The sequence below is a fragment of the Prevotella communis genome, assembly GCF_022024115.1.
GTDB lineage: Bacteria > Bacteroidota > Bacteroidia > Bacteroidales > Bacteroidaceae > Prevotella > Prevotella communis.
Window position 1 is genome coordinate 519,043 of record NZ_CP091792.1, and the last position, 57,671, is coordinate 576,713.

Below are 57,671 nucleotides of genomic sequence, written 5' to 3' on the forward strand. Positions count from 1 at the left end.
CAAGGGGGAAGGGTGCGCCCGTACTGATAGCCATAGCCGCATGACTGGCAGTGAGGAAAGCATAATAGAGCCCCTCGAAGGTCAGTCGGTTGGGAAATCCGCCAGCATCACCAATCAGGATGATGTTCTTGCGCAGAGGATATTCTGTGCTTTGGGGAATATAAGCTCCAAGTGGCTTCTCGTCAGGACAGCCCATATCTCTCAGCACCTTGCGAAACATTTGGGGCGTGGTCATATAGTCGCCGAAGCCCTGCACGTCGTAGCTTTCGTTGGGGAAACTGTAGTAGTAGCCCTGACGGTAGAAACGCGAGAGATTGCCCACGATGGCATTCTCGCGTCCCGTTGGTAGCGAGCGTCCTTCGGCCGAGCGATCTGCTGATTTCGGACCATACTGTTCCATGCAGAGGATGCCATGACTGGCGTGCGGATTCAGGTATTTGCGCACACGACTATTGGCACCATCGGCACCTACAAGATATTCACAGGCTATCTGCCGTCCGCTCTTCAGCGTGACGATAACCTGCGGTCCACTTTCCTCAATACCTATCAGCGCGTCATTGACAAAGGTGCCGCCAGCCTGCTGGTAGCGCTCCAGGAGCTGTGCGTCAAATGTCCTGCGCTTCACGATACGTATCTCTTCGTCCATCATGAAGTCGAGCACCTGTTCGCCCTCAATGCATAGCTTCAGGCGGTGCACGCTGTTATAGTCGTACCTGAAGTCGGGCATCAGTCTCGACAGCAGTTTATACGAGCGTGGTGTCAGTCCGCCACCGCAGATTTTATCCCTTGGAAAGGTGGCTCTGTCAATGAGTATACAGTCTATGTTTCTTTGTTTGAGCAACAGGCCGCAGGTAGTTCCTGCCGGTCCTGCTCCTACAATCAGTACTTTTGTCTGTTCCATATTTCTGGTTCTGGTTAATTATTCTCCTTCGATGAACATGCTCTGGTCCATCTCTGTGAGCGATTTCTTTTTCTTGCTTTCCTTTGCGCCCGCTTTCAGCAGGTTGCGTGCAGCGGTGATAATGCTGGGACCGCTGTCGGCTGTGGTAATCTTCAGTTTCGACATCTTCTTGATGGTGTCGTTCATGCTCGACTCCACATCTATGAAGCGCTGACCGAAGTCCTGCACACGTTCTATCACCGTATTGGCGGCATCCATCATGGCCTGCTGGTTGCTCAACTGGCGCACCTGTGTCCACATCATCTCCAGCACACGCAGGTTCATGTACATGGTCTGCGGACCCAGTATCATCACACCTTCATCGTAGGCCTCGCGCCATAGTGTGGCATCGTTGAGCAATGCCAGGTTCAAGGCCCCCTCGATGGGCACGTACATGATGGCGAAGTTCAGGCGGTTATAGCCCTCGGGCAGGTACTTGGTGTATTCTTTCTTGGCCAGGCGCTTCACCTGAGCCCTGACGCTGTCGATATGGGCTTTCAGGAAGAGACTCTTCTCGGGCGTGCCGTCTTCCGCGTTCATGTAGCGCTCGTAGTCGGTGAGCGACATCTTGGAGTCTACCACCACATGGCGGTTGTTGGGGAAATGCAGGATGAAGTCGGGGATGAGTCCCTTGCCGTCGTCACCTTTCAGACCCTTGCCGCCCTTGTCGCGTAGCGTCTCCTGTGTGTCGTATTGTTCGCCTTCGTGGAGTTCCAGGTCTTCCAACAGTTGCTTGAGCTTCAACTCACCGAAGTTACCCTGCACCTTCACCTCGCCCGTCAGCGCACGTGTCAGTCGGTCGGCCGTCTCGCCGATAGCCTGACTCTTCTGCATATTAATCTTGATGGTCTCGTCCAGTCGGGTCAACGCCTCCGTCTGTTGCTCCTTGGTCTTGTCGAGTGCCTCCTGCATATCCTTCAGACTCTTCTGCAGTGGGTCAATAATCTTTGATACCTGCTCTTTGTTCTGTACACCCAACTCCTCCTGACGTTGCTTCAGGATTTTCTCGGAGGTGGTCTGCATCTGTTCGCGAATCAGGTCCAGCTGACTCTTCACCTGTTCCTCGTTCATCTGCTTCAGGGCAGCTATCTGTCCCTCGTGTGCCTCTTTGGTCTGGCGCAGCTGTTTCTCGAACGATGTCTTCAGGTCTTCTATGCGTTGTTCGTAGGCATTCTTCACCTCTGTCAGGGTTTCTGCGTGACGTTTCTCCTCTACATCCAGTTGTTTTTCGTAGGTTTTCTTCTGTACAACGCAGTAGGCACCGGCAGCAATGACGACGGCAACGATGACGATAATGGCAAGAATAATCTCCATATGATGGTGTCTTTATCTGATAAAATTGGTCCTCAGGGGGGCTTCCAGTGAGGGATGTCCTTCTTGGATGACGTTTAGCTTCTGTATCATCCATGCCATGTTACGTCCCAGGGTACGCATGGTCTGCATGCCTTCTTCATCTTGAGCTGCCTGTCCTGGTGTCTGGCCATACACCATGTTCCAGTATTGCGAACTGACAATGGGCATGTTACATATGGTGAAGTATTTGTTAAGACGGTCAAAAGCGGCTGAGGCTCCACCACGGCGGCATACCACCACGCTGGCGGCAGGCTTGAAACACAGTTCATTGCTCATAGAGTAGAATACACGATCGAGCAGAGCACACAGCGAACCGTTGGGGCCACCATAATAGACGGGAGAACCAATAACGAGTCCGTCAATACCATCCTTTATGGCACGCCATACTTTAAAATACAAATCATCGTGGAACGTGCATTTATTGCCATTTCTGCCACACATGCCGCAGGCTATGCAACCCTGCACAGCATGTTTTCCAATACTGATAATCTCTGTGTCAACGCCTTCTTCATTTAGCGTTTTGGCTACCTCGCTCAATGCTGTAAACGTATTGCCGTTTTCTTTTGGGCTTCCATTAATCAATAGTACTTTCATCGTTCTCTCCTTTGTTTGTTTTTGTGACCGCAAAGTTAAGAAATAATTCTCAATTTAATGTAAAAATGATGAATAATTGAAAGAAAATGCTTATCTTTGCCGTCGAATTGCATGTCATCAATACAACATGAATATGAATAACGCAGACTTCTGGGCATCCGTTCGCGGCATCATCGCCGAGGGCTTCACACCCGACGGTCTGCATAAACTCGATACTTATGCAGAACAGTTTATCAGCGGAAGGCTTGTATATCAACGATTTTCACCGCGAGAACAGTATGGCTGCGCAGCGGGCGGTGAGGCAAATGTCATTGCATCCCTACTCGCGGGAGCAGAAGATTGTGCAGATTCAGATGCTGCACAGGCTCTCAGCGACTTCCAAAGAGAGTGCCAACGCGGAGCGAAGCAGGAGGCAGTTATAGAAAAATGGGCCAAGGCCGTTAGCTGCTGGATGGAGCGTGTTGACGACTCGCTTCAACGTTCCTTCGGCGAAGAGATTGCCGAGGGTGGCGAGGCCAGGGTTTACGACCATGGTGCCACGCTTATCAAGAGCATCGGCCTCGACTACTTCATCTAGCCCATCTTCGCCCTCGACCGTATCGCCCTGCACAATGCCTACTTCCCTGAGACTCGCCTTGTCGTACTCGGCTTCGGGCGCGACAGCCAAGGTGAGTTCAAGATTATCTGTGAGCAACCCTTCATCGGCGGTAGCCATGTGTCCGACGAGGAAATTGCCGACTACATGCAGCGTATGGGCTTCGAGCTGAAGAACCATCGCAACTGGACGTATGCTACGCCCGATATTTACCTCAGCGACATGCACGATGAGAATGTCATCCGCTCCGAGACGGGAGCCATCTGTGTAGTCGATTGCGACATTCGAATTAATACGCCTGAATTGCGACAGGGAGGAACGCGGAGGATTAATAACAAGGTGGTGTTTATTCCATAGCGTGCCGCATTGTTGACATAATAATATAAAGGTATAACGATATGAGCGGATAGACCGGCTTCGGCACTATCCGTTTTTTATCAAAGAGAGGACGACAGGGTCTCTCTTCCGCTTGTCCCCTGCTTGCTATCTAAGAACTTGCCTAAAGTCTTGTTTATTTCCTTTCGGACAAAAGTTCTTTACCCACATCCTCTGTTTCTGAAAGCTTAAAATTAAACAGATTCATCATATTTTATACGATTTTTACAACTTGATGTGCTAAAATCAAAGAAAAATGTGTATTTTGGCATCGCATTCTTTGGAATGTGACATCTTGATTGCTCAATCTCTCTACCGAATTGGAACCTCGAACGAGAAAAAGCGAGCGAAACTAACGTGCATTGGAGCTGCGCCCATAGAGCGTAGGCTTCACCATAGTACGTTAGAGGCAGTTCCAAGCCTGGTAGGGAGTATGGCGGGTCTGCGCTCTTTTTGTGAAAAGAAGTTAGTGCTGGCTGTAGTTGAAAACAATAGTATTAACCCTAATATTGAACGAGATGAAAAAGAATCTGTTATCTTTGGTTGTGCTTTTCGCATCACAGATGGTGTGTGCACAGAACATGTCGGAAGGCTGCTATCGTGGATTTGTTGATGGTGGCTATACGATTGGTATTGGCGACTATGATTTTGGTCGTTTTGAAATCAATACGTCTCATGGTTATCAAATCAATCCTTTCTTCTTCATCGGTGGCGGTCTCGGTTTGCACTTTATGCCCGAATACAAGACGAAGGGCATGAATATTGCACTAGACCAGCGTGAAAGCAAGGTTGATATCCCTGTTTTTGCTAATATGAGAGCCAATATCTCTAAAGGAAAGATTTCTCCCTTCATTGACGGTAAGGCTGGTACATATGTCACGAATAATGGCAGTCTGTACCTTAATCTATCTGCGGGTTGCCGTTTCGCTTTGAATGAGAAACAGGCAATCGACGTTTCTGTGGGCTATACGACGGAGAAATTGGAGTTCGAGACATTTAAGAGCTTCACAAGTTCCAAGAGCATGGACTATACACGCTCACAAAGAAAGTTGAACACTGAGGGTGTCGCCATTAAAGTGGGATTTGAATTCTGAAAAAAAAGATTTCTGAAGGCCACCGCAGAATTTCAGTATCGTCCTCTAATAAATTAATGGTACAGGTTTTTGATTCCCTTAATAAATCAAAAACCTGTACCCTTGATTTTCCCAAAATATTAATTGACAAGATCGACGCGTTGTTCCTAGGTCAGTACATCTTCCTTCATAATACGATTTCTTCTCTTTTTACATTCTGATAGAAAGGAGTAATCAAAGTAGGATTTTCCCATTGTTTACGGGGCATAACGATAGAACTAATTACCACTCCAGATTGAAGCTCGATTTCGTAGAGTTTACTTACAATTGCATGTTCTCTTTCTGGAAGTACCTTATCGTCTGGAAGCAAAATAAGTAAATCAATATCGCTGTCAGCACGGGCATCTCCGCGAGCCTCCGAACCATATAGGATGGTTTGAGCCTCGGGAAGGAATTTCTGAGTCTGTTCCTTGATACGATTTACTATCTCTTGCCTTTTCATGCCGCAAAAATAAGAATTATTTTTCAACATTCAAAATTATGGAAAGAAAAAGTTTGAAGGGTATGAAATTATAAAAAAGATTTTCATGCTCATTTCAAGAAAGTAAATCATCTTTGCTGTATGCTTGTTAGATAGAGAACACGGGGGCGTGAGAAAGTGCAAAAGTCAATACTTTTTACTTAACAGATGCCGCAGAATTATTTAGCTGGAACAATATTTTTTGTCAGCTGATTGATGTCGTGAATTGACTCGAGTGAATTCATGAAATGACTCGAGTGAATTCGTGAAATCACTCGAGTGAGATTTTAGAGGCTGTTTTTGGGCAAAAAAGTCCCATTCACGCCAAAAAGCGATAAAAATGATTTGTTAAGAAAAATTGCTACTACAGCGACTTAGGCACCCCAACTCATTGAGTTAGGGGTAGCATCTCGATGAGTTAGTGGTCGTAACTCGTCGTTTGTGCCTTCCATTAACCCTCTATCCCATCACGACATCGAGTACCATCATCAGAACGAAACCGATGGCGAAGCCGATGGTGCTAAGATTTGAGTGCTGCCCCTCAGAAGCTTCAGGGATGAGTTCTTCTACCACGACGTAGAACATGGCGCCGGCGGCAAAGGCGAGCATATAGGGCATCATGGGCATGAGCATGGAGGCCAATAGCAATACTGCGACAGCTCCGACGGGCTCTACGGCGCCACTCAAGGAGCCTATCAGGAATGATTTCCATCGGCTATTTCCTGCTGCTCGCATCGGCATGGAGATAATAGCTCCCTCGGGCACGTTCTGGATAGCAATACCTAGCGATACGGCGACGGCGCTGGCAAGGGAAATATTCGTTGTACCACTGTCGGCTCCTGCAAACACTATGCCCACGGCCATGCCTTCAGGCAAGTTATGGATAGTGACGGCAAGGGCCAGCATGGCTGTCTTCGACAGGTGCGAGCGCATACCCTCGGGCTTGTCTGTGCCGATATGCAGGTGGGGCGTCAGTTCATCGATGAGCAACAGGAAGCCCATGCCCAACAGAAATCCAATGGCGGCAGGCATCACACTCCATTTCCCGCTGTCAGCTTCCATTTCCATCGCAGGAATGAGCAGCGACCATACGGATGCTGCTACCATGACGCCCGATGCGAAGCCCAGCAATGACTTCTGCAGTTGCACGGACATCTCGTTCTTCATAAAGAACACAAAGGCGGAGCCGAGCATGGTGCCCAGCAGCGGAATCAGCAGTCCTATGATTAGTGTTGTTGTCATCGGGTGCAAAGATAGTTCTTTTATTTGAATTACACAATACTAAAATCATATGAATTGCAAAAGGAGGACCGAAGCCCTCCTTTCATCTATAGTTTCATCACACGCTTCATCTCCAGGTTCTCGTAGCCCTCGGGGCAGTGGGTGGAGAGATAGACGGTGGGATTCTGCTGGATGAACTCACGCACACGGTCGAGCGTCTGGCGTGCAGCTTCGATATCCTCGAATACGATACTGAGCTTGTTGGCCTTCAGGGCGGCATCGCAATAGGTCACGTCGCCGTGGAACATATAATAGAGTCCGTCGTCCTCGGCAATGATGATACTGTTGCCCTTGGTGTGACCCTTAGCCTCGATAAACCAGATGCCATCAGCCACCTTTTCTGCACGTGGGAAGTTCTTATACGACTCCTTGTACTCGGCACGGATGATGTTGCCACCCTCTGGGAGCTTCATGGCATCGGCATCCTCTGGCGAGATATACACCTTGGCATTGGGGAAATACTGAATGGCTGCTGAGTGGTCAGGATGCTTATGCGTGATGAGAATCTTCGTCACCTGCTCAGGCTTGTAGCCCAGTTCAGCAAAGGACTCCGTATAATCCTTCACCTTTTCGCCCATGTAGAGTGGGGCGCCCAGTTTCTTCTCTGGCGCTTTGAACTCGTTCTGAAAACCCGTGTCAACCAGAATCACCTCGTTGCCCGTATCAATCAAAAAGTTCTGTAAACTGCTGCGGTAGATAATCTGTTCGTCAGTACCTTCCTTGCCTTCACCACCGAAGGCAAACTGCTGGTTCATGAAACCGCCGTCGAACATGCGGATAGCTTTAATTTCCATAATCGTTTTCGTTTTGGTTAGTAATTGTTATAGATTACGCCGCAAAGATACAACATCTTTTTCATATAACCAAGGGTCATACGAAACAAAAATAGACGGAAAAGGAAAAAGTTTCTTCTGCGGCCGCTCGTTCAGCAGTTCGGTCAGATGCCTCGCTCTGCCCAGTCGCCTCTATCCAGATTACGATAGCCGATGGCTTCAGCGATATGGATGGATTGTATCTGCTCAGAGCCGGCGAGGTCGGCAATGGTGCGGGCCACCTTGAGGATGCGGCTGTAGGCACGGGCCGAGAGCTTCAGGCGCTCCATGGCCATGCGCAGCATATCGAGACTCTGGGCGTCTGGCTCAGCAAACTCGTGGAGCATCTTTTCGGTCATCTGCGCATTACAATGGATGCCTGCAAAGGACTTATAGCGCTCCTCTTGAATCTTACGGGCCGAGATAACACGTTCGCGGATAGTGGCGCTGGGTTCGCCCGGCTGCATCTTGGAGAGTTCGGCAAAGGGCACGGCCTGAATTTCACAATGGATATCGATGCGGTCGAGCAGGGGACCGCTGATCTTGTTCATGTAACGCTGAATCTGACCAGGGGTGCAGACGCAATGGTGCGTGGGGTCGCCATAATAGCCGCAAGGGCAGGGGTTCATGGAGGCCACAAACATAAACGAACAGGGGTACTGGATGTTGTACTTGGCACGCGAGATGGTGATGGTGCGGTCTTCCAATGGCTGGCGCAGCACCTCCAGTACGGAGCGATTGAACTCTGGTAACTCGTCGAGGAAAAGCACACCATTATGTGCCAGACTTATTTCGCCTGGCTGGGGATTATTACCGCCACCAACGAGAGCTATCTGGGAGACGGTGTGATGGGGTGAACGGAAAGGACGCTGGCTGATGAGGCTGGTGTCGCGGCTCAACTTGCCTGCGATGCTGTGTATCTGTGTGGTCTCCAGACTCTCGCTCAGGGATAGCGGGGGCAGGATACTGGGCAGACGTTTGGCCAACATAGACTTTCCTGAGCCTGGAGGACCAATCATGATGAGGTTGTGACCGCCAGCAGCAGCCACCTCAAGGGCACGCTTCACGCTCTCCTGACCGCGCACGTCGGCAAAGTCGAACTCATAATGCTCCTGTTGGGCAAAAAACTCCTTGCGTGTGTCGATAATAGTGGGGGAATACAGGTCTCCGCCGTTGAAGAACTGGATAACGTCGAGCAGGGAGTCCATGCCATAGACCTCCAACTGGTTGACAACGGCTGCCTCGCGCACGTTCTGGCGTGGCACGATGAGACCTTTGAACTTCTCTGCGCGCGCCTTGATGGCGATGGGCAGGGCGCCACGGATGGGGAGCAGACGGCCATCGAGGCCCAACTCGCCCACGAGCATGTATTCACCGAGTGTGTCGCTGGTAATCTTACTGTTGGCGGCCAGGATGCCAATGGCTAAAGGCAGGTCGTAACCGCTACCCTCCTTGCGGATATCGGCAGGCGCCATGTTGACGGTGATATCGGCAACGGGAAACTTATAGCCAATATTACCCATGGCAGCACGGATGCGGTCGATACTCTCGCGTACAGAAGTATCGGCCAGGCCGGACATGTGGAGCATGGTGCCGCGGGTGATGTTGACTTCAATGGTTACGGTAGTGGCCTCAAGGCCGTTGACTGCTGCACAAAATGTTTTTACCAGCATGATTATTTTAGTTTTACTTCTGGCGGAGCAACTTGTCCACCTTGTCTTTCAGGTCGGCTGCACTCAGGTGACGACCTACGATGTTTCCTGATTTGTCAATAACGATATTTTCTGGGATAAACGAGATGCCAAGGGTTGAGACGAGGGGAGAGTCCCACATCTTACCGTCGCATACATCCGGCCATTTGATGCTGTCGTTTTCCAGGGCCTTGCGTCCTTCGCAGGCATCGGCATCCATGCAGATACTGATGACGCCGATGCTGTCGTGGTGCTCGCTCTTCCATCTGTTGAGCTGATGAAGCATCTGCTGGGAGTCAAAACTCCATGATGCCCATACCATGATGACATTGGCTTTCTTGCGGAGCAGACTGTCAGAGACGGTCTTTCCGTTGGTGTCGGTAGCCCTGAACTTGGGCAGCTTGCCTGAACTCTTCAGATTGCTTGTGGCCTTCAGGCGCTTGTGCAACTGTATCAGGGGAATGCTGTTGGGCTTGGCTTTCAGCATGGTCTCGCTGAGTTTGGCAATGCGGGCATAGTCGGCATCGACAGCCATGATGAAATAGCGACGCAACAGATAGAGGCTGACGGGCGACGCTGGATGTTTCAGAATAAACTCTTCTGCCTTCTGCTTAACGGCTGGGGGCATCATCTCCTTGGTCTGCAGGCGGAAACCTGTGAGCAACTCATTTTCCTCTGTACCTGTTATCTCGGTTTCTTTCAGGTGAGAAACGTCACCTTCCATCTTGATATTGCCGCCTGGGGTGGCAATAATCGGCAGTTCAGAGAAGTTGGGGAAGATAAGGGTCAGAACAACCGTATCGGGCATGTCCTTGTCATAGGTGAAACGTCCATCACGCAGGGAGATGGTATCCTTCGTGCCATTATCGAAATCGCACAGATAGAACTCGCCCTGATTGATATTCTTGAACTTGCCCTCCAGATGGAAACGGGTGCCCGTCTCGCCGCAGGCACATAAAAGAAGAGGAAAGAGGAAAGCGTAAAGAACGGCTTTCCACTGTCCTCTTTCAGCTCTCCTCTTTCCTCTTGTTATCATCTTCATCTTTACTTGCTAACCTTGGTCAGTTCCAGATCCTTGGCGGCATAGTCGGCCAGTGAGGGATCTTTTGCAATGGCCTGCTTCAGGGCTGCAGCAGCATCGGCTGTCTTACCTGTGCGGGCATTCAGGATGGCGCGCAGATAGTCGGTTGTAGCGTCTGCATTCTTCACGTTCTTCAATGTAGAAGCAGCAGCCTGGTAGTTGTTGTTCAGAATCTGAGCCAATGCGGCAGAGTTAGACTGTACACGACCGAAGTCCTGCTCGGCCTGTGCATACTTGCCCTGAGCCAGGTGGAGGTTACCCAGTACCTCGTTCAGTCCGTTGGCATTAGAAGCCTTGGCAATATAGCTCTCTGCGCTCAGCATGTCGCCCTGCTGCAATGCCAGCAGTCCGAGGTTGGCATTGGTCTCAGCCTGGTTGCGGTCGATGGCGGCAGCCTTGTCGAGCCACTGCTTAGCCTCGCTGTAGTTGCCCTTGGTATAAGCCAGACGAGCCAGGTTGTTGTAAGCACGCGGGTCGTTCTTGTAGAGCTCAACAGCCTTCTTGTAGGCTGCCTCTGTGCTGGCCAGGTCGTCATCGTAGAGGGTTGCACCATAGAGAATCTCCTCGATGCTCAGCTGGGTGGCGTCGCTCTTCATCTGAGCCAGGATCTGCTCGTCGTCACGACCAATCAACAGGTAGTTGATGGTGAGGCGAGAACGGCGCAACTGAGGCAGGATGCCATCGGTGAGCTCGCGGAAAGCGGCAGAGATATTCTTGATCTGCTGCTCGCGCTCCTCAGGATCCTTATACATAGACAGCACACGCAGGATAACGTCCTTGTCTTGGATATCGCTGGCAGCAACGAGCTCCTGGAAACCTTCCCAGTCCTCTGCTGTATACTTGGTGTCAACGGGAGCGTCCATCTTGGCCTTCTTCATCTCCTTCTTCAGGTAGTCGTTGGTCACGTCCTGACGCTTGTTGGCCAACTTCTCATTCAATGCGTAGCCACCATCGGGTGAAGCATAGGCTGATACCTCGATGTTGTCGAGAGCCATACCTTCCTGATCGGCCACAATCTTGTTGATCAGACGAACGAACTCCTGAACAGAATTGTTCTGCAGCTCGCTCTTGCGCAACTGTGCCTGTCCGATGAGGAACTTGATGTTGGCCTGCTGCTTCTGCTCAGAGATGCGCTGGAAGGCATCCTCTGCCAAAGCGGGATTGGCTGAGGTCAGTGTGCGCTTGTAGAGCTCAGATGTGGCGATGATACCTGTAGCAACCTTTACCTCGGGCACCTTCACGGTCTTCTTGCCTACCTTGGCATCGAAGATGAGATACATATCGCTCTGCTGCATCTCTGGGGTGTAGGCAAAGTTGGTCTTCATGGTGTAGTTACCACCTACGAGGTAAGAGATAGTCTGGTCGTTGCCCAGCACTTTCTCGCCCTGGAAGGTAGCACCTTCGCCATTAACTGATTTGAGACCTTGAGGGGTCTGGAAGCGCAACTGTGGGGTTACGGTAACCACAGCCTTCTTCTTCATGTATTTCTCAGGGAACATACCATTGATGGTGGCAGAGACCTCGCCGGCCTGTGTCTCCAGGGGATTTGGTGTTACCTTGAAATTATCTGCTGAGAGAGCACCCAGTTTTCCTGAGCATGATGTCAGCAGTACAGCAGCTGCCGACAGCAAAAGCATTTGAGTAGTTTTCATTATACAATAAGTTTTCTTTTAGTTTTCTTTTTATCCATTGCAAAATTACATATTATAATTGGAATAAACTCAAAAACACGTCTTTTTTTCGATTTATTAAGCATTGTGCCTAACAAGAAAAAGTGGACTCAGATGACTCTGAATCCACTTTTCTACCTTGCCGCTGGCAAGTGCCGCGAGCGGGACTCGAACCCGCACAACCATTTCTGGTCAAGGGATTTTAAGTCCCTCGTGTCTACCATTCCACCATCGCGGCAGCTGTTTTGCGGGTGCAAAGGTACGGCTATTTATTGGAATAACCAAATTTTTCAGAATATTTTCACGGATTCTGTACCGATAGGATACCTCTTTCGGGATTATAGCTGACGCGCTTGTATTGTTCCAGGGTGTGTCCTTCTTCGCCGGTCTTCACGATGCTGTACTCGCTATAGATGCTGTAGACGCGTTTGCATTTGTTGCATCGGAGCTCCTGAGGGGCATCGGCCCATTTCAGTTCGGAGTTGAAATCGCAGTTGGGACACAGCAGGTCGTAGGCACAGAGCACGCCGCTATAGGTGCGTCCGATGATGAGTCCGCGCTTCCTGCCCATGGCGTTATAGTTGATGCGCTCGTTGCCGATGGCAGTGGTCATCGTCAGGTCTAAGTCGCTGGCTGCGAAGGAACCTTGGTTGGGCGTCAGTTTCAGGTGCCATACGCGCTTTTCCTGTACGGCCTTGACAATACAGAAGTTGCCACCGGAACTGGCGATGGCATTGGTCAGCGCACTGGTGGGGTAGAGTGAAGCCTGAAACATGAAGTTGCAGTATGTCGAACTGAACTGGTTGTCCACTTCACAGGCACTCAATAATAGTAAAAGTAGTGGCAGTAATTTCTTCATTCTTCACTCTTCAGTTTTACTTTCCCAATAGTTTGGCTTCTGCCTTTTCCACACGCTCGAATCCGAAACCGTCAAGCGTCTGCTGCATCAGCGCAGCAATCTGGTCGTTCATCAGGTTGCCGATAGAGCCCTCGTGGGTGTGGTGGATGTCCTTGCAAGGTGTGAACTTACCTGCCTCAATATCGAGGCCTACCTTCTTATAGGCATCGCGGAAAGGCATACCTTCTGCTGCGAGGCGGTTGACCTCTTCTACAGAGAACATGGGGTCGTAGCGTGGGTCATCCAGGATGTGGTCGTTCACCTCAATGCGGTTGATGATATAGGCCGTCATGCGCAGACAGTCGAGCAGTTCGTCGAAAGCAGGCAGGAATACCTCCTTGATAATCTGAAGGTCGCGGAAATAGCCCACGGGCAGATTGTTCATCATCAGCGTGATCTGTTGGGGCAGACTCTGCAACTTGTTCGACTTAGAACGGATAAGTTCAAAGACATCGGGGTTCTTCTTATGCGGCATGATGCTGGACCCCGTGGTGCACTCCTTGGGAAGTTTTACGAAACCAAAGTTCTGACAGTTGAACATGCAGGCATCGAAGGCCAACTTAGCCATTGTGCCGGCAATGGTGGCAATCGCAAAACCCACGTTGCGTTCCATCTTGCCGCGGCCCATCTGGGCATAGACCACGTTGTAGTCCATTGAGTCGAAACCCAGGAGGTCGGTGGTCATCTGACGGTTCAGGGGGAATGATGATCCATAGCCGGCAGCCGACCCCAAGGGGTTGCGGTTGGTCATCTTATAGGCCGCCTGCAGGAAGAGCATGTCGTCAGCCAGAGATTCGGCATAGGCACCGAACCACAAACCGAAACTGGAGGGCATAGCCACCTGCAGATGTGTGTAGCCTGGCATCAGCACGTTCTTGTACTGATTACTTTTAGCGATAAGCTGGTCGAAGAGGTCCTTGACGGCCTCGGCAACCAACTGCAGTTGATGGCGGGTGAAAAGCTTCAGGTCAACCAATACCTGGTCATTGCGTGAACGGCCAGAGTGGATTTTCTTACCCATGTCGCCCAGTTTGCGGGTGAGCATCAGTTCTACCTGTGAGTGAACATCCTCGATGCCGTCTTCAATGACGAACTCGCCGCGCAGCGTCTGTTCGTAGATGTTCTGCAACTCCTTCAGCAATACGGGCAACTCATCCTTGCCCAGCAGTCCGATACTCTCGAGCATGGTGATGTGGGCCATTGAGCCCAGTACATCATACGGTGCCAGATAGAGGTCCATCTCGCGGTCACGACCTACGGTGAAACGCTCTATCTCACTGTTTATCTCAAAGTCTTTTTCCCAAAGTTTCTGTGCCATCTTTTTAATTCGTTATATCGTGATAACGTAATATCGTTATAACGCCTGATTATACATAAGGAATCTGTGCCAGTGCGTCTGCAATCTTTTCTACGCCATCCTGGATAGGACCGCTCACCATAGCTGCCAGCATAAAGGGAATGTCGGCTTTGATGGTGATTCTCATCTTTGAGGTTGTCTCATTGACAGGAAGCACCTGAATCCAGAGATTGAAAGGCATGGGTGACTGTGTTGTCTCGAACTTGACGCATTTGGGTTCTTCGCGCTCCACGATACGCAGGGTTATCTGACCAACAGGATCAACATTGATTGTTACAGAGTCCTTGTCGAAAGAGAACTCCTTCAATTTATCTTCAGGGATGCGGTCGCGCACACGCTCCAGATTGCTCAGGTCGCTGATGTTGCGATAGACGGCTTCCTGTGAATAGGGCACCTGCTTGATGCTACTTTCGAATTTCTTCATAGCCCCTCCTTATACGCCCCAGACGCTGGGATCCTTTCTCCATTCAGCCAGTACGGCCTTTTCTTCTTCCTTGATATAGCCTGTCTCGGCAGCCTGCTCCACAACGGCGTTGTAGTCGCTCAGGGTAATGAGCTTGACACCAGCCTCGCGGAAAGCCTCCTCTGCTACAGGGAAACCGTATGTGAACGAGGCTACCATGCCGATAACCTCTACACCATATTCGCGCAGAGCAGCTACAGCCTTCAGAGAACTGCCACCTGTAGAAATCAGGTCCTCTACTACGATAACCTTAGCACCCTTCTTGATTTCGCCTTCTACCTGGTTGCCCATGCCGTGATCTTTTGGCTTTGGACGAACATAGCAGTAGGGAAGACCCAGTTCTTCGGCTACCAGCGCACCCTGTGCAATAGCACCTGTGGCAACACCAGCCACAGCATCAGCCTCAGGGAAGTTCTCCTGAATGACGTGACAGAGTTCCAGTTTTACAAACGAACGCAGGCTGGGGTGTCCCAGTGTCTTGCGGTTGTCGGTATAAATAGGTGATTTCCAACCGCTGGCCCATGTGAAAGGTTCGTTGGGTTGCAGTTTGATGGCCTTGATATCCATCAGCTTCTGTGCGAATTGTTTCTTGATATCCATAACGTTATGTTGATTTTTGCGTGCAAAGGTACGAATTTTAAGTGAAAAGTGAAAAGTGAAGAGTGAAAAATTTGCTGCCGCATAACGATTATTTACTCTTTTGTGTAGCCGATAGAGAGGACGCTTAGCTTGACGCCTTCGGCCTTGGCCAGTTCCTGACCACAGGCGATCACGGTGGCGCCAGTGGTCACTACATCGTCAATAATCAGTAGGTGCTTGCCTTTTATCTTGTCGGCATCAACCAACTGAAAGGCTGCCCTTACGTTCTCGCGGCGCTCCCAGATGCTGGTCTGGTGCGTCTGACTCTGACTGAAATGTTGTCGCTTGACTACCTTATTATATATAGGGAGGTGTGTGACATGGCTAATACCTTTTGCCACTTGCATACTCTGGTTATAACCTCTTTTCCATTGGCGTCGGCGTGTGATGGGCACTGGTACGATGGCATCGATGTCATCGAAGAAGCCAAATGGCTGATGTCTCAGGGCGATTTGTTCGCCGATATCCTCGCCCAGCAACATCTGACCATGGTATTTCAGGTCGTATATCATCTTGCTGGGGTCGGAATGGGAACGGTAGTAAAACCAGGCAGATGCCTTCTCTATGGGAAACTGCCCCCAGAAGAGTCGGGCCATGAGGTTATCGTAAGGCGACTCGGGAAAGGGTGTCTTCTCCAGTTCGTTGTCACAGTCAGCGCAGAGCAGGGCTTCTTGTGGTTCTAATCTGCCTCCGCAGATAGCGCACCTGCGAGGTGCGATTAAGTCCAGCAGACTAGTCCAGAAACTCGTCCTCATCTTCTACCTCGATACACTGTTTGATGATGTCCATCGTAAAACCACGACTCATGGCATACTTGATGAGCTTCATGGTCAGTTCGTATTCACTATCGGCCTTGGTGCTTTTGCGCTTCTGCTTGAGCATTGGTCGGAGAATCTTTAGGTATTCTTCATCGTCTACTTCATCGAGCAGAGGCTTACTGATGCTGTCGTCAATACGTTTCATCCATAAGGCCTGTTCCACCTTGCGGCGCCCCCATTTGTTATAGCGTATCTTATCATAGATGAATGCACGGGCAAAGCGCTCGTCATCAACGTAGCGTTCTGCTATCAGACGGTCCATCACTTCTGCCTGCTCTTCCTTGCTGACGCCCCACTGCCGCATCTTTTCTATCATCTCCTGCTGACAGTGTTCACTACGGGCACAGAGGTCCGTGAGCTTCTGGTAGGCTTGTTGGCCCGTCATTTCCTTTTTTATAAGCATGATTTCGTGAATCGTTGTTTGCCGAATTGATCGTTTCTAATTTCTGTATGTGAGAACCCTTCTTCGCTGAGCATCTGTTGCATCTCGCTGACATGCAAAGGATTGATTTCGAAATAGAGGGCTCCACCTGGATTTAATGTCTTTGCAGCAAAGCGAGCAATGGTGCGATAGAACAGCAGTGGGTCGTCATCAGGTACGAAAAGTGCCAGTTCTGGCTCGTGTTCCAATACATTGCGCTCCATCGTTGCGCGTTCCTTGTTGCATATATAGGGAGGATTGCTCACGATAATATCAAGACCCGTCGCTGGCCTCTCCCTATTAAGGAGGGAAGTATTTAGCACATCCACCTTCTTGAACGACACGTGGACATTGGTGCGTTTGGCATTTTCTGTGGCTATGCGCAGGGCATCGTCAGAAATATCCCATGCTGTCACCTCTGCGTCTGCCAATTCTGCTGCCAGCGTGCAGGCGATGCATCCGCTACCTGTACCGATGTCGAGAATCGAGGTGTTTCTTCCCTCTTCCTTCTTCCCTCTTCTCTCTTCCATTATCCACTGGCATAGCTCATAGGTCTCTGGCCTGGGAATCAGTACGCCTGGCTCTACATGGAAGGTCCTGCCACCAAACTCCGCCTCACCTAAAACATACTGTACGGGTTCGCCTGTCAGCAGACGTTGTGTAATTTCCGCTAAGAGTTTTTGGTCATCTGTGGATAATTGTGTATCTTTGCCGATGAATAAGTCGGATGGCATGAGTCCGAAGCGGATCTCGTATACCATACGGGCAATAGCCTTCGCCTCGTAGTCATCATAGACCTGCGTCAACTGGCGCCATAATTCATTATAAGTCATACTGCAAAATTACACAAAATATGGAAACCGACCAAATTTCTTTGGATAAAAAATATATGCGCCGCTGTCTGCAACTGGCGCAGAACGGACAGCAGAATGCGAAGCCGAATCCAATGGTGGGAGCTGTGATAGTGGCTGATGGTAGAATCATTGGCGAAGGTTATCATGTGCGCTGTGGACAAGGGCATGCAGAGGTCAATGCTTTTGCAAGTGTCAGCGCAGAGGACGAAAGACTGTTGCCTGAGGCAGCGATCTATGTGTCGCTGGAACCCTGTTCGCATTATGGGAAGACACCCCCTTGTGCCGACTTGATTGTCAAGAAAGGTGTGAAGCGTGCGGTAGTAGGCTGTATTGATGAGTTTGCCGAGGTGCAGGGTAGGGGCATCAGGAAACTGAGGGATGCCGGTATTGAGGTGACTGTGGGCGTACTGGAAGAAGAGTGTAAGGCCCTGAACAGAAGGTTCTTTACCTTTCATCGTCTCTCGCGCCCGTACATTATATTAAAGTGGGCCCAGACGGCTAACGGATTTATTGATGACAACGGTAAGGCTTTGGCTATCTCGACACCCTTTACGCAGATGCTCTCGCACAAACTGCGTGCTGAAGAGGATGCCATCCTTGTAGGACGTGTTACCAATGAACGCGAACATCCTCAGCTGACCGTGCGTCAGTGGGATGGTCCAAATCCTAAACGACTCGTTATTGATCGTCAGCATCCGTTGAATCTGGAGGTGCTACATGCCCACCATATACAATCGCTGATTGTCGAAGGCGGTAGGAAAACGCTCGATTCTTTCCTGGAACAAGGCTTGTGGGATGAAATCCGGGTGGAGACGAATATGCGTTTGACGGTAAGTGGTGGAACAAGCGCGCCACAACTTCCGGCAGATGCAGAAGTCGTGGCGCAACATGATTATGATGGTAATATGATTATTTCCTACCGAAGTCGGCTGGCACCTCGCCCCATTTCTGGGTCTCCCATTTGATGATGGGATTGCGGTAATTATGTGTGCGTAGCCAATTCTCGGCGCGTTGGATAATCTGGTAGAGCGGCTCCGTCTCAGGGGTACGCTCTAATTTTGTCTTACATTGTCGTTTTGAGACCCAGAGGATGGCATTGTAGGAATCAGAGTAGATGGTTTTGTTATGCAAGCCCTTCTGCCAACAGAGGGCAAGGGCGTGAACGATAGCCAGGAACTCACCGATATTGTTTGTACCTTTCACTGGGCCAAAATGAAATACCTGCGCACCTGTCTGCAGGTCGATAGCCTGATACTCCATGGGACCAGGGTTGCCGCTACAGGCCGCGTCCACAGCCCACGCGTCTGCCCTTACCTCCATGGGCAAGGGCAGTACGGTGTCGTGTCTATAGTCGGGAGGGTTCTGCATATTACATGCGCTCGGGCACCTCGATGCCCAGCAGACCCATACCGTTCTTGATAATCTTTGCAACGTTCTTTGCCAGCATCAGGCGCACGGCCTTCTTCTGCTCATCGGGTTCGTTGAGGATGCTGAAGTCGTGGTAGAACTGGTTGAATACCTTTGTCAGCTCGTAGCAGTAGTTGGCGATACCAGAGGGAGAGTAGTCCTTACCGGCCTGCTCCACGGCTGCGCCAAACTCAGACATCTTCTGGATAAGCTCAATTTCCTTATCAGCGAGACTAGTTGAACTAGCGGGGCTAGTCGTACTAGGTGCCTTACGCAGAATACTGCGGATACGGGCGTAGGTGTACTGGATGAAAGGACCGGTGTTGCCATTGAAGTCGATACTCTCCTCGGGGTTGAACAGCATGTTCTTTCTTGCATCCACCTTCAGGATGAAGTACTTCAGGGCACCCATACCCACGATGCGGGCAATCTCGCGGCGCTCCTCTTCGGTCATGTCGTCAAACTTACCCAGTTCCATAGAGGTCTTATAGGCATCCTCTACCATCAGTGCCATCAGGTCGTCAGCGTCAACAACGGTTCCTTCGCGGCTCTTCATCTTACCATTAGGCAGCTCTACCATACCATAAGAGAAGTGAACCAGTTCCTTGCCCCACTTGAATCCTAAGCGGTCCAGCAGGATAGAGAGTACCTGGAAGTGGTAGTTCTGCTCATTGCCCACTACATAAATCATCTTGTCGATGGGGTAGTCCTGGAAACGCATTTCGGCAGTACCGATATCCTGTGTCATATATACAGAGGTGCCGTCAGAACGCAACAGCAGTTTCTGGTCCAGTCCCTCGTTGGTCAGGTCGGCCCAAACCGAGTTGTCCTCATGGCGCTCAAAGAGACCCTTGGCGAGACCTTCTTCTACCTTGGCCTTACCCTTCAGATAGGTCTGACTCTCGTAGTAAATCTTATCGAAGCCAACGCCCATCTTCTTGTATGTCTCGTCGAAACCGGCATACACCCAGTTGTTCATCTTTTCCCACAAGGCGCGTACCTCGGGATCGTTGTTCTCCCATTTTACCAGCATCTCGTGGGCCTCCTTGATGAGCGGAGCCTCCTGCTTAGCCTTTTCTTCGTCCATGCCCTGAGCCATGAGTTCCTTCACTTCCTCGCGGTAGTGCTTGTCGAAGGCTACATAGTAGTCACCAATCAGGTGGTCGCCCTTCTTGCCGGATGACTCAGGAGTCTCGCCATTGCCGTACTTCAGCCAAGCCAGCATTGACTTACAGATATGAATACCGCGGTCGTTTACGATGTTGGTCTTTACCACCTTGTTGCCGTTGGCCTCCATAATCTGAGCCAGCGACCAACCCAGCAGGTTGTTGCGTACATGACCAAGGTGCAGGGGCTTGTTGGTGTTGGGTGAAGAGTATTCAATCATCACGAGGGGAGAGTCCTCGTTAGCAGCTTTCATGCCGAAGCGGTCGTCCTGATCCATAGCCTGCAGCAACTGCAGCCACGCACCCTCACCGATGCTCAGGTTCAGGAATCCCTTTACTACGTTGAACTTCTCAACAGCCGAACAGTTGTCGACCAAATACTGACCAATCTCCTGAGCTGTCTGCTCGGGTGATTTCTTGGCTGCCTTCACAAAGGGGAAGACTACCAGTGTCAGGTTACCCTCAAACTCGCTGCGTGTCTTCTGCAGCTGTAGCATCTTTTCGTTTGCCTCCATGCCGTAGAGTGCCTTGACGGCCTCGCCTGCGGCTTGACTTATCAGTGTCTCGATATTCATATACCTCTTATATATATTATTTGGGGTGCAAAGGTACTACTTTTTCGGTAATTTAGCAAAAAATGCGGTTGCTTTTTGTTCGTGACAGGAAAAAGTAGTAACTTTGCACCCCGATTTCAGAAAACACAACAAATATTTACTATGAAGAATTTTACGCTGATGATGTTTGCTTTGCTGTGTTCGTTGATGTCGTTTGCTCAAGGTGGGCAGACTACGTTTACATGGGCGGCAGAGAATGGCGGCTTTGATGATCAGGCCGTGGTTGCTGAGTTTAATGTTACGGACGACATGACTGCTACTGCAGCAAAGGGCAATGGCTCAAGTGATCCAAAGTATTATGACAATGGTAAATCCGTTCGCCTGTATAAGGGTAATACGTTGACCTTGGCTGGTCCTGGTATCACAAAAATCTCGTTTACTTTTTCTGGTGGAAAGAAAAACCTTCAGTCTAATGTGGGTACACTGGCTAATGATGTGTGGACGGGTAGCGCAGATGAGATTGTCTTCAGTGTGCCTGACGGACAGGCGCGCATTGAAGCTATGGAGGTGACCTATGCGGGAACGGGTAACTTGGTGAATAATAGTGAACGTGTGGTGGAAGACGTGGTAGTGACTGTGCCTGAAGGCTTGCAGACTAAGACCTGGGCACTTGAGGGCTATTTCTCTGAGTATCAGGGCTACGACGAGATCCAAACACCCGTGAACCGCGCACTGAAGGTGGGCTTTGACGGTAAGGATGTTTATGTACAGGGCTTGAGCTATTATTTGCCTGAAGCATGGATTAAGGGACTGCTAAGTGAAGATGGTAAGCAGATTACGTTCAATTCGCCTCAGTACTATGGTTCTGAGACTTACGCTAACTATTCACGTAGCATGTACTTCCTGATAGACATCTATAATGAAGAGATGGATGAATGTCCGGAAAGTTATACCTTCGATTATGATGCAGAGGCTGGTACTATTACGGTTCCTCAGGATGTGTATATCATGGAGAATGCTCAGCCCGAGCGTAATTATAATGATGCCTATGGCTACTATATCCAGCCTGTACTCCATAAAGGTGAACCTACAGTGGAAGAGGTTGTTGAACTACCAGAGGGCCTGACTGCCGACGAATATCACATGCAGGCTGTTGATGGTTATTTTAATACAGAACATGTTGGTACGGTCTATGTGGCTATTGATGGTGCTGATGTCTATCTGCAGGGACTGGAGCCTTATCTGCCAAAGGCATGGGCAAAGGGTGTGCTGCAGGATGGTACAATTACCGTAGAGGGTGGTCAGTTTCTGGGGCATCTTAGTCTGATGACTCTGGAGTATGACCTCTATACTGCACCTATGGCCTTTACGTATGATGCTCAGACCGGTACGCTGAAGGCTGATAACTATCAGATAGCAAATGATCAGGATGAGGCCTTTGAGTATTTCCTCGACGTGACACTGACAAAAATCAATGATGTGCCTGGCGTTCCTGTTACTCCGTCTGTGGCTTCAATGGAATTGGATGAGGATTATGGCTATTATTTGGTCCTGGATGTTCCCCTGGTAAGTACCGCTGGCAAATTCCTGTCGGCAGGTAAGTTGAGCTATCAGATTTACTATGACGTGGATGGCACGCCACAACCTTTTGTCCTGAAGAAGGAAAACTATGAAGATCTGAAGGAAGATATGAGCGTGATTCCCTATGAGTTTACTGATGATAACGATATCACGGAGCATGGCTATGCCGTTTATCTGAACGGCGTGGATGTAACTACTTGGAAACGTGTTGGCGTAAAGAGCATCTATACCGGTGGCGGCGAGACTCATGAGTCGGAAATCGGTTGGCTTTCTCTCGAGTCTGCTGATGGTATTGTCAATGCTGGTGTTTGCCCAGACAATGTGCGCTATGTTGATGTAATGGGACGTCGTGCTAATGGTACTCAAAAAGGCCTGCTGATTCGTCAGGAACGTATGGCTGATGGAAGCGTCAAGAACGTGAAAGTAATTCGTAAATAATCATATAAAAGTTAAATAATTATAAAAGTTGGGCTACAAAGGCTGTGTCATACCTCGTATAATGAGAAAAAGCAGTACCTTTGCAGTCCGATTATTGGGGGGAGGGTCTTAGACTCCCCACGAGTGTCGTGTAAATAGTGCCTGTCTTTGGCCGGATAGCACGGTTTGTGAATCGGCGCTCAGTAAACAATATTTTTAGGTAAAACTGTTTTTTAGTAAAATTAAACGAAGAAATGAACACTTTAAGTTACAAGACCGTCTCGATTAACAAGGAGACAGCCAAGAAGGAGTGGGTCGTAATCGATGCTACTGATCAGGTAGTTGGTCGTCTCGCTTCAAAGGTCGCTAAACTGATTCGTGGTAAGTACAAGCCCAGCTTTACTCCTCACGTAGATTGTGGCGACAATGTCATTATTATCAATGCAGCCAAGGTGAAGTTCACCGGCAAGAAGGAAACTGATAAGGTCTATACCCGTTACACTGGTTATCCCGGTGGTCAGCGTTTCAATACTCCCGCTGAACTGCGCAAGAAGCCTTTCGGTGTAGAGCGTATTCTCCGTCACGCTGTGAAGGGTATGCTGCCAAAGGGTCCCCTCGGACGCAGCCTGCTGAACAACCTCTATGTATATGAGGGAACAGAACACAAGCACGAGGCACAGCAGCCAAAGGCTATTGATATTAACTTGTATAAATAATTGAATAGAGATGGAAGTAATTAACGCAATAGGTCGTCGTAAGAGCTCAGTGGCTCGCGTTTATCTGTCAGAAGGTACTGGCAAGATCACGATCAATAAGAAGGACTTAACCGAATATTTCCCCTCAGCCATTCTGCAGTACGTGGTGAAGCAGCCTCTGAACCTGCTGGAGTGCGCCGAGAAGTACGACATTAAGGTTAACCTCGACGGTGGTGGTTTCACCGGTCAGAGTCAGGCTCTGCGTCTTGCAATCGCCCGCGCTTTGGTAAAGGTTAACGAAGAGGATAAGAAGGCGCTGAAGGATCAGGGCTTCCTGACACGTGATAGCCGTGAGGTTGAGCGTAAGAAGCCAGGTCGTCCCAAGGCACGTCGTCGCTTCCAGTTCAGTAAGCGTTAATCCAACTGGACTACGTTTAGTATCTAAACTGGCGGGACTCTGGCTAGAAATTCTAGTGTTACTAGTTCAACTAGTGCGACTAGTCCACCTTGATTACCCGCTGGCTGATCTAAAAAAGATTAAAAAGAAAGTAAACAACAAAATTAAAGAAACAAAAAAAATGGCAAGAACAAATTTTGAACAGTTGCTGCAGGCTGGCTGCCACTTTGGCCACCTGAAGCGTAAGTGGAACCCCGCCATGGCTCCCTACATCTACACTGAGCGTAATGGTATTCACATCATCGACCTGCACAAGACCGTGCTGAAGGTTGACGATGCTGCAGAGGCTTTGAAGAACATTGCTCGTCAGGGTAAGAAAATCCTCTTCGTAGGTACTAAGAAACAGACTAAGGAAGTGATTGCCGAGAAGGCAACTAGCGTAAATATGCCTTATGTAATTGAGCGTTGGCCCGGTGGTATGCTCACCAACTTCCCCACCATCCGCAAGGCTGTGAAGAAGATGGCCAATATCGATAAGCTGATGCAGGACGGTACATATGGTAACCTGTCTAAGCGTGAGCTGCTGCAGATTACCCGTCAGCGTGCTAAGCTGGAGAAGAACCTCGGTTCTATCGCCGACCTGACTCGTCTTCCTAGCGCTCTGTTCGTCATCGACGTGATGAAGGAGAATATCGCTGTCAAGGAGGCTAACCGTCTGGGTATCCCCGTGTTCGGTATCGTTGATACCAACAGCGATCCTAAGAACATCGACTACGTGATTCCCGCAAACGATGACGCTAAGGATAGCGTAGAGGTAATCCTCAACGCTTGCTGCGCTGCTATCGCTGAGGGTCTCGAGGAGCGTAAGGCTGAGAAGGCCGACGAGAAGGCTGCTGAGGCTCAGGCTGAGGCAGAGGCTGTTGAGGCTAAGCCCAAGCGTGTTCGCAAGGCTCGCAAGGAAGAGGCTCCCGCAGAGGAGGCTGCTCCTGCTGCAGAGTAATCATTTCGCGATAACGTGATAACGTATAACGTATAACGAAAAATTAAAGAAAAAATGGCAATTTCAATTGACGATATCAAAAAGCTTCGCGCTATGACTGGCGCAGGTCTGGCTGATGTAAAGAAGGCTCTGACTGAGGCTGAAGGTGATTTCGACCGTGCTAAGGAGTTGCTCCGCGAGCGTGGTTTGGCTATCGCTGCTAAGCGTTCTGACCGTGAGACTTCAAACGGTTGTGTACTGACAAAGGTAGAGAATGGCTTCGCTGCTATCATCGCCTTGAAGTGTGAGACCGACTTCGTTGCTAACGGTGCTGACTTTATCGCCCTGACCAAGAGCATCCTTGATGCTGCTGTAGCTAACAAGTGTAAGACCATCGATGAGGTGAAGAACCTCGACATCAACGGTCAGACCGCTCAGGAGGCTGTAACACAGCGTTCAGGTATCACTGGTGAGAAGATGGAGCTCGATGGCTACCAGATTCTCGAGGGTGCCAACATCGAGGCATACGACCACATGGGTAAGCACACTCTGTGCACCATGGTTCAGACCAACAAGGAGAATGCTGAGGTAGGTCACAAGCTGGCTATGCAGGTGGCTGCCATGAAGCCCGTTGCTCTGAATGCAGAGGCTGTTGACCAGAAGATTCTTGACGAGGAATACAAGACTGCTGTAGAGAAGACTAAGCTCGAGCAGGTTGAGAAGTTCGTTGAGATGAAGCTTAAGAAGGCTGGCTTGAACCCCAACCTTGTTGACAGCGAAGACCACATCGAGAGCAATGTCAATAAGGGCTGGCTTACTAAGGAGCAGGCTGATGAGGCTCGTAAGATTATCGCTGATGCAAAAGCAGAGGGTGAGGCTCAGCTGAAGATGCCTATGATCGAGAACATCGCTAAGGGACGTGTAAACAAGTTCTTGAAGGAGAACTGCCTGATTGATCAGGAGTTCCAGTTTGGTGATGGCGATAAGGCTACTGTAGCTCAGTGGGTGAAGGCTCAGGACAAGGAGCTGGACATCACTGCTTTCCGTCGCTTTACTCTGGCTGCTGAGTAATTTTGCCCGAATAGCGTAAATAATGATAAATCAGCACTACCTGACAGGTGGTGCTGATTTTTTTTATGTTAATCGTCTATGACTTCCGGGTCTGGCAGGTTACGGTCCATGTCGCTATAAGCTCCTTTCAAATCCGAATTCGTAATACTATATTCACGACAGAGAGGACGGTCCTTGTCTTTCAGACTATGCCGGAAGAGCCACTCGTAGGTACGTTTCAGGTAGAATGCGCGAGCCAATGCACCATGGTTGGCTCCTGGAAGCCAGTCGTAACGCAGTCTGCTATCGTTATGAGCATCTTCAAGTGCTTTGACAATTCGTTTGGACTCTTTAATGCCTACTGCCCTGTCTGCTGTTCCATGAAGAATCCATAAAGGGAGTTTGCCAAGTCCTTGCAGATCCTTTAGTGTTGAACCGCCGCATAGAGCCATTGCGGCAGCCACCTTTTCGGGGTAAGTACCTGCAAAGTCCAGTGTGCCATAGCCTCCCAGACTCATGCCTAAGACATAGACGCGTGTGCTGTCAGCAGGGTAGTTTTTCAAGGTCCACTCTAAAACATCGTTGATTTTCTTGGGATTCCATGCACCACCGGGATTCTGTGGCACAATGACCAGTGCCGGAATCTCACGGCCTTTGACAATGGCATCCAAAGGTCCATAGCGGCGTGAACGGTTCAGGTCACGACTGCACAGGCTGGCGCCGTGAAGGAAGATAATCACAGGTGTGCTTTCCTGAGAATAATAATAGTCCTCTGGCGTGTATATCCAGAAATCATAACCACCGGGTATTACCTTTCGATTGGCCATCAGGTAATCATACTGTGCTGAGATGTTAAGCCAGCACAGAAGAGATAAAATGAGTGTTACGATACGTTTCATGCGTGCAAATGTACGCATTTTCTCTGAAAAGTTTGCTCAAATCAAGTAAAAATATTAGTTTTGTAGGCTCAAAACGAAAGAAGATATGAAGATTTTTGCTGTAGGAATGAATTATGCACTGCACAATAAAGAGTTGGATGGTGCGTTATATAAACCAGAGAAGCCTGTAATTTTCACGAAAGCTGATTCTGCTTTATTGAAGGACGGAAAGCCGTTTTTTATCCCCGACTGGTCCGAGCGTGTGGATTACGAGACGGAATTGGTTGTCCGAATATGTCGTCTGGGTAAAGGCATTCCCGTACGCTTTGCTCATCGTTATTATGATGCGGTGACAGTGGGGATTGATTTTACAGCTCGCGACTGGCAGGAAGAGTCTCGTAAGAATGGCCAGCCATGGGAGATTTGTAAGGGCTTCGACGGCTCCGCTGTGATAGGTCAGTGGGTTGAAAAGGAGAAATTCCGTGATGTTCAGGCCCTGCATTTTCATTTGGATATCAATGGTAATACGGTGCAGGAAGGCTGTTCAAGCGATATGCTCTATAAGGTGGACGAGTTGATTAGTTATATCTCAACCTATTTCACATTGAAGACGGGCGACCTCTTATATACAGGAACCCCTGTTGGTGTTGGTCCGGTAAAGATTAACGACCACTTGGAAGGTTGGCTGGAAGACCGTAAGGTGCTGGAATTTGATTGTAAGTAAGACTGATGAGAAGATTTTTTCTGATTTGGCTGATGATGATATGTGGCATGGTTTCTACTATGGCACAGGGTTTTTATAATCTCACAGCCGAGGAAGTTAAAATCGACTCTTTGTTGCCTTTCGTCAATTACTCGTGGCCTTTGGGAGGTAATTATGCAGACTCGACTTATGAGGTGAGAATTGCTTATCCGGAGTTTCTGGATATGGCAGAGGAAGACGTTAATCGTTATCATGCCATTACTACTGAACAACTGCCAGAGTTGCCGCGGATACAGCAATATGTAGGTGTGTCACGAAAGAGTGGTACTTTGTATGCCCAGTTCGTTCCACTTGTTTTTCGTGAGGGTAAATATCAGAAACTTGTGAGCTTTCAGTTGCAGGTGAAATCTGCACCTGCAGGAAAGACCCGCCGTGCGTCATCGTCGGGCGATCGTTATGCAGCCCATTCAGTTTTGTCTAGTGGGCATTGGGCTAAGATTCGTGTGCCAGAGACGGGTTTTTATCATCTGACAGACGCTTTGATTAGAAAGGCAGGATTTAAGAATCCTAAGAAAGTCAAAATATACGGTTATGGCGGAGAACTGCAACCAGAGGTACTGACTGGAGAGTATCTTTCGGAGACAGATGATTTGAAGGAAGTGGCCACGTGTACGATTAAAGGGAAAAGACTGTTTCATGCTTCAGGACCAGTTAGCTGGGCGTCTAATACAACTCTTGCCCGTACGCGTAATCCCTATTCAGATTATGGCTATTATTTCCTGACCGAGAGCGATGATGAACCTCTGACAGCGGATAGCGCGTCTTTTGTCAGTTCATATTATCCTTCTGCCAGTGATTATCATGACTTGTATGAGGTAGATGACTATGCTTGGTACCACAGTGGCCGTAATCTCTATACCAGCGAGAAACTCACGGTTGGCTCTGACCGTAACATCACTTTGCCTGGCGTTCATTCCACGACGACGCAGATAAATGTAAACCTGTCATACGATTCTAAGTTTGTGGCAACGTTGTTGATGAATGGCACAACGATTGGGACGTTGACAGCATCTTCCGGGCTAACAAGTTCCGGGACTTTGTCTGATGGTAATGCTGTTGCTACCCAGGCCAGCTGGAAATTTTTATTACCTGATTCTGTGATGAAGACCACAGACAATAAACTGACGCTTCGTCAGACATCAGGTGGTGAAGTTCGTTTGGATTACGTGTCATTGTGCTATTCTACGCCAAAAGCGCTTACAGACTTTTCAACCTCGCTTCCAGTACCAGAGTATCTCTATGACATCACGAACCAGGACCATCACGCAGACTCGGCGGTAGATATGGTAATAATTATACCTACCAGCCAGAAGCTTCTTTCAGAGGCAGAACGCTTGAAGACGCTCCATGAGACCTATGATAGCTTGCGTGTGAGAATTGTTCCTGCAGATGAGCTTTATAATGAGTTCTCCAGTGGTACTCCAGATGCCAATGCCTATCGCCGATACATGAAGATGCTATATGATAGGGCAGGGACGGAGGCCGACCAGCCACGTTATCTGCTGCTCTTTGGAGATGGTGCTTGGGATAACCGTATGTTGTCTAGTGGCTGGCGCAGTCTTTCACCTGATGATTTCCTGCTTTGCTACGAGAGTGAGAACTCTTTCAGTGCTACGAAGTCCTATGTGTCCGACGATTATTACTGCTTGCTGGACGATAACGAGGGTGGCAGTATATTGAAGGATAAGTTCGATGCCGCCGTCGGTCGCTTGTCTGCTCGTACGGCCGAGGAGGCCAAGATACTGGTGGATAAGATTTATGCTTATCGTACCAATGCCTATGCTGGCGCATGGCAGAATACCTTGTGCTTCCTGGGTGATGATGGCGACCAGAACCGTCACATGCAGGATGCAGAGGCTGTTGTGAGTACGGTGAAGAGCCTTTACGCTAATTACGATATCAAAAAGATTTATTGGGATGCCTATACACGTGTGACCTCTTCAACAGGAAATAGTTTTCCGGATGTTACGCGCCTGATTAAACAACAGCTTCAGAAAGGAGCGTTGGTGATGAACTATTCAGGACATGGTGGTCCCTCGTTGCTTTCTCATGAAGCCGTGTTGCGTATTACGGATTTTGGAGAAGCCTCTTCCTTGCGTCTCCCCTTATGGGTTACTGCCGCTTGTGATGTGGCTCCTTTTGATGGTCAGAGTGATAATATAGGTGAGACGGCAATGTTTAATAAGAAGGGTGGTTCTATTGCCTTCTACGGCACCACACGTACCGTTTATGCCTCTTACAACCGACTGCAGAATCAGTCGTTTATGAAATACCTCCTGGCCAGTAAGAACGGACGCCGACTCACTATCGGAGAAGCGGCCTACCTTGCTAAGAATGATTTCGTGTCAGGTTCTACGGAAATGCTTACCAATAAATTGCAGTATGTCCTTTTGGGAGATCCAGCCCTGACTCTGGCCAGTCCTACGGAGCAGGCTGTTATTGATAGTATCAACGGCAAGGCTGTTGCTGATGGAATCCAGCAGCTGAAGGCTGGTTCAAAGGTAACCCTGAAAGGTCATCTGCCGGGGCATGCGGATTTCAATGGTGTTGTCACAATTACGGTTCGTGATATCGAAGAGACCATTGTTGGTAAACAGAATGATCCGGTAGCTACAGAGACAGCCTTTGAGTTCCAAGACCGTCCGAATACCATATACAACGGTAGTGACAGTATACGTAATGGTCAGTTCTCGTTCTCTTTTGCAGTTCCCAAGGATATCAGTTATTCCGATAAAACGGGTCTATTCCTTGTCTATGCAGTCAATAACGACAAATCATTGTCAGCTCATGGTGAGTGTGAGAGTTTCACGCTGACAGGTACTGAGGATTTGTCCAATGACGGCGTAGGACCGTCAATCTATTGCTATCTGAATAGTGAGTCGTTTGTAAATGGCAGTACGGTGAATGCCACACCCTATTTCTATGCAGAGCTGACGGATAAGGACGGTATCAATGTTTCTGGCGGTATCGGTCACGATTTGGAACTCATCATTGATAATGATATGAACCTTACCTATCAACTCAATGAGCGTTTCCAATATGACTTTGGTGACTATTGCAAGGGAAAAGTTGACTATGTACTGCCGGAACTGTCGGATGGCCCGCATAAGCTCCTTTTCAGAGCTTGGGATGCACAGAATAATTCCTCTGTCGCTGAGTTGTCGTTTGTGGTGAATGCTACCCAACAGCCCACATTAAGTAACGTGATATGTACGAAGAATCCTGCTACTACATCTACCAGTTTTGTTATCAGTCATGACCGTGCAGGAAGTGAGGTGGATGTAGAACTGGAAGTCTTCGATACTTCCGGCCGTCTGTTGTGGAGGAAGTCTGAGACAGGTATACCTACGGATCATACTTATACGATTGATTGGGATTTGACTACAGGTAGTGGTAGCCGATTGAAGACGGGCGTCTATCTTTACCGTGTCCTGATTAGTAATAATGGCAGCTCTAAAGCCTCGCAAGCCAAGAAATTGATTGTCCTGGGACAATAAATAAGGTGTTGTTGCGTTATAACGATATAACGTTATTACGTCATAACGAAAATTACAATGAAAATAAAGAAGATTCTTTTGGCAATAGGCTGTTGTTCTATGTCCTTTGTGATGGCTCATGCCGATGACAAGAACACCACGTTCAATCCGGTGGAACATGCCGTCATATCGCAAACGATTGCCCCTGATGCCCGTGCTGCCGGTATGGGTGATGTGGGTGTGGCTACTGATCCTGATGTCAACTCTCAGTACTGGAACTTGGCAAAATACCCGTTCTGTATTAGTCGTGCTGGTGTAGCGCTCAACTACACACCTTGGTTGCGTCAGTTGGTTAATGATATTGACCTGGCTTATGTGGCAGGATATTATCGTATAGGCGATTATGGCGCATTGTCAGGTTCTCTGCGTTATTTCTCACTTGGTGAGGTGTATACCGATGCGGAGGGACTGGATGAGTCCATGACGGTGAAGCCTTATGAAATGGCACTTGATGTGGCTTATTCTCGTATGCTGAGTGAGACATTCTCTCTGGGTGTAGGATTGCGCTGGATTTATAGTGACCTGCGTTATGATTATTTCAGTGAAGGTTCTAAACCAGCCTCTGCGTTTGCAGCCGATATTGCCATGTATTATAATAACTATATGATGCTTGGCAATCGCGAATGTCAGTTGGGCCTTGGTGCTACTGTTACAAATATCGGTAGTAAGATTTCGTTCTATGGTGACGATGAGAGTCAGTTTATTCCTGCAAACTTGCGTGTAGGTGCTTCATTGTTGGTACCAGTCGACGAATACAACCGCTTCACACTCGCTTTTGATGCCAATAAACTGCTGGTTCCTACGGTTCCCACCATGCAACAGTATATTGATAAGGAGCTCGGTGGCGATGATACGAGATATAATGCTAGTGAGTATCAGCAGTATGTGCGCGAGCAATATAGCGACATGTCGAGTATCAAGGGTATCTTCACCAGTTTCAGTGATGCTCCAGGCGGATTCAAGGAAGAACTTGAGGAGATTCAGTGGAGCGTTGGTGCCGAGTACGTGTACAATGATCAGTTCTCGCTCCGTGCCGGTTATCACCATGAGTCGGAGTCAAAGGGTAATCGAAAGTACTTTACCGTGGGTGGTGGCTTCCGCATGAATGTCTTCTCACTTGATGTGGGCTATGTCATCTCAACGGCTCAGACTAATCCCCTTGATCAGACGCTGCGTTTCACCTTGGCATTTGATATGGATGGTCTGAAAGATCTTTTTAAGTAATGGTATTTTAACGGGATAACGTCATAACGAATTTAATAGAATGATGATTAGAGTTGGAATGGGCTATGATGTCCATCAGTTGGTAGAAGGCCGCGACCTGTGGATGGGCGGCATTAAGTTGGAACATACTATGGGCTTGTTGGGCCATAGTGATGCCGATGTATTGATTCATGCTATCTGTGATGCCATTCTTGGCGCAGCAAATATGCGTGATATAGGCTATCATTTCCCTGATACTTCTGCTGAAACTGACGGAATGGATAGTAAGATTATCCTCAAGAAAACTATAGAACTCATTGCCTCTAAGGGCTATCGTCTGGGTAATATCGATGCCACGATTTGTGCAGAGAAGCCTAAGATGAACCCGCATATCCCTGAGATGCAGCAGTGTATGGCGCGTGTCATAGGCTGTGACCCGGATCAGATTTCCATAAAGGCTACAACAACAGAGAAACTTGGTTTTACAGGACGGCAAGAAGGCATCTCTGCCTATGCCGTTGCGTTGATTGAAAAGATCTGATGAAACAGTTTATAGTATTCATCTTCGTTCTTTTTGCTTTTCTTTCTTGTACAGAAAAACGTGATTATCGCGATGCTTTGTCGCGTGCAAGGGCTGTTATGTATCATGATGCCGACTCTGCTCTTGCTATTTTAGATAGTTTAGGTGATCATCAGTCTGAATTTGGCTCTCATTTTCAGAAACAGTATCAGTTGCAGTTGGCTGCAGCCGAAATGAAAGCGGGTGCAGTCTTTACTACGGATTCTCTGACAAAAGAGTTGGTGGATTATTTCGAAGCGAATGGTGATGATGAGGAAAGTGCCTTGGCATATTATATATATGGTTGCTCCCTGATTGATTTGGGCCAGTCACCAGAAGGACTACAAGCGTATTATACTGCACTAAGCAAGGTTGATACAACCAAGGCTGACTGTAATTTTGAACTCCTGAAGAATATCTATGGACAGATGTCTTTGGTGTTTCATAACCAGAATCTACCTCAAGATGAGATATGGTCATTGAACCATTATGTTGAGAATGTTAAGAAAACCTCTTCTGAGAAGGACTATCTTTTAGCTAAGTACGAATTGGTAGCTCCGTATATTTTGTTGAATGAAATCGATTCAGTATTCTATGTGGCCCTTGGAGTGTATGAGGATTTGATACGTATTGGTGATAATCAAGGCGCTGCAAGAGTCCTATGCCCCACTATTTATTATTACATGGAAAGGGGGGAGATGGATAAAGCAACGTGGGCCAAAGAAATCTTCGAAAAAGAGTCTGGCTGGTATGATGAAAAAGGAAATATTGCCAGTGGACGTGAAAGCTATTATTATGTTAAAGGTTTCTATGAATTATCTGCAAATCGTTTAGATTCGGCAGAACAACTATTCCGTAAGGCAATCAGATATGGTTATCTGTCAGAAGGTTATAGGGGCTTGTTGAACGTATATAGAAAGCACCATGATGTAGATTCAGTTTTCCACTTCTCACTATTATATGAAGCTGCACAGGATACGCTCCACAATCAGCTGCGTACGAATTCAATCCATCAGATGTCGGCTTTATATAATTATAACAGGAGCCAGAAAGAGGCTGAGCAGGAACGCGAGACCTCACGAAAACTGAAGATGAGGTCAACTTTCATTGGTGTCATCTCATTTTTGGTTGTCGTGCTGCTTTTGTGGCTATATATCAGATATAAGAATAAGAAAAAACAGGAGATACTGAAGCTGTCTAAAAAATTAGAGAGTACTATAAGTGCCCGTTCGGAGATATCAGCAGAATTGCAGATGCTTAAGAGTAAGAATTACGAAGGCGTGATTGCTGCAAAAGAAGCGAAAGAGGCTGAACTTACTGAAATCATCAAGCGTTTACAACTGGAGAACGATCAGACTGAACATACTGATGCAACGGAAACATTTGTCAATAGTCCCATTGCTCAATTGTTTATCAAAAAATCAAATCTCAAAACAGAAAAGCCTAATCCTTCGGATGGCGAATGGAGCTTATTGATAAGACAGTTTAGCAAGAGCTTCCCCGACTTATATAAGTCTTTCTCTGAGGGAACGCCACTTTCCCAGTTGCAGCAACAGGTTTGTGTCTTAATTATTCTTGGAATGTCTGATTCTTCTATTAGAATTATGTTGGGCAATTCAAAGTCTGTTTTGTCTGACGCCAAGTCAGATGCAAACGAACGCCTGTTTGGGCAGAAAGGTGCTAGAACGCTAAAAAGTAACCTGTTTAATGCTTTAAAGTAGCTCTCCCGAACTTTTCCGAACTTTTTTTGTAATCCACTGTAAATCAGTTGGGTTTCTTTGGCGTTTCTGCTCTTTGTAGAGGCAGTCTAGGAAAATTATCTTATTTTTTGTTTTGTGCATAAAAGAAAAAGGTATAACTTTGCTCGGAAATTACTAAAACCCTTTAATAATATAGTTATGTTTAAGAAATCTTTTATAATCACGGGATTATTCCTTTTAGTGTCATTAACTAGTTTTGCTCAAGAATGGGCTGAACAAGCAAAGGCTGAATTTTCTCAAGAGACTTTTGGTGTCTCAACTGTTCGAAGATCAGCATCTTCAATGTCTTTATTTGATAATTTGTCATTACAGGTCCGACTTATTGATCCGTGGAAACCTTCAACTGGTATTAAGCGTAGCCCGGCAAAGGCTCCCTCTTTGAGCATTTTTGATCATACGTTGTATTTTGCTACCTCATGTGATGGCTGTATCCTGCGATTGGTAAATGAGGATGGCGATGTGGAATATGCAATAGAAATACCGGAGAATACTTCGACCATAACCTTACCATTCTATCTGTACGGAGAGTATGAGCTTCAGATTCTTCGTGGTAACTATTGCTTCTTCGGCTTCGTGGAGTTGTAATAGAATAAGCAAATAAGTAGCGCTTCTTTAGGATGGAAAACATCATAAAGAAGCGCTATTTTTATGGTAAAATACTAAAGTTGGTGTCTTGGCGAACTTTTCCGAACTATTTTTGTAATGCGTTGAATATCAAATCGTTTAGTTGCATGTTTGCTCGGTTTTGACGAACTCTGGCGAACTAAAAGAATCCCTAAAGTTTGGAGCGATGTATAAATTGCCTTACCTTTGCCTCACGAATCATAAATAAAAAAACTATGGGTGAATATTTCTTAGCAGTCCTCGGACATTTATTCTTGATGCCTTCTGGTGCTTATTCACAATCTCAGAATTTGTTTTCTTTTGAGAATGTGTACTTGCATGTGCGCAAGGTAGATTCGGCAGATTCTGCAAAATCTGTCAAACGTAGTTCTGTCAAGACGCCATCTCTGAGTTTAGAGAATCATACTCTATATTTTAATACATCTTGTGATGGTTGTACTTTGCAGCTCTTGGATGAGAGTGGTAATGTAAAATATACTAAGGTTATTCCAGAGAATACCTCTAATATTGCCTTGCCAAGTGACATGGCGGGAGGATGTGAGCTGCAGATAATCCGTGGCCAATACTGTTTTTATGGTTTAATAGATTTGTAATTAATCATATGTAAGTTGTATAGAGCTTTTAAGTGTTAATAATTGTTTTTAGGTTATGATTCTTCGATTTTTGCGAAAAAATTGAAGAATCTATTGGATATAACGAAAACTAACGGGTTAAATATTGTAAATTATACGGGCTTTTCTGCCTAAAAAATAGAAGAAACGACTAATTTTGTATCGGAAAAGATTGATACAAAACAGGAAAGTCCAGTGCGTAGATTTGTTAACCCAATTCAGGTAATTCTCGTAATTGCCATTGTGTTACTTGGCCAATTGTCAACATTGGCCCAGAAGCCTGACTCGTTGTTGTACAAGCAATTGCCAGATTATCCGTTTGTTTTTGTGTCAGATTCTATTGTTACTTCTCCCCCTGTTATTACGGACTCCTTATTCGATGTGATAGCTCGTGGTATCCGCTTCCGTGTAAACAGAACAGAGTTGCTTCAGGACGATCCCTTTATACCTTTATATAATGACAGTCTTGTGCCTTGGCTCAAGAAAAACAACCTTGTATTACGTGAGGTTTATGTAAAGGGTGCAGCCTCTCCAGAAGGTCCTTACCTGAATAATGTCCGCTTGAGTCGCGAGCGTACAAAGCGATTGATAGAGTTCCTTAGCAGTAACTTGGATCAGCCGATTGCAGACCGTCCTTTGAATGCCAAATGTGTGACGGAGGATTATGCCTATTTGGTAAAACTGATGGAGCTTGCTGGTGATGCGGAATATAAACAAGTAAAATATATCTGGGAGAGTTGCCATGGTGATGAACGTCTGTGCAAGAAGAAGTTGATGGCATATAATAAGGGAAAGACCTGGAAGCGTCTGTTGCAGGTTTATTTCCCCACGTTGCGTCAGAGCCGGGTTGTGCTGTGGTTTGCAGTCAGTCCGAAACACATGCCTATACCCTCTTATCATTTTACCGCAAAGACAGAGATGCTTGCCATTCCAGCGCTTCCTGATCACATATCTATAACTGAGTCAGCGCCTGCTGTAGAAAAGAAATATGCGCGTAGGCATCTGATTGCGGCCAGGACAAATCTCCTTCATGATTTTGCTTATGTGCCACAATTCGGCCTTGCCACCAGTGGCAATATTCAATTAGAATATTACCCACTTACAGGCCATTATACCTATAATGCAGGCTTCACATTCTCAAATCATCGTCATTGGAGTGAGCATAAGTTTATGCAGGTGCGTGATGTACAGTTAGAGTTACGACGTTATTTCAAGGGTGGGGGAGCATTCATCGGCCCCTATCTTGCTGCTTACTTGGAGGGCACAAAATACGGTATTGGTTTTAGTGCTACCAAAGGCTGGGAAGGTGAAGGTGGTGGTGCCGGTCTTACCATTGGTCATACCTGTAGGTTGAATAAGAAAGGCAGTCTTCGACTGGAGCTAAGTCTCAGTATAGGAACTTTTATTACCCGCTACGACCCTTACGTATGGGGTAATCCAATCACTGGATTTGTTGATGGTCTTTACTATTATGATTATCATGGTAGTACCAGCCAGTTTAAGGAGCGTAACCATCAGTTCATGTGGCTTGGTCCTACCAATGCGGGTATTCATCTGACATACGATATAATTTATAGAAAGAAAAAGGAGGTAGTCAGATAATGCGTACATATATATATCATATAATAGCTGTAGTACTGTTTGTAACGCTTGGCATAACCTCGTGTATCGAACCACCTTTGCATCTGCCAGGTCAGAACATGGAGTTGCAGATACCTCAGGTTGAGACCGATTTGGAGGTAATCTGGGATGTTGATGTGGATTTCCAGACGGACTGGTATTATGGATGGGACCTGAAGGACGACTCTATCTGGGGTAGCATCGGCTATACGATGCCTACAAGTTTTGAAGTGCACCGCTATTACAAAGGAGACGACCCTTATGCCAAACATACTACAGACGAGGCATTCTCTATACGTAGTACCCGTTTCCGTCGTTATTTCCAGTTTGGCTATTATGATATGCTTTTTTATAGCGATATCGACTCAAAGGACGGAACCCAGGTGTTGGTGTTGAATGAGACGCTTGATTCTGTCACGGCTACGACGACAGGCACACGAGGTATCTCTCGTAGTATCTTGGAGCATAGCAGATCAAACGAAGCCGATCCTTCTGGCGTTATTGGTTTGCTGAATCAGCCTGAGATTTTCTATAGCGCTTATCCTGAGAATATCTTTATCTCGCGTGACTTGTCGGATTACGATTTCGACCCTGTGGAGAATATCTATATCAAGCACATAGAAACAAAGCTGCGTCCACTGGTGTATATCTACCTCGTTCAGTTCATCCTCTATAACAACGAGGACGGAAGAATCAAGGGTATCAATGGTAATGCAGCCCTTTCCTCTATGGCCAGTAGCACGAATGTGAATACCGGTCATACGGGGTATAAGCCAGCCCTGATTTATTTCAATACGCGATTGAAGAAGAATCAGGAGGTTAATGGGCAGAAGTGTGATATCATTGGTGGTAAACTGACCACGTTCGGACTCTGTGATAATGAACCGTTCACCCGCTCGGGTGCCCTTTATGCGGGTTCGCGTTCGAATCTTAGGAACTATCTGTATTATGACCTGATATGGAAGGATGGACAGGTCAAGACATACGAGTTTGATGTGACCGACCAGTGTCACGCACAGGCGCATGGAGGTATCCTGACGGTGTGGATAGACTGTTCGAAACTGACACCGCCCGATCCATTACCATCGGGCACCGGCAGCCTGTTCGTTCCTACCGTTGAAGATTATGACGAGGTGTTCTGGGAGATTGAAATCTGACGCACCTCATAGAATTATTATGTATAATTTAAAAAACCATTAAATACAATGATGAAAAAAGTAACTATTTTCGCTGCAATTGCTATGACCATGGTTGGTTGTAGTAGCGATGAGTTGGTAAACAGCTCAACTGAGAACAAAGAGGCTCCTATCGCCTTTAGCGTGGAGAAGAAGAACATTACCCGTGGAGACCAGGCAACGACTCTGCCCTCTCTTGAATCTACAGGCCACTACAATTTTGGTGTGTGGGCTTACAAGTATGGCGCAGGCCTGAGCACTCAACTGGTGATGGACAACTATCTGGTAGGTTACTCTAATGGATCGAATGAGGGTTACGACAAAACCAATGCTACCACTTGGGCTAGTGCCATCGGTACTGAAACCGACCACACCTCTCCTTGGTTCTACGAGTATCTTGGAACTGATGAATACAAGTATGATGGTACTGCAGGTTTCTACAAAGCATCTCAGAGTGCTTACATGTCTGCCAATGCCAACCAGTATCTTCGTTATTGGGACTTGGCTTACACCAACACCAACTTCTATGCATACGCTCCATATCGTGCCACTGGCGTTAGTTTCAATGAGAGCACAAAGAAAATTACTGTAGCCAACACCGCTCAGGTAGCTGGTTATAATGACCCCTCACTGCAGGAGTTTATGTATGCTGGTGCTCAGGCCACCAATGCTGATCTGAAGGACGTAAAGTTGAAATTCAAGCACCTCGGTGCTCAAGTAAACCTGCGCTTCTACGAAGATGTTCGTGGCTACAGAGTGGAGATCATCGATGTGACCGACCCTAACACCGGCATTCAGGCAACTCCTGCAACCACAGATGGCACGACCTACGCCAAGGCTGATTATTACACCACCTGTGGTGCAACCATCGACTTCACCACTGTTGGCAATCCCACTGCCACCGTTGACCACAGCACTGCTTCAACGACTCAGGACAACCTGAAGTTCGTGATTCCAGCCGGAACTGAAGACGGACTGACTTCATACACCTCAAAGCTTAGCACAAACTACAATGTGATACCTGAAGCAGTAGCAACCGGCAACACACAGAACTATGCTAAGTCTTCTACCATTTATTATCCTGTAGCTCAGCCCAAAACCAGCAAGGTTGGTTTCACCTTCCACGTCTCTTATAAGCTGATTGCTGAGGACAACGGCGAGGAAATCACCGTTCACAATGCACGTGTATTTGTACCTGCAAAGAACGGTTCAGAGTTTATCGCCGCTTGGCAGCCTAGCACCAAGTACACCTATACTTTCAAGATTACTAAGGATTCTAAAGGTACAACCGATCCTGATGATACTACTATTGATATCACCAAGCCTGATGTGCCTGCAACTCCTACTGTTTATCCTATCGTATTCGACGGTGCTACTGTTGAGGATTACACAATCCAAGAAAATGGCAGCAATTTCTAATCACAGAATCAACAAAACACTAAGTTGGTGGACTGGCGCACTCCTGTTGTGCGCCAGCCTCACCGCTTGTACTTCAGACTCTACTATCCAGGAAGAGGATGTGGACGACGGCAGTGTGCCCATGCAGTTCAGTCAGGCTGTGATGAGTGCACCAGTAAGACGTGCCGCTTCCACTACAAACTATCTGACACAGGGCTTCCTCGTAAGCTGTTGGAAGGGCTTTGGCTCTTCCAAACAGGCTCTGGTGATGGATAAGTATGAGGTAAAATACAAAACAGACCCTTGGGCTAATCTATCTAAGTGGGACTATGTGGGTTCTACTGCCGAGGGCTACCGCAAAACACAGATAGAGCGTTATTGGGACGCCTCGGCTTTCCCCTACCGCTTCTATGCTATCAGTCCATGTCCAGTTGCTGCTGATATCGATAACTTCACGCTAACAGATACAAAGTTGGAGATTCCAACTACCACAACCTATGTTTACCAGACATGCAATAACGGCGTATTGACTGCCGGTGCAGAGCCTTATATGCCTGCACAGGTAGAGTGCCCTAATGGTTCAAACGAGCAGGATGTTGACCTGCTTAATAAAAAGGTAATTAGCAAGGACCGTACGCAGAATGGCGCTACAACTACGTACGACCGATACGTAGCACTGCCCTTCCACCACCTGACGTCGAAGGTGCGCTTTGCCATCTACAACAACTACGGCAAGGAGACACCTGCCAACTTCTACATATATAATATAAAGGTGAAAGTTGTTTCCGACAACTTCATCACCGAGGGTCACGGCTACACAGCCGACCTCGCCGGCAGCGATATGCTGCATGGCTCATTCACTACTACAACAAAGGCAACCTCTGAAGCAGAAAGACTATTGCTCCAAACCGATGACACCAAGCAGGGTGACCTGAATAAAGCCATTGACCGCGAGCATGCCTATTACTGCGAATGTACAGATGGTATGCTGCAGATTCCACAGACAGGTATAAGGATGACCATCTCGTTTGATGTCTATGGCCTTGACTATAAGAGCGATTTCACCAGTGCCGATGGTCATATTGTGTATGACAAGGCCACCAAGACCATCCACTACACGGATATCGCTATCAAAGACGACAAGAATAATATCGATTCCTTCGATTGGGAGTCGAACAACATATACACATACGTCCTAAAAGTATCAGAGTTCTATCCGCTGACCATCGACTTCAGTGCTGAGCTCACTCCTTGGACATATGTCTACGGCAATATCGAGACAAATCTCGAAAAATAAATCACTCAGAAATAATAAATAAAAAAAACATAAACGAAAATGAAAAATCTTTTCTACCCGCTGCTTTTCGCTACCGCTCTGGTATCAGCAGCATGTTCAAATGACTTGGAGAACGATGGCAATGCCACCGATCCCAGTAACAAAACAGCCATCTCGTTTGTAGGCGAAGACAACGCTGCTGCACTGACTCGTTATGGCTTTGCTGCTAATACCCACATTGCCATGCACATCCGTAGTAACAAAAACGGTTCTACTACCGATGTCCGCGAGACACGTACCGTGGCCAACGCTCTGGCAGATGCAACACAGTCAGACGTTTCATTCTCAACGATTGAGGCTCCCATCGATGAAAACGTACGCTATTGGGACGATGCTTATGGTCGCAGTGCCCAGCTGTCTGTGTTTGCCGTGGCTGTTCCTGGAAAGGGCAACACCCTAAAGAACAACAGCACCTCGCTTACCGACCTCCTCGCTGGCAATGGTACCAATGTTACCTGGAGTACTGGTGCACTGTCTGAGGAGATTGCCTGGACTGTATCTGCAGACCAGAGTGGTGCCGACGTGATTGCCAATGAGGACCTGACCTATAGCAACAACATCAGTGCTAATGGAAAGGGTGGCGCTAAGTCATACAATTATACAAGCAGTGCATACGATGCAACAAATAATGGCTGCCTGCAGTTCCGTCTGAAGGACGCCAACATGCAGGACGGCCCTGGTAAGTTTGACCAGGGTAACCTGAAGTTCAACCACGCTCTGAGCCGCATCACTGTTAACCTTGTTAAGGGTACTGGCTACGGCGAAAGTTCTTTCTCTTTTGCAAAAGATACCAACATCAAGATTTTGAATGTACCTACCGCAGGTAAGCTGGATATTGAGCAAGGTACATGGGCTAACGAAACAAGCAGTGCCATCAACAAGATGGCTACAACTACCACACAAAGTGGTGCTGCATATTCTTTGATGGCACAGATGCTGCCTGGCTACACTTTCAATGAGGGTAGCGACGTCAACGTGCTGGAATTTGTGATTGACGACAACAAGTATTTTATTACCCAGGGTATGATGCTCGATGCATTGAATCAGGGACAGAATACCTCTGTTACTTCTCTCGAAATGGCTCAGGGCAAGAACTATGTGTTTACCATCACTGTCGGAAAAAGTAAGATCATCAACGTGACGGCAACACTCGAACCATGGGTTGATGTGGAGGCTGCCAATAAGGATATGGACAACTCGCACATCGAACTGAGCCTCTTTAAAAACAATGATGGTACTGCTGCTGATCATTTCGACCTCTATCGTCTGAACGACGAGTCTGCAGAGATTAACACAGGTGCAAGTGAAGCAAAGAACTGGAATGGTAACTATACCGACAAGGCTGGCCTTACACAGAATGGCAACATCTGGACTACCGACTGGTTCTTCGAGAACAACAAGTCATTCTATCACTTCCGTACAGTCAACGAGGGAACAAAAATTGAGGGAACTACTGATAATGCTGTAGATGACTACTTCGTTATTACCTCTGGTACTCAGGCAGACCACGATTATCACTGGGGTGCTCCCTTCCTCACCAGCACAACAAGTCCTATTCAGTACAGCAAAACAGAAGGTTATGCAGCCACACTAAGCCCTGCTATCGGTGCTACCAACTCTACCATCAACATGACAGAGCTGCACATGATGAGTAATATCAATGTGGTGCTGCGTACGACGAAAACTTCAAATGCTGTTGCTCTCGAAGACAACGGAAACCAGTGCGAAGTATCGCTCACCTATTTCTATGCTAATGGTCAGGTAAAGATGGGTAATGGTCTGGTAACTACAACAGGCAACCTCACTACCAGCGCTACATTCACTGCTCCTACAGCAGGTATAGACGATAAAGACGCAACCTATAATAAGACAGGCGCCTTCACCTTTGCCGTTGTTCCTCAGGCTCTGACACGTGCTACCGGCGACAACCTCTATGTTGGCATTACCATCAAGACACCCGACAACAACCAGTACTACGTGGTTAAGTCGCTGAGCGATATTAACGCAACAACTAACGGAGGCAGTCAGAACCAGTCTAAAGACGAAAAGGTTGTTTTCTGGTACCCCAACCACAACTACACCTACACCTTCACGCTCACCAAGGCTGGCATCAGCAATGTGACTTGCACCGTGGAAAAATGGGTTAACGTAACTGCTGATAACAAGGATATTTCTCTGGAAGACTAATTCTCTGTAATGACAGGAAAGAAAATTATATATGCATGCATGACCTCGTTGGTGCTGGCAGTCGCTGCCTGTACCAATGAGGATATGGATGTATCGCTCAACCATACTGCCGAAGGTGCCATAGACCTCAGCGTGGGCGTTGAAGCTACACCAGCAAGGCGAGCCTTGACTCGTGCCGGTGGCGCTACGTCAGCGTACTATGCCATGAAGGCTGGTACGCAGGTGCGACTGAAGGTTGACGGCCGATGGACAGGAAAGACACCTGAGGCCATCAGCCAGAAGACCACCTGCAAGACTATCGCTGCAGAGAGCGGCTCGGCCGTCAACGCTTTGTCGTTCACCGAGGACGAGATGCTCTATTGGGACGACTATGGATCGGGCGATCCTAACAATAAGACTAACACAGACCAAGGCCTGAATGTGCTGGGCGTTGCCGTTGATGGTAAGGCAACTGCCCCCACGATTGCTGACGACAGCCAGTGGGAGAGCCTGCCTTGGGATGTTGTCACCGATGGCGAGGATGTGCTCAGTGGCGACATCATCGTGTCTAACAACCTCACTGCCTATCAATTTGCGAAGCGCAACGACGACGAGGCTAAGAAGATGATCTTTCAGCATCCACTGAGCAAGCTCACTTTCAACCTGACAGCTGCCGACGGCTTTACCAAGGGAACCGTAGGTAAGACTAGTTATAAGTTCGAGAAGGACCCCACGGTGACGTTGACCAATGCCAACACGCTGGCTGGCATCAGCGATGCAGCCAACGACTATGCGCTGACTAAAGGTACGGTAAGCATTGCCAGCGCCCAGGCCACAAGCGACGGCACAAAGGCTACCCTCGTTGCAGGAACCACCAGCATCACAGATGCTAACATCACCGTGATTAAGCAGGCCGTGGTCTATCCCGGCACTCAGTTGGGAGCAGATGATGATGCCGTGATTGCTATCGTAAATGCCGACGACAACATCTACTATATCAGAGCGAAAGAGATACACAATGCCATCAAGACCATTGGTGGACATACCGATTTCAAGACACTCCCAGGCTATAACTATATCATCAATGTGACCGTCAAGAAAACCGGCATCATCCTGACCGCTTCGGTAACGAAGTGGGTGGATGTCGATTCAGAAGAGGTTCATCCTGAAATCAACATGACCACCAAGGTGGGCAGCGACAGTCATGATGAGCTTCCCGCTGGTTTCAACGGTTTCGACCTTTGGCTGAACGACCACGACATTGCCAAGGACTATACCAATGTGGCAACACCGACGGTGAACACAGCCGGCGAAGTGGTGTTCGCTCATACGCTGTATTGGGTTCACCACTACCAGCACCTGCATTTCCGTGGTATCTATCCCACAAACACTGTGGTCAAAGAGGATGCCACCGACCAACACCAGTATGTGGAGGTGGCCAATGGTGCCTACGATGCAACGACATTCCCCAGCAATTTCGTGATGGGTCTGCCTGAGATGGCCGAGAACACACCATGCGGAAACCCCGACCATGCCAATGTCTATATGGACCAAGAGGGCATCTGCGCCCGCAAGGCACCTATCAACCTGAACTTCCGCTATATGATGAGTCAGGTAGAGGTAACACTGAAGTCAAGCGCTGAAGGCTCTGACAACTATGTAGACCTGACCAATGCCGAGGTGGAATTGGTGAATGTTGGTACCAAAGGACATATCCTGCTAAGTGACCGCTCTGCAGTGGTTACTACGTATGCAGACGAAGAAACGCTTCATAGTATAGACAGCAAGCACTATCATGGCATCATCGTGCCGCAGTTATTTGAGAATAGCAAAGGCAAGTTGAAGTTTAAGATTACTGTGTATAGCGACTCAACAAAGACCAAGAAGGATGTGTATTATGCAGAAGTAGCATCAATTAAAGTGAAGGAGAAGGGCTCTACCGCTTCTGCAGCACTAACCGATGCATGGAAGTCTGGTACCCATTACGTATATGATTTGATGATTACCAAGACAGAAATCTCTGCAACGGCTTCACTCACCGACTGGACAACAGTAGAAGGCAGCCAAGAGGTATGGTTCTAAACAAACAGTTAAGTAATGACAATTAATAAATATATCATACTCGCACTATCAATCCTGACGTTTGCAGGTTGTTCCAGCGACGATGACTTCTCGCAGGAGCAGAGCCGTCTGCCCTTGACGTTCGAGACGAGTCTGTCGGGTAGCCGTTCTGTAACGCGTGCTGTCGGTGGCTCCTTTGACACTGGTGATAAGTTGCTGTGCTATGTACGTCATATCTATAGTACGGATTTAAGTACAGACAAGAACTATCTGGAGGTTGATCCTTACAAGAAACTTGTGACTATCATAGATGGTGAACCTACGGAGAAGCTCTATTGGGACGATTTCAGCGATAATAATAGTGATGGCCATTATCTTCGTACCGCTAATCATGCCTTGCAGTCATTCTACGGCTACTGCTATAATGGCGGCGAGCCTACAACTGCACTTGTTAATGCTACTGGCGTTCTTGGTTGGACAACAGCAGCCGACCAGACCACTGATGGCGATATGAAAAAGAACGACCTGCTTTGGTCTCCTGCCCAGAATCCTGTAACATACGTGCATGCAAAAGAGAACCGTGAAGGTTTGTCCATCCCTTACACCCACGCCATGAGCAAGTTCACTATTGTGGTTGTTGCGGACGAGGGTTTTGAGGCAGACGATTTAAATAACGCGACGGTAACCCTGAAGGACATGAATAAGGTGGGTACCTTTACCGCGCCGACCTCTACAGTGGAGGCAACAGGTACTACCGATGTACATATGTATGCTAATGCAACAGATACAGAGAAGTCTTCTCGCGCCTACGAGGCCGTAGCTGTACCTATGTTGGAGATGACGAAAGACCAGCTCCTCGCTACTATCAACGATGTAGATGGTAATAACTATGAGGTGTATTTGACTGATGCTATCCTGACAGCATGGACTGACGGCATTAAGGAAAACAAGAGCCAGAGTGGCGTCAACTACAAACTCACCATCACCCTGAACAAGCAGACTATCACTGTGGTGGCTACATTGGCTGACTGGACCGATGTAAGTGCTACGGGTACAGGCGAGATTAACTTCACCGCCGACGTAAAGAGCATCGACAAGGATAATGCTGGTCTGACGGATGGCGATGCCTTCACGTTGTGGAAGATGAGTGCTCTGACAAAGGAGGCTTTTGCCGAGGCCAAGAAGACCATCGCTACCTACAGCGGAAGCGCATTTACATACGACAAAAAGCTCTATTGGGATAAAGCTTCGGACGATTCCTACTTCCGTGCTTTGGCTAAGAAAGAAACAAAGCTGACGGCTGTAGAAGATACAACCCTTGCTCAGGGCACTGACCTGCTATGGGGAACCACTGCGGGGCACACTGGCACCGAGGCTAATGGTACTGAGCACAAATACGAAGAAGGTGTTGCCATCAACCCACGTACGGGTGCTGTACCCCTGATCTTCAAGCATGTGATGAGTAAGGTGGTTGTTAATCTTGAGACAACTGATGATGCTTCGCAGGTAGTAACCACCGGAGCTACTGTCACCATGACGAAAGTCATTGATAATGGTACGATGAACATCTTTACCGGAAAGGTAAAATCTGGCGATAGTAAATCTGATGTTGTCGTGAAGAATAAAGACAATACCATCACGGAAGCCATCATGGTGCCTCAGGAGATTAATGATAAGGCTAAGATTGTTATCACGCTTGCCGACAGCACCACCTATTCCCTGTTGCTTAATACTTGTGAGGACAAAGATAAAAAGGCCGTGACGGATTGGTATAGTGGCAACCTGTATGAATACACCATTACCCTTAAGAAGGAGGAGATTCAGTTCCGTGTAATGGTCAAGGACTGGGAAAGGAACATTGGAAGTGGTAATGCCACGCTCGACTGGGACTAAGCCCGAAATGATAGGATAACGAATAGTGATAATGACAATTAGAAAGTATCTGTATATTGCTTTTGCACTGCTGGTGGCCAGTTGCTCTGAGACTGAGATTGAAGAATCTCAGGACCCGGTACGAAGTATGCCTGTGCTCTTCTCTGCCGGTAATACCGAGGCAACCGTTACCCGTGCCACCGCATCCTATATGCCTAAGAACAGCCATTTTGTCTGCTCCATGTTCTTCCATGCCGGTGTAAACGATACTATCGGTTCTGAGTTTGGTGCTCCTGTAGCCGATGTCAACATGACCACAGCCTGGCTGAAGATCAGTAACAGCACGGGTAATGCCGTCTATTGGAATAAGGCATACTCCGAGGTAGTCAAAGATAGTCTGGATGTCTATGGCTTCAATGTGAACTCCAAGTGTTTCTATTGGCAGAACCGCTTGAACCATATCTTCCTGGCGCTGACAGACAATAATGATCTTGATGGGAGCATTAGCAATGGTTCCCTGAAAATCTATCCGGATGTCACCGATAAATATAAGGATAAGTATATGCTGGCCTACGATCTGACAAGAGGTGATAAGACGTCGATGGCGGAGCAACCAGACCCCATCCTGGCATTAGAGACTGCACGTCCTTCTGGTGGTACTCCCGAGGCCAACCGTGTAAAACTGTTCTTTAAGCACCAGTTCGCACAGGTACAGGTCAACCTGAAGAGCTCGTTAGACCAGTCTGCTGTAATTGACTCAGCCTGGATAGAGCGTGTTGAACTGCTGGGCGTGGCCGAGACGGGCTATGTGCCTTATTGCATCCTGTCCGACGGTACGCTTCCTGCCGCCACCTCCCTTCCCATCAATGTTGACGATAATAAATATCAGTCCACAATAAAAGACAATCCTTATGGTTCTTCTTTCAACATGTTCAAGCGCTCAACACCTGTGGGCGGCTATCTCAAGTCGTTCGAGTGTATTGCCTTCGGTACCTTGCAGGGTATCCGTATCACCTGGAGAGAGTCCGACGCTGCCGATGCCGTCAAGCACGTGACCACCTATAAAGGTGTGAAGAACCTGACGCTGAAAAGTGGCACTAAGTATATCTACAATATGGAGTTGCGCCGCAGTCTGATAGCAGAGGTCACTGCCAAAATCAAACCCTGGGAGATGGATACAGCCAACTATTCTGCTGATGGTACGATAAAGGACGATAATCAGAACTAAGAAAGACATGAAGAGAAACTATCTATATAAACTATCACAACTGGTGCTCATGATGACCTTCATCCTTGGAATGACAGGTTGTAATGAGACCATCGACAGCCTCTTCTCCGATGGCATCTCCGAGGGTGAGGAAGTGATGTTTACCACTTCTCTGCCTGGTGCTCCTGCCACCCGTGGCGCTCATGAGGATTATGAGGAGGAGATGAATAAGTACCAGGCTGTTAATAAGGCTTATGAGTTTACTATTGACATGTATGCCGATGGTAAGGTCATTGGCACGGGCACCTATGGCCCTGACACCTTAAAGACTGATGGCACATTGAGTCCAAAGACCGGCCATACGCCGCTATATTGGTCCAGCACCACCGTACCCTATGCCTTTAAGGCCGTTGCCGGTACGGAGGACCTCTCACCTGTTCAGAACACTCAGAAAGACTGGCTGCAGCAAGACCGTCTGGAAGGCTATGGCTATGTGCAGTTGTGGGATGAGAATAACAATACCCCCACAGACAATCTGGATGCCCTGAATTATCACACTGCCAAGGAGTGGAAGGCGCTGAACAATCAATCCAAGATGGTGAGCGATAATAACGACTTAAAGAAGATACCGCTCTATCTGCAGCATAAGCGCTCGCTTATCAGCATCATTCTGAAAGCTGGCGAGGGTGTGACTCGTAAAGCCCTGGCTTATGATGTGGCAGAGAACGACCTGAGTGCTAAGATTTTCTCGTACGACACTGCGGGTTCGCCTATAGAGATTATGCCGCTGGCTAAGGAGGAAAAGATACATTACGATAAAGATAAGAACGGTGGGGCAGAGGATAGTGTGAGCACCACGCGCTATGATGCGATTGTGTACCCCTATGATTACTCTGCCAATCCTTCTACAGACCTCATTGCCAGAATAAGTCTTTCCGGTCAGCATTATTCGTTCTATGCTCAGAACGACTATCTGTTTGATGACCCGGATAATCCCAGCAAAGCCAGTTATCGACTGGAGCCTGGCAAACGTCTTGTTATCACCGTCACCCTGAGTCGTGACAGTCGTAAGATACTGATGTCGGCCTATGTCGAGGATTGGACAGAAGAGGTGACCAACACCATTTGCGATGACTATGGTAATGCTGGCGAACCTATCAAGATCAGTAACCGCACAGAACTCATAACCTTCCTGGAATCCGACGAGAAAAACAAGCCCGGTAATGTGGCACTTGTAACAAATAATATTGATTTGCAGGATTGGCCCAGCACCTATGACCTCTGTTGTACGTTGAATCTGGGTGGTAAGACCATCATCAGTAACCACCGTTTCCTGAACTCACTTCAGGATGCTGCCACTCTGCAGAATGGTACCATTCAGATTGGTGGTGTCGTCGATGCCGCTGTAGCAGAAACCAACAAGGGTGCTATTGAGGATGTCCGCGTGACGACAAAAGATGCAGAAGCCCATGCCACTGCCGCAGGTGTGGTGGTCAACAACACTGGCACCATCTCGAAATGTCATTCCGCCTTGAGAGTGTCAGATGGTACTGTCGATTACGTGGGTGGTATTGCCGCTACTTCCCTTTCCGCAGAAAGTAAGATTGCCATTATCGATGGTTGCACCGTGACCAATCGTGTGGATGGTGGCAGCAAAAAGGGTGGTGGTATCGTGGGTATGGCTAATGGCTACATCAACAACAACACCTTTGAGTATGGCATCACCCTGAATCAGGACAAGACGCAGTTCAAGAATATCGTGGGTGAAAGAAACAACAATCATGCCACCCTCAATGTTGAGAACAACGCCTGGCCCACGGTTGATGATAATTCCTTTGGTGAGAACCGTCCTAACACCAATGCCTTTGAGAATCCCTACTCAGGCATCATCGATTGTGAGGATGAGTTGGAGGAATCAACAACATCAACAATTTACAATCAAGACAAAAAGCGTTATCGCCTGGCAAAGGATATTACCGTTCAGAAAAACACCGGCGACGTGAAATACGAACTGGATGGTAATGGTAAGACCATCACCACCAAGGCCATGATCTTTGATGAGGTCACAGGTATCATACACAACTTAACGGTTGATGTAATTGCCAATTTGGAAGCCACTCAGGATGCGACACAAGCTACAGATGGTATCGCACCTTTAGCCTTTGCCGTACATGGTGATGGGGCCGAAATCAGTAATATCAAGGTGAAGACCCTCAACAATACGGTCATCAAAGCCTCTAACCCCGCAGGTGTGGTGGTCTGGGCTTACGACAATGCCATTGTCAAGAACTGCGAGGTATTGGTGAATCTCTATGCCAATGTGAGTACATCTGTCACGCAGGGACGTAAGTTCACTGGTGGTATTGTCTCTACATCATCAAAGGCTACAGTTACCCAATGCATCATCCATTCTGGCAGTAAGTTTGATGGCACTGGCGCTTCGGTCATCTATTGCGGTGGTATCGTGGGTGGTATAGAGAACAAATCAAATTCAAATAACACGTCAGAACTGACCATCACCGACTGTACCAGTTTCATCACCTTGACACAGGATGAAAAGCACGGAGCTATCTTAGGCAGTGCTAATGTGGGTGCAAGTACTGTGATTGCCACCTCAAAGACCTGTCAGGGCAACTGGTGGCAGGACAATTGCAATGGTGTGGGTACACCAAAAGACAGTGATGAGTCACTGATTGGCAAACGCAATGCCATCACCCCAATGGAAAAGGATTTTTAAGTGAATATGATGAAGAGAATGATAAGATATATCCCACTGGCTCTGGGCTTCATGCTCTTAACGGCATGCAACTCGCAGGATGAGGCGCTTTCCTCTGTTGATGACAGCGACATCATCCATGTGGGCGGTGTGAGTACCGACGATATGGTTACCACGGCTGCTGTAACCCGTGCTACCGTGGCTGCCGAGACCGTCGACTGGCTGAAGGCTGGCTTGCAGAAAGGAATGACCATCAACTACTATCAGGATACTGACGCCAAGCAAAAGGCGCAACTGAAGCTTGACGAAAATGGTAAATATAGTCTGAAGGATGCCAACGGGAAATACGCTAAGTGGCTGGGCAACGGTGCCCATTTCTTCGAGGGCGTTTATGTTCCCGCAGGCCTGGGCAAAGACGAGCCCCATATCTACGACTCCCTGAGTCATTATACCGCCGTACCCCCTTCAACGAAGATTGCTGCTACCGTAGGCCGTATCACCATCCCCCTGCAGCATCGCCTGGCGCGTGTGGTGGCCTATGTACTGATAGACAAGACCATGAATGCCACCCTGAAGGGTTTTGATACAGAGAACAACGATAACAACGAGAACGTGGAGAACACCATGCTGCGTTTCTGTAATGTCCAGACCCTTGATTATGTCGAGAACGAAAAACCTGTGTGGAAAACAGAGCGCAAGGCCATCCCGCATTATCTGGGTCAGGAAAGCGTGAAGTTGTATAAGGAAAAGGCAACGGGCAAGTTAGTCTTCCCCATTGATGACAACTATGCGGATGCCGCTGCCGATACCAAAAACTACACCTGTCTGGATTACGGCATGTGTCCCTACTATGATCTCATTGTCCGTCCCACTTATACCGTGAATAAGGATAAATCCAATGTGATGTTCGATGAGGCTGTGCAGACAGCCAGCGGTGAGAACAATATCGATTTCGAGCTCACGCTGAGTAACGACCTGGAATACGAGAAATCCTTTACTTTCGACCTCAACGCCAACGACGAGACGGTGGTCTATCTGCGTGTCAGTCCCGAGCGTATTGACTATAACAGTGCCGGTTCCCGCTTGTGGAAGGAAACCAGCTATCCTGATAACTATTACGGCGTGAACAACCAGAACGGCAACAACCTGTCCGTAGCAGGCAGCAGTTGGCAGCGTGCCTATACCAACAGCACACTGGAAACAGGAGTTACAGACGGACATTTCTACAATGCTGACTTAGAAGACGATTCTGCGCAGTATGTGAGCGATGCCCGATGGATTCATATGCTCCTGCAGGCCTATCAGGGCGGTGCGCATCATGGTGACTATTTTATCCTGCAGAAGGATATCACCATTAATACAGATACCTGTCATTTCCCCAAAGACTTTACCTTCACGGGCCATCTTGATGCACTCGACCACAAGATTACCATCACAGGCAAGCGCGCTTATCTGTTTGACGGCTTGAACGGCGAGTACACCACTGCCCAGGAGAGCGACAAGAACGCCACATGGGAGGCGAATGTCCATCTGGAGGGCGGCTCCAAGAACGCCGTATGGGTACCCACCTTAGGCTGGCGTGCAGAGATTGTCAATACCAACGTCATTGGCGCATACCTGTTTAAGGAGAAAGCCACCATCACCGGTTATGTAAACAACTGTACGGATAATAAAGGTGCAGTTACCAATTACACGCCCGCCATCCCAACATATTAAGAATGATGAAACTCAAACATATCATATATCTGTTTCTGGCCCTGGCAATGACGGCCTGCACAGCCGACGACGATGTGTTGTTCAACGACGAGCAACAGTCGCTGATGGGCCGTGCCGTGAACTTCAGTGCTACCATGGCCGATCCCTTTGTCACGCGTACCACCTATCACCATGACGGTTCCTTCAATGAGGGCGACCAGATGCGTATCTTCCGTCAGTATGCTGAGAAGGGTTCAAGCACCGCGTTCGAGGATACCACCATCTTCCGTACCTATTATCTGAAGATGGACTATGCTGCTGGCACCTCCGTGTCGCTCAACGACGACTGGGTACCTATGGCCGGCAAGTTGAAGTCGGATTCAAAAGGAAACTTGTCCAATCAGGACTCTGGCGACTCGCTGACATGGGAGAATGGTCGTGTCGTGCGTTTCCGTGCCTGGGGACGCAGTAACCTGGCTGGTGTGCTGAATGCCGATAGCAAGGGCAGTTACTATCCCGACTATACCGTGTCCGACTGGGTCACCGTGTCTGGTCCTACCAAGAGCATCCCCCTCACCATGCGCCATATCACCTGCCGTATAGGCTTGACCTGCAAGGCTGGCAATGAGTTTGGCAGTGCCACCATCTGTACTGACCTGGAGGACTATCGTCGCCAGGACAATGCCGACACCAAAGCGCATGATGAGGCAGAGAGCAACAAAAGCGAGGGGCAGGCCCAGAAGGAACTCGATTCTGTGCTGGCTGTCTATAACAAGATGTGTATGCCTGCTGGTGTTGATGACAAGACCTTCCTTCTGACGGCCATGACCAAGGCACGCTATGACGGGACCACCAGCTTCAAGGACTTCGAGAAAGATACTACCGGTATCGTGCGGATTGGCGCCCTGGATTCTGTCTCCATCCGTAAGGACGTACAACGCCCAGTGTTCAATCATAACGACGGCCGCCTCTATATGATGTCTATCCCCTTTGATATGAGTCGTGAGGGGAAGGGTCACGAGTTGGTGCTGCCTGCCTGCACCCGCTTCAAGGTGTGGCTCTACGACGTGAACAATGGCGACAGACACAACACCGATGGCTCTACGGGCAGCGAGAGCAACTATCACATCTTCGCCCTGAGTGATATCAAGAATGGTGATAAGGCCGCATTTCCCAATGGCCTGACGCTGAAGGCCGGCTATAGCTATCTGTTCAACGTTGGCTATCACTACGACAAACTGACCATCACGCCAGTCGACAATTTCTCCTGGACGGAGCAGGACCTTGGGACACTGACTGGGCAGAGCGAGGCAAAGACACAGAACGACCTCGACTTCACCTGGTGGACCAATGCTTATCGCAAAGCTGCAAAGACCGCTCTTAAGGGTGGCGACTTTCTGCCCTCGTTCAGTATTAAGAACCAAAGGGAGTTCCGCACGTTTATCCATCTTGTCAACGGCACTGCCGCCAAGAGAATGAGTGGACTGAAGCGTGGCAAGGTACGTCTTGACGAGAAGAACGACACCATCAAAGATACGGATGGCTTCGAGACCTATTGGTGGATTCTGGAGGGCGAGACCGACGAGAACGGTAACCCCAGACAAATCACGATGGAAGAGGCAGAGGCAATGGGTTATGTGTTCTATCCCCATTTCTATCCCACCGTCTCCACCCAGAAGGCACATGTTATCGAGGACTATGTCACTGGTCCCATGGATTTCTATGATACCGACTTCGGTAACCGCTATGAGGTGAGACTGACAGAAGACCTCGACCTCTACGACTGGGAACTGCCCAGCATCGGCGAGGACAACACCAAACCCTTCAGGGGCAACTTTAAAGGTGGTGGTCATACGCTCTATAACCTGAATATGACGAAGAAGTATCTCTTCGACCACGTGAAAGACGGTGCCATCACCAACCTGCGTATAGAGAGTACCCACGACGTCAGTCTGCTCAACACCGCCGTGGCCAGCGGCAAGTCGGGCTGGGGCTGTTATATCGCAGGTATCTCACTGCTGTGCAACAGTAGTGAGTGCGCCATCGCCAACAGTCTGACTGGGGCCAGTTATGTGGTTGGATGCATCCATGTGGGCAATGCTGGTGGCGCGTTGGTGGGCAAGGCCGATAATCTCACCATGCTGGGCTGTATGCAGGCTGCCGCCGGTATTCCTGAGAATACGGGCGCACTGTTGGGCGCTTATGCCGGAACCACCAGTTTCTTTGCGCCGCAGTCGAAGAATAATGTGACGTGGGGTTCGTTTATGTGCAACTACTACGATATAGAGAAGTCGCCTAAGTCTAATGCCGTGGGCAGCGTTGCCGACAGTTATCCCTATCAGCAGTATGTCCGTGGCAGTAAGTCGCACATTCTGAAAGCCAAGAACGACTATCTCATTGGTGACGATGCTGATTACTACTCGTTGCCAAATAATATGAAGGCCGAGATGTACGGATTGGCTCCCTGGAAGGCTATGAACTATGCCATTTGGAAGTACAACAGCTCTACCGTCGGTGCCAAGTATCCCTGTCAGATGCATTATCAGGCGTCAACGGTGGGCTACACGCATCTCTATCCCACGCTGCAGTCGGGTGTCCCTACCGTGGAGAGCAACTGGAATCCGCTGACGCAAAACAACTAAATCACGCAACTCTATGAAGATAAACAAGATATTTATCCTGGGATTAGCCATACTGCTGGCCGCCTGCACTGCTGATGAGGCTCCGCAAGCGCAGCAGGCATCGGGTATCCTGTCGTTCTCTACTACTATCAATAACTTCGAGGGCGAGGATATAACCCGTACCAACTTCGCTGGCAATGCCTTCGAGAATGGTGACAAGGTGAAGTTGAAGATTATCTGTCCCTTCTCGTCGCGTACAGAGTTTGGCGAGACCACCTATGGTAATAGTTTCGATGCTTTCTGGTTGCTGAAGTGGAATACCAGTCAGTGGATCAATATCGTGGCCAAAGATGGCTACGATATCAATGGCGACTACAGTCCTTCGGCATCGCCCAATATCTATGATCGCTATGAAGCCCAGCAGACGCCTTATGTCTATACGGCGCAGACCTGGAGCGAAGAGCAGATTTTTATTGCCGGCAATGGTACGCGTGTAGAGCAATACAGTAATGTGTTCCACGCTAACCAGACCAAGGCCGCCGATTATAAGGCCTGTGACCTGATGTGGGCACAGACCATCCAGCAGACGGGTTCATACAATGTGCACCTGAGTTTCAAGCACGTGATGGCGGCGCTGCTCATCACTATTAATGACAGTACTAATCTTGGTATCACTGACAATGCCGTGCTTACCCTCGAGGGCATGCCCGATATCGACCAGGCAGAGGTTATCGTGGGCGACTACTATGCAGCCAGGAGTAAGGTGAACTCTAGTAATTATGGCTATAAGAATAAGCACAGCTGTACCCAGGCCGAGAACGGCACCGTGATTGGTGTGGCCGTTGTCGATGATAATCAGGCCAAGGCTTATACCACGCCTATCGGCAACATCCAGCAAAACGGCATCTATACAGCTTATAACGCAGGCAGCAAGACCTACCGGTTGATTGTGCCTCCCTGCACGCTTTCAGGCAAAGCCACCTTCTGGTTGCGTGATGGTGAGAAGCGCTACAGCATGCAGCTCACCCAGACCACCTTCGAGGCAGGTAAACTCTATAAAGTAACGATGAAGCTATGATGAAATCATATAAGATACTGTTCCTGGCTATGGTGGCCCTTCTTGCTGCCTGCAGCAGTGATGAGGATGTATTCTCTACTGGCGATGCCGTGGAGTTGAAAGGCATACAGGTTGCTATCGCCGGCGAGGATGTCTCTATCTCTCGTGCCGCTACCGTTGCCCCCTTGAAAGTCAGCGTGGGACGTACGCAGTTCGTCAACGAAGACAAGATAGTGTTCACTACGATTAAGCGTACCCATAGTCCGTTGGCGGCTTTCACCTATAGTAATATCCACTATCTCTATAATGGTACCAACTGGGAGCGCACACCTAACGGTACTGCCAGTGATCCTGAAAAAATATACTGGTCCGATGGCAATAATAATCACACCTTCATTGCCTATAACCTGCCCGAAGGCTATCAGTGGGCGACGCAGTCCAATGGTACGGGTAGCGATACTTATGCCGGTGAACTGGGCTCAGGTAAATCTGCTATCGTTTACAATAGCAATGATGATATAAAGCTGGAAGACCCGCTGATTCTTTTCAGCGACACCACCAAGGCCGATAATGGCGGACTGACCACCACGGTTTATTTTACGCATGCCTTGAGCAATGTGCGTGTGGTGGTGAATATCAAGGACTTTGCCGCCAGTGCCAGTGCCGTGGATACGCTGGTCAAGGTGAGTCATTTTGTGCTCCACAACCAGCCTTGCAAATACACCTGGGGTGCCAACAGTAAGGATGATGTCACAGCCCTTGATTTCAATGCCGATCAGCAGTCCACCAAGGATATTACCCTCTGGTGCCCCAAGCCAGAAGGCGAGGGAAAGGCTCAGAGCAAGACCTTTACCTTCTATGGTCTGACAACGCCGCAGAATGCTGCATTCCATGAAATCAATGCCAACAAGCAGCCGTTGAAATTCTCGTTCGAGGTGGAATATCCTGATGCGATGGATCCCACTCAATCAGTCAGAAAGACCTATATGGGCGAATTTGGCGATACGGTTCACTTCAACTCTGGCGTATGCACCACGTTGAACATCACGTTGAACCACCAGAATGAGCAGATGTTCATGGATGTCGAGTATAGTGACTGGAACTTCGTGGCTACGCCCGACCTGGGTGCTCT

Annotated in this window: 46 protein-coding genes, 1 tRNA gene and 1 pseudogene (2 of these 48 only partly in view); 28 read left to right on the top strand and 20 right to left on the bottom strand. The window is 48.2% G+C overall.

The window, feature by feature from the left end:
• The 3 genes in view from L6468_RS02115 to L6468_RS02125 are tightly spaced (at most 18 nt apart) and all read right to left on the bottom strand, a layout consistent with a single transcriptional unit that may run on beyond the window.
• Nucleotides 1-901 carry the 5' portion of an NAD(P)/FAD-dependent oxidoreductase gene (locus L6468_RS02115; protein WP_091814582.1) on the bottom strand. It extends 146 nt beyond the left edge of the window, so the window shows 901 of its 1,047 coding nt (coding positions 1-901); the start codon lies at nucleotides 899-901; its stop codon lies off the left edge, out of view.
• A gap of 18 nt (nucleotides 902-919) precedes the next feature.
• On the bottom strand, nucleotides 920-2,254 hold the full coding sequence (locus L6468_RS02120; RefSeq protein WP_091850914.1) for a DNA recombination protein RmuC: 1,335 nt from the start codon (nucleotides 2,252-2,254) through the stop codon (nucleotides 920-922).
• A gap of 12 nt (nucleotides 2,255-2,266) precedes the next feature.
• Nucleotides 2,267-2,887: a flavodoxin family protein gene (locus tag L6468_RS02125; protein ID WP_237794691.1), complete on the bottom strand. Its 621-nt coding sequence runs from the start codon at nucleotides 2,885-2,887 to the stop codon at nucleotides 2,267-2,269.
• A 133-nt stretch (nucleotides 2,888-3,020) separates the two neighbouring features.
• On the opposite strand from L6468_RS02125, the pseudogene L6468_RS14660 reads away from it, so the two are divergent.
• Together L6468_RS14660 and L6468_RS02135 are read left to right on the top strand one after the other, a co-directional pair.
• Nucleotides 3,021-3,839: pseudogene (locus L6468_RS14660) on the top strand (putative polyvalent protein kinase domain-containing protein).
• Nucleotides 3,840-4,375: 536 nt separating this feature from the next.
• Nucleotides 4,376-4,951, top strand: coding sequence for a hypothetical protein (locus L6468_RS02135; RefSeq protein ID WP_237794693.1), 576 nt, complete (start codon nucleotides 4,376-4,378; stop codon nucleotides 4,949-4,951).
• Nucleotides 4,952-5,117: 166 nt separating this feature from the next.
• Here the strand turns inward: L6468_RS02135 and L6468_RS02140 are convergent, their stop codons facing one another.
• From L6468_RS02140 to prmC, 14 genes are all read right to left on the bottom strand, one after another.
• On the bottom strand, nucleotides 5,118-5,432 hold the full coding sequence (locus L6468_RS02140) for a nucleotidyltransferase domain-containing protein (protein ID WP_237794695.1): 315 nt from the start codon (nucleotides 5,430-5,432) through the stop codon (nucleotides 5,118-5,120).
• Nucleotides 5,433-5,909: 477 nt separating this feature from the next.
• Nucleotides 5,910-6,692: a ZIP family metal transporter gene (locus L6468_RS02145; protein WP_091850905.1), complete on the bottom strand. Its 783-nt coding sequence runs from the start codon at nucleotides 6,690-6,692 to the stop codon at nucleotides 5,910-5,912.
• Between the two features lie 86 nt (nucleotides 6,693-6,778).
• Nucleotides 6,779-7,525: an MBL fold metallo-hydrolase gene (locus L6468_RS02150; protein WP_091814558.1), complete on the bottom strand. Its 747-nt coding sequence runs from the start codon at nucleotides 7,523-7,525 to the stop codon at nucleotides 6,779-6,781.
• A 143-nt stretch (nucleotides 7,526-7,668) separates the two neighbouring features.
• On the bottom strand, nucleotides 7,669-9,216 hold the full coding sequence (locus tag L6468_RS02155) for a YifB family Mg chelatase-like AAA ATPase (protein WP_091814555.1): 1,548 nt from the start codon (nucleotides 9,214-9,216) through the stop codon (nucleotides 7,669-7,671).
• A gap of 13 nt (nucleotides 9,217-9,229) precedes the next feature.
• A complete protein-coding gene (locus L6468_RS02160; RefSeq protein ID WP_237794697.1) occupies nucleotides 9,230-10,276 on the bottom strand; it encodes a TlpA disulfide reductase family protein in 1,047 nt (348 codons plus the stop codon).
• A 2-nt stretch (nucleotides 10,277-10,278) separates the two neighbouring features.
• Nucleotides 10,279-11,967 (bottom strand): tetratricopeptide repeat protein, encoded by a 1,689-nt coding sequence (locus L6468_RS02165; protein ID WP_091850897.1) that lies wholly within the window; start codon nucleotides 11,965-11,967, stop codon nucleotides 10,279-10,281.
• A gap of 171 nt (nucleotides 11,968-12,138) precedes the next feature.
• Nucleotides 12,139-12,223, bottom strand: a tRNA-Leu gene (locus tag L6468_RS02170).
• A 63-nt stretch (nucleotides 12,224-12,286) separates the two neighbouring features.
• The gene (locus tag L6468_RS02175) at nucleotides 12,287-12,844 is read right to left on the bottom strand and encodes a hypothetical protein (RefSeq protein ID WP_237794699.1); all 558 of its coding nucleotides are present in this window, start codon (nucleotides 12,842-12,844) and stop codon (nucleotides 12,287-12,289) included.
• Between the two features lie 16 nt (nucleotides 12,845-12,860).
• On the bottom strand, nucleotides 12,861-14,201 hold the full coding sequence (gene argH / locus L6468_RS02180) for an argininosuccinate lyase (protein ID WP_237794701.1): 1,341 nt from the start codon (nucleotides 14,199-14,201) through the stop codon (nucleotides 12,861-12,863).
• Nucleotides 14,202-14,250: 49 nt separating this feature from the next.
• Entirely contained in the window at nucleotides 14,251-14,664 is a 414-nt protein-coding gene (locus L6468_RS02185; RefSeq protein WP_091814539.1) for an SRPBCC family protein, read from the bottom strand.
• Between the two features lie 9 nt (nucleotides 14,665-14,673).
• Complete coding sequence (pyrE, locus tag L6468_RS02190; RefSeq protein WP_237794704.1) at nucleotides 14,674-15,303, bottom strand: orotate phosphoribosyltransferase; 630 nt, start codon at nucleotides 15,301-15,303, stop codon at nucleotides 14,674-14,676.
• Between the two features lie 92 nt (nucleotides 15,304-15,395).
• Nucleotides 15,396-16,097: a ComF family protein gene (locus L6468_RS02195; RefSeq protein ID WP_091850885.1), complete on the bottom strand. Its 702-nt coding sequence runs from the start codon at nucleotides 16,095-16,097 to the stop codon at nucleotides 15,396-15,398.
• Entirely contained in the window at nucleotides 16,075-16,563 is a 489-nt protein-coding gene (locus L6468_RS02200; RefSeq protein WP_091850882.1) for a regulatory protein RecX, read from the bottom strand. The genes L6468_RS02195 and L6468_RS02200 overlap by 23 nt, the downstream gene beginning before the upstream one ends.
• Complete coding sequence (gene prmC, locus L6468_RS02205; protein WP_237794706.1) at nucleotides 16,554-17,414, bottom strand: peptide chain release factor N(5)-glutamine methyltransferase; 861 nt, start codon at nucleotides 17,412-17,414, stop codon at nucleotides 16,554-16,556. The genes L6468_RS02200 and prmC overlap by 10 nt, the downstream gene beginning before the upstream one ends.
• Nucleotides 17,415-17,434: 20 nt before the next feature.
• On the opposite strand from prmC, the gene ribD reads away from it, so the two are divergent.
• Nucleotides 17,435-18,400, top strand: a complete 966-nt coding sequence (gene ribD, locus L6468_RS02210; protein ID WP_237794708.1) for a bifunctional diaminohydroxyphosphoribosylaminopyrimidine deaminase/5-amino-6-(5-phosphoribosylamino)uracil reductase RibD — start codon at nucleotides 17,435-17,437, stop codon at nucleotides 18,398-18,400.
• On the opposite strand, the gene L6468_RS02215 is transcribed toward ribD, so the two are convergent.
• Entirely contained in the window at nucleotides 18,345-18,803 is a 459-nt protein-coding gene (locus L6468_RS02215) for an RNase H family protein (RefSeq protein ID WP_091814519.1), read from the bottom strand. The genes ribD and L6468_RS02215 overlap by 56 nt on opposite strands.
• Nucleotide 18,804: 1 nt before the next feature.
• Nucleotides 18,805-20,583, bottom strand: a complete 1,779-nt coding sequence (gene argS / locus L6468_RS02220; RefSeq protein WP_091814516.1) for an arginine--tRNA ligase — start codon at nucleotides 20,581-20,583, stop codon at nucleotides 18,805-18,807.
• A gap of 141 nt (nucleotides 20,584-20,724) precedes the next feature.
• Here argS and L6468_RS02225 point away from each other — a divergent pair, with 141 nt between their 5' ends.
• From L6468_RS02225 to tsf, 5 genes are all read left to right on the top strand, one after another.
• The gene (locus L6468_RS02225; RefSeq protein WP_237794710.1) at nucleotides 20,725-22,581 is read left to right on the top strand and encodes a hypothetical protein; all 1,857 of its coding nucleotides are present in this window, start codon (nucleotides 20,725-20,727) and stop codon (nucleotides 22,579-22,581) included.
• A gap of 233 nt (nucleotides 22,582-22,814) precedes the next feature.
• Nucleotides 22,815-23,276: a 50S ribosomal protein L13 gene (rplM, locus tag L6468_RS02230; RefSeq protein WP_091814510.1), complete on the top strand. Its 462-nt coding sequence runs from the start codon at nucleotides 22,815-22,817 to the stop codon at nucleotides 23,274-23,276.
• A gap of 10 nt (nucleotides 23,277-23,286) precedes the next feature.
• Nucleotides 23,287-23,673: a 30S ribosomal protein S9 gene (gene rpsI / locus L6468_RS02235; RefSeq protein WP_091814507.1), complete on the top strand. Its 387-nt coding sequence runs from the start codon at nucleotides 23,287-23,289 to the stop codon at nucleotides 23,671-23,673.
• Between the two features lie 160 nt (nucleotides 23,674-23,833).
• Complete coding sequence (gene rpsB / locus L6468_RS02240; RefSeq protein WP_091814504.1) at nucleotides 23,834-24,652, top strand: 30S ribosomal protein S2; 819 nt, start codon at nucleotides 23,834-23,836, stop codon at nucleotides 24,650-24,652.
• A 54-nt stretch (nucleotides 24,653-24,706) separates the two neighbouring features.
• Complete coding sequence (tsf, locus tag L6468_RS02245) at nucleotides 24,707-25,702, top strand: translation elongation factor Ts (protein ID WP_091814501.1); 996 nt, start codon at nucleotides 24,707-24,709, stop codon at nucleotides 25,700-25,702.
• 68 nt (nucleotides 25,703-25,770) lie between these two features.
• On the opposite strand, the gene L6468_RS02250 is transcribed toward tsf, so the two are convergent.
• Nucleotides 25,771-26,580, bottom strand: a complete 810-nt coding sequence (locus L6468_RS02250) for a carboxylesterase family protein (protein ID WP_091814771.1) — start codon at nucleotides 26,578-26,580, stop codon at nucleotides 25,771-25,773.
• Nucleotides 26,581-26,665: 85 nt separating this feature from the next.
• Here L6468_RS02250 and L6468_RS02255 point away from each other — a divergent pair, with 85 nt between their 5' ends.
• From L6468_RS02255 to L6468_RS02350, 20 genes are all read left to right on the top strand, one after another.
• Complete coding sequence (locus L6468_RS02255) at nucleotides 26,666-27,283, top strand: fumarylacetoacetate hydrolase family protein (protein WP_237794712.1); 618 nt, start codon at nucleotides 26,666-26,668, stop codon at nucleotides 27,281-27,283.
• Between the two features lie 5 nt (nucleotides 27,284-27,288).
• A complete protein-coding gene (gene porU, locus L6468_RS02260; protein ID WP_237794717.1) occupies nucleotides 27,289-30,819 on the top strand; it encodes a type IX secretion system sortase PorU in 3,531 nt (1,176 codons plus the stop codon).
• A 111-nt stretch (nucleotides 30,820-30,930) separates the two neighbouring features.
• A complete protein-coding gene (gene porV, locus L6468_RS02265) occupies nucleotides 30,931-32,082 on the top strand; it encodes a type IX secretion system outer membrane channel protein PorV (protein WP_371836482.1) in 1,152 nt (383 codons plus the stop codon).
• A gap of 40 nt (nucleotides 32,083-32,122) precedes the next feature.
• On the top strand, nucleotides 32,123-32,602 hold the full coding sequence (gene ispF, locus L6468_RS02270) for a 2-C-methyl-D-erythritol 2,4-cyclodiphosphate synthase (protein WP_091814492.1): 480 nt from the start codon (nucleotides 32,123-32,125) through the stop codon (nucleotides 32,600-32,602).
• Nucleotides 32,602-34,341, top strand: coding sequence for a hypothetical protein (locus L6468_RS02275; RefSeq protein WP_237794720.1), 1,740 nt, complete (start codon nucleotides 32,602-32,604; stop codon nucleotides 34,339-34,341). Before ispF ends, L6468_RS02275 begins: the two co-directional genes overlap by 1 nt.
• Before the next feature lie 177 nt (nucleotides 34,342-34,518).
• Nucleotides 34,519-34,965, top strand: coding sequence for a hypothetical protein (locus L6468_RS02280; RefSeq protein WP_237794722.1), 447 nt, complete (start codon nucleotides 34,519-34,521; stop codon nucleotides 34,963-34,965).
• Between the two features lie 254 nt (nucleotides 34,966-35,219).
• The gene (locus tag L6468_RS02285) at nucleotides 35,220-35,597 is read left to right on the top strand and encodes a hypothetical protein (RefSeq protein ID WP_237794723.1); all 378 of its coding nucleotides are present in this window, start codon (nucleotides 35,220-35,222) and stop codon (nucleotides 35,595-35,597) included.
• 345 nt (nucleotides 35,598-35,942) lie between these two features.
• Nucleotides 35,943-37,217, top strand: coding sequence for a DUF3575 domain-containing protein (locus tag L6468_RS02290; RefSeq protein ID WP_237794725.1), 1,275 nt, complete (start codon nucleotides 35,943-35,945; stop codon nucleotides 37,215-37,217).
• A complete protein-coding gene (locus L6468_RS02295) occupies nucleotides 37,217-38,392 on the top strand; it encodes a hypothetical protein (protein WP_237794727.1) in 1,176 nt (391 codons plus the stop codon). The genes L6468_RS02290 and L6468_RS02295 overlap by 1 nt, the downstream gene beginning before the upstream one ends.
• A gap of 48 nt (nucleotides 38,393-38,440) precedes the next feature.
• The gene (locus tag L6468_RS02300; protein ID WP_237794729.1) at nucleotides 38,441-39,829 is read left to right on the top strand and encodes a fimbrillin family protein; all 1,389 of its coding nucleotides are present in this window, start codon (nucleotides 38,441-38,443) and stop codon (nucleotides 39,827-39,829) included.
• The gene (locus L6468_RS02305) at nucleotides 39,813-41,105 is read left to right on the top strand and encodes a fimbrillin family protein (protein ID WP_237794732.1); all 1,293 of its coding nucleotides are present in this window, start codon (nucleotides 39,813-39,815) and stop codon (nucleotides 41,103-41,105) included. The genes L6468_RS02300 and L6468_RS02305 overlap by 17 nt, the downstream gene beginning before the upstream one ends.
• A 39-nt stretch (nucleotides 41,106-41,144) precedes the next feature.
• Nucleotides 41,145-43,331 carry a fimbrillin family protein gene (locus L6468_RS02310; RefSeq protein ID WP_237794734.1) on the top strand — a complete coding sequence of 729 codons (2,187 nt, stop codon included), beginning with the start codon at nucleotides 41,145-41,147 and terminating at the stop codon, nucleotides 43,329-43,331.
• Nucleotides 43,332-43,340: 9 nt separating this feature from the next.
• Entirely contained in the window at nucleotides 43,341-45,392 is a 2,052-nt protein-coding gene (locus L6468_RS02315; RefSeq protein ID WP_237794736.1) for a fimbrillin family protein, read from the top strand.
• A 15-nt stretch (nucleotides 45,393-45,407) separates the two neighbouring features.
• Nucleotides 45,408-47,264: a fimbrillin family protein gene (locus L6468_RS02320; protein ID WP_237794738.1), complete on the top strand. Its 1,857-nt coding sequence runs from the start codon at nucleotides 45,408-45,410 to the stop codon at nucleotides 47,262-47,264.
• Nucleotides 47,265-47,295: 31 nt separating this feature from the next.
• Nucleotides 47,296-48,471: a fimbrillin family protein gene (locus L6468_RS02325; RefSeq protein WP_237794739.1), complete on the top strand. Its 1,176-nt coding sequence runs from the start codon at nucleotides 47,296-47,298 to the stop codon at nucleotides 48,469-48,471.
• A gap of 7 nt (nucleotides 48,472-48,478) precedes the next feature.
• Nucleotides 48,479-51,187, top strand: coding sequence for a fimbrillin family protein (locus L6468_RS02330; protein WP_237794741.1), 2,709 nt, complete (start codon nucleotides 48,479-48,481; stop codon nucleotides 51,185-51,187).
• Between the two features lie 18 nt (nucleotides 51,188-51,205).
• A complete protein-coding gene (locus L6468_RS02335; protein ID WP_237794743.1) occupies nucleotides 51,206-52,882 on the top strand; it encodes a hypothetical protein in 1,677 nt (558 codons plus the stop codon).
• A 2-nt stretch (nucleotides 52,883-52,884) separates the two neighbouring features.
• Nucleotides 52,885-55,503, top strand: coding sequence for a hypothetical protein (locus tag L6468_RS02340; protein WP_237794744.1), 2,619 nt, complete (start codon nucleotides 52,885-52,887; stop codon nucleotides 55,501-55,503).
• 13 nt (nucleotides 55,504-55,516) lie between these two features.
• A complete protein-coding gene (locus L6468_RS02345; protein ID WP_237794746.1) occupies nucleotides 55,517-56,560 on the top strand; it encodes a fimbrillin family protein in 1,044 nt (347 codons plus the stop codon).
• Nucleotides 56,557-57,671, top strand: partial view of a fimbrillin family protein gene (locus L6468_RS02350; protein ID WP_237794749.1) — the 5' portion only. The gene runs 817 nt beyond the window's last position; only the first 1,115 of its 1,932 coding nucleotides appear in the window; it begins with the start codon at nucleotides 56,557-56,559; its stop codon lies beyond the right edge, outside the window. The genes L6468_RS02345 and L6468_RS02350 overlap by 4 nt, the downstream gene beginning before the upstream one ends.

Excerpts from the sequence above, each read along its gene's own strand:
- L6468_RS02120 (WP_091850914.1), bottom strand. The coding sequence starts at position 2,254 with ATGGAGATTATTCTTGCCATTATCGTCATCGTTGCCGTCGTCATTGCT.
- L6468_RS02125 (WP_237794691.1), bottom strand. The coding sequence starts at position 2,887 with ATGAAAGTACTATTGATTAATGGAAGCCCAAAAGAAAACGGCAATACG.
- L6468_RS02135 (WP_237794693.1), top strand. The coding sequence starts at position 4,376 with ATGAAAAAGAATCTGTTATCTTTGGTTGTGCTTTTCGCATCACAGATG.
- L6468_RS02140 (WP_237794695.1), bottom strand. The coding sequence starts at position 5,432 with ATGAAAAGGCAAGAGATAGTAAATCGTATCAAGGAACAGACTCAGAAA.
- L6468_RS02145 (WP_091850905.1), bottom strand. The coding sequence starts at position 6,692 with ATGACAACAACACTAATCATAGGACTGCTGATTCCGCTGCTGGGCACC.
- L6468_RS02150 (WP_091814558.1), bottom strand. The coding sequence starts at position 7,525 with ATGGAAATTAAAGCTATCCGCATGTTCGACGGCGGTTTCATGAACCAG.
- L6468_RS02155 (WP_091814555.1), bottom strand. The coding sequence starts at position 9,216 with ATGCTGGTAAAAACATTTTGTGCAGCAGTCAACGGCCTTGAGGCCACT.
- L6468_RS02160 (WP_237794697.1), bottom strand. The coding sequence starts at position 10,276 with ATGAAGATGATAACAAGAGGAAAGAGGAGAGCTGAAAGAGGACAGTGG.
- L6468_RS02165 (WP_091850897.1), bottom strand. The coding sequence starts at position 11,967 with ATGAAAACTACTCAAATGCTTTTGCTGTCGGCAGCTGCTGTACTGCTG.
- L6468_RS02175 (WP_237794699.1), bottom strand. The coding sequence starts at position 12,844 with ATGAAGAAATTACTGCCACTACTTTTACTATTATTGAGTGCCTGTGAA.
- argH (WP_237794701.1), bottom strand. The coding sequence starts at position 14,201 with ATGGCACAGAAACTTTGGGAAAAAGACTTTGAGATAAACAGTGAGATA.
- L6468_RS02185 (WP_091814539.1), bottom strand. The coding sequence starts at position 14,664 with ATGAAGAAATTCGAAAGTAGCATCAAGCAGGTGCCCTATTCACAGGAA.
- pyrE (WP_237794704.1), bottom strand. The coding sequence starts at position 15,303 with ATGGATATCAAGAAACAATTCGCACAGAAGCTGATGGATATCAAGGCC.
- L6468_RS02195 (WP_091850885.1), bottom strand. The coding sequence starts at position 16,097 with ATGAGGACGAGTTTCTGGACTAGTCTGCTGGACTTAATCGCACCTCGC.
- L6468_RS02200 (WP_091850882.1), bottom strand. The coding sequence starts at position 16,563 with ATGCTTATAAAAAAGGAAATGACGGGCCAACAAGCCTACCAGAAGCTC.
- prmC (WP_237794706.1), bottom strand. The coding sequence starts at position 17,414 with ATGACTTATAATGAATTATGGCGCCAGTTGACGCAGGTCTATGATGAC.
- ribD (WP_237794708.1), top strand. The coding sequence starts at position 17,435 with ATGGAAACCGACCAAATTTCTTTGGATAAAAAATATATGCGCCGCTGT.
- L6468_RS02215 (WP_091814519.1), bottom strand. The coding sequence starts at position 18,803 with ATGCAGAACCCTCCCGACTATAGACACGACACCGTACTGCCCTTGCCC.
- argS (WP_091814516.1), bottom strand. The coding sequence starts at position 20,583 with ATGAATATCGAGACACTGATAAGTCAAGCCGCAGGCGAGGCCGTCAAG.
- L6468_RS02225 (WP_237794710.1), top strand. The coding sequence starts at position 20,725 with ATGAAGAATTTTACGCTGATGATGTTTGCTTTGCTGTGTTCGTTGATG.
- rplM (WP_091814510.1), top strand. The coding sequence starts at position 22,815 with ATGAACACTTTAAGTTACAAGACCGTCTCGATTAACAAGGAGACAGCC.
- rpsI (WP_091814507.1), top strand. The coding sequence starts at position 23,287 with ATGGAAGTAATTAACGCAATAGGTCGTCGTAAGAGCTCAGTGGCTCGC.
- rpsB (WP_091814504.1), top strand. The coding sequence starts at position 23,834 with ATGGCAAGAACAAATTTTGAACAGTTGCTGCAGGCTGGCTGCCACTTT.
- tsf (WP_091814501.1), top strand. The coding sequence starts at position 24,707 with ATGGCAATTTCAATTGACGATATCAAAAAGCTTCGCGCTATGACTGGC.
- L6468_RS02250 (WP_091814771.1), bottom strand. The coding sequence starts at position 26,580 with ATGAAACGTATCGTAACACTCATTTTATCTCTTCTGTGCTGGCTTAAC.
- L6468_RS02255 (WP_237794712.1), top strand. The coding sequence starts at position 26,666 with ATGAAGATTTTTGCTGTAGGAATGAATTATGCACTGCACAATAAAGAG.
- porU (WP_237794717.1), top strand. The coding sequence starts at position 27,289 with ATGAGAAGATTTTTTCTGATTTGGCTGATGATGATATGTGGCATGGTT.
- porV (WP_371836482.1), top strand. The coding sequence starts at position 30,931 with ATGGCTCATGCCGATGACAAGAACACCACGTTCAATCCGGTGGAACAT.
- ispF (WP_091814492.1), top strand. The coding sequence starts at position 32,123 with ATGATGATTAGAGTTGGAATGGGCTATGATGTCCATCAGTTGGTAGAA.
- L6468_RS02275 (WP_237794720.1), top strand. The coding sequence starts at position 32,602 with ATGAAACAGTTTATAGTATTCATCTTCGTTCTTTTTGCTTTTCTTTCT.
- L6468_RS02280 (WP_237794722.1), top strand. The coding sequence starts at position 34,519 with ATGTTTAAGAAATCTTTTATAATCACGGGATTATTCCTTTTAGTGTCA.
- L6468_RS02285 (WP_237794723.1), top strand. The coding sequence starts at position 35,220 with ATGGGTGAATATTTCTTAGCAGTCCTCGGACATTTATTCTTGATGCCT.
- L6468_RS02295 (WP_237794727.1), top strand. The coding sequence starts at position 37,217 with ATGCGTACATATATATATCATATAATAGCTGTAGTACTGTTTGTAACG.
- L6468_RS02300 (WP_237794729.1), top strand. The coding sequence starts at position 38,441 with ATGATGAAAAAAGTAACTATTTTCGCTGCAATTGCTATGACCATGGTT.
- L6468_RS02305 (WP_237794732.1), top strand. The coding sequence starts at position 39,813 with ATGGCAGCAATTTCTAATCACAGAATCAACAAAACACTAAGTTGGTGG.
- L6468_RS02310 (WP_237794734.1), top strand. The coding sequence starts at position 41,145 with ATGAAAAATCTTTTCTACCCGCTGCTTTTCGCTACCGCTCTGGTATCA.
- L6468_RS02315 (WP_237794736.1), top strand. The coding sequence starts at position 43,341 with ATGACAGGAAAGAAAATTATATATGCATGCATGACCTCGTTGGTGCTG.
- L6468_RS02320 (WP_237794738.1), top strand. The coding sequence starts at position 45,408 with ATGACAATTAATAAATATATCATACTCGCACTATCAATCCTGACGTTT.
- L6468_RS02325 (WP_237794739.1), top strand. The coding sequence starts at position 47,296 with ATGACAATTAGAAAGTATCTGTATATTGCTTTTGCACTGCTGGTGGCC.
- L6468_RS02330 (WP_237794741.1), top strand. The coding sequence starts at position 48,479 with ATGAAGAGAAACTATCTATATAAACTATCACAACTGGTGCTCATGATG.
- L6468_RS02335 (WP_237794743.1), top strand. The coding sequence starts at position 51,206 with ATGATAAGATATATCCCACTGGCTCTGGGCTTCATGCTCTTAACGGCA.
- L6468_RS02340 (WP_237794744.1), top strand. The coding sequence starts at position 52,885 with ATGATGAAACTCAAACATATCATATATCTGTTTCTGGCCCTGGCAATG.
- L6468_RS02345 (WP_237794746.1), top strand. The coding sequence starts at position 55,517 with ATGAAGATAAACAAGATATTTATCCTGGGATTAGCCATACTGCTGGCC.